At 68.0% G+C, this 56,510-nt stretch carries 52 protein-coding genes and 1 pseudogene (1 of these 53 running past the window's edge); 23 read left to right on the top strand and 30 right to left on the bottom strand.

The window, feature by feature from the left end; translation table 11 throughout:
- The 17 genes from ACJ8AT_RS37390 to ACJ8AT_RS37310 form a co-directional block, all read right to left on the bottom strand.
- On the bottom strand, positions 1-549 hold the 5' portion of the coding sequence (locus tag ACJ8AT_RS37390; protein WP_407742763.1) for a type II secretion system F family protein. The gene continues 297 nt to the left of window position 1, outside the view; the window shows 549 of its 846 coding nt (coding positions 1-549); it begins with the start codon at positions 547-549; the stop codon falls past the left edge of the window.
- A 48-nt stretch (positions 550-597) separates the two neighbouring features.
- On the bottom strand, positions 598-1,416 hold the full coding sequence (cpaB, locus tag ACJ8AT_RS37385; protein ID WP_407742762.1) for a Flp pilus assembly protein CpaB: 819 nt from the start codon (positions 1,414-1,416) through the stop codon (positions 598-600).
- Between the two features lie 238 nt (positions 1,417-1,654).
- Entirely contained in the window at positions 1,655-2,386 is a 732-nt protein-coding gene (locus ACJ8AT_RS37380; RefSeq protein ID WP_407742761.1) for a hypothetical protein, read from the bottom strand.
- A complete protein-coding gene (locus ACJ8AT_RS37375; RefSeq protein ID WP_407742760.1) occupies positions 2,383-2,610 on the bottom strand; it encodes a hypothetical protein in 228 nt (75 codons plus the stop codon). Before ACJ8AT_RS37375 ends, ACJ8AT_RS37380 begins: the two co-directional genes overlap by 4 nt.
- The gene (locus ACJ8AT_RS37370; protein WP_407742759.1) at positions 2,607-3,377 is read right to left on the bottom strand and encodes a hypothetical protein; all 771 of its coding nucleotides are present in this window, start codon (positions 3,375-3,377) and stop codon (positions 2,607-2,609) included. Before ACJ8AT_RS37370 ends, ACJ8AT_RS37375 begins: the two co-directional genes overlap by 4 nt.
- Positions 3,374-4,168: a hypothetical protein gene (locus ACJ8AT_RS37365; RefSeq protein WP_407742758.1), complete on the bottom strand. Its 795-nt coding sequence runs from the start codon at positions 4,166-4,168 to the stop codon at positions 3,374-3,376. The genes ACJ8AT_RS37370 and ACJ8AT_RS37365 overlap by 4 nt, the downstream gene beginning before the upstream one ends.
- Positions 4,149-5,348 (bottom strand): TadE/TadG family type IV pilus assembly protein, encoded by a 1,200-nt coding sequence (locus ACJ8AT_RS37360; protein WP_407742757.1) that lies wholly within the window; start codon positions 5,346-5,348, stop codon positions 4,149-4,151. Before ACJ8AT_RS37360 ends, ACJ8AT_RS37365 begins: the two co-directional genes overlap by 20 nt.
- Positions 5,349-5,358: 10 nt before the next feature.
- On the bottom strand, positions 5,359-7,431 hold the full coding sequence (locus tag ACJ8AT_RS37355; protein WP_407742756.1) for a pilus assembly protein TadG-related protein: 2,073 nt from the start codon (positions 7,429-7,431) through the stop codon (positions 5,359-5,361).
- 3 nt (positions 7,432-7,434) lie between these two features.
- Entirely contained in the window at positions 7,435-8,391 is a 957-nt protein-coding gene (locus tag ACJ8AT_RS37350) for a TadE/TadG family type IV pilus assembly protein (RefSeq protein ID WP_407742755.1), read from the bottom strand.
- 111 nt (positions 8,392-8,502) lie between these two features.
- Positions 8,503-10,128 (bottom strand): zf-HC2 domain-containing protein, encoded by a 1,626-nt coding sequence (locus tag ACJ8AT_RS37345; RefSeq protein ID WP_407742754.1) that lies wholly within the window; start codon positions 10,126-10,128, stop codon positions 8,503-8,505.
- The gene (locus ACJ8AT_RS37340) at positions 10,125-10,760 is read right to left on the bottom strand and encodes an RNA polymerase sigma factor (protein ID WP_407742753.1); all 636 of its coding nucleotides are present in this window, start codon (positions 10,758-10,760) and stop codon (positions 10,125-10,127) included. Before ACJ8AT_RS37340 ends, ACJ8AT_RS37345 begins: the two co-directional genes overlap by 4 nt.
- A 77-nt stretch (positions 10,761-10,837) precedes the next feature.
- The gene (locus ACJ8AT_RS37335) at positions 10,838-11,245 is read right to left on the bottom strand and encodes a DUF2085 domain-containing protein (RefSeq protein ID WP_407742752.1); all 408 of its coding nucleotides are present in this window, start codon (positions 11,243-11,245) and stop codon (positions 10,838-10,840) included.
- Complete coding sequence (locus ACJ8AT_RS37330) at positions 11,220-12,260, bottom strand: ABC transporter ATP-binding protein (protein WP_407742751.1); 1,041 nt, start codon at positions 12,258-12,260, stop codon at positions 11,220-11,222. The genes ACJ8AT_RS37335 and ACJ8AT_RS37330 overlap by 26 nt, the downstream gene beginning before the upstream one ends.
- Positions 12,257-13,249: an ABC transporter ATP-binding protein gene (locus tag ACJ8AT_RS37325; RefSeq protein WP_407742750.1), complete on the bottom strand. Its 993-nt coding sequence runs from the start codon at positions 13,247-13,249 to the stop codon at positions 12,257-12,259. The genes ACJ8AT_RS37330 and ACJ8AT_RS37325 overlap by 4 nt, the downstream gene beginning before the upstream one ends.
- A 43-nt stretch (positions 13,250-13,292) precedes the next feature.
- A complete protein-coding gene (locus ACJ8AT_RS37320; protein WP_407742749.1) occupies positions 13,293-14,273 on the bottom strand; it encodes a hypothetical protein in 981 nt (326 codons plus the stop codon).
- Positions 14,274-14,282: 9 nt separating this feature from the next.
- Positions 14,283-15,056 carry a hypothetical protein gene (locus tag ACJ8AT_RS37315; protein ID WP_407742748.1) on the bottom strand — a complete coding sequence of 258 codons (774 nt, stop codon included), beginning with the start codon at positions 15,054-15,056 and terminating at the stop codon, positions 14,283-14,285.
- 88 nt (positions 15,057-15,144) lie between these two features.
- Positions 15,145-15,972, bottom strand: a complete 828-nt coding sequence (locus tag ACJ8AT_RS37310; protein ID WP_407742747.1) for a DUF4292 domain-containing protein — start codon at positions 15,970-15,972, stop codon at positions 15,145-15,147.
- Positions 15,973-16,015: 43 nt separating this feature from the next.
- Between ACJ8AT_RS37310 and ACJ8AT_RS37305 the strand changes: the two genes are divergently transcribed.
- The 7 genes from ACJ8AT_RS37305 (at position 16,016) to ACJ8AT_RS37275 (ending at position 22,589) form a co-directional block, all read left to right on the top strand.
- Positions 16,016-16,720 carry a MotA/TolQ/ExbB proton channel family protein gene (locus ACJ8AT_RS37305; RefSeq protein WP_407742746.1) on the top strand — a complete coding sequence of 235 codons (705 nt, stop codon included), beginning with the start codon at positions 16,016-16,018 and terminating at the stop codon, positions 16,718-16,720.
- A gap of 15 nt (positions 16,721-16,735) precedes the next feature.
- Entirely contained in the window at positions 16,736-17,194 is a 459-nt protein-coding gene (locus ACJ8AT_RS37300; protein ID WP_407742745.1) for an ExbD/TolR family protein, read from the top strand.
- A gap of 55 nt (positions 17,195-17,249) precedes the next feature.
- Positions 17,250-17,987 carry a hypothetical protein gene (locus ACJ8AT_RS37295; RefSeq protein ID WP_407742744.1) on the top strand — a complete coding sequence of 246 codons (738 nt, stop codon included), beginning with the start codon at positions 17,250-17,252 and terminating at the stop codon, positions 17,985-17,987.
- A 754-nt stretch (positions 17,988-18,741) separates the two neighbouring features.
- Positions 18,742-19,167 (top strand): CBS domain-containing protein, encoded by a 426-nt coding sequence (locus ACJ8AT_RS37290; protein WP_407742743.1) that lies wholly within the window; start codon positions 18,742-18,744, stop codon positions 19,165-19,167.
- A gap of 150 nt (positions 19,168-19,317) precedes the next feature.
- A complete protein-coding gene (locus ACJ8AT_RS37285) occupies positions 19,318-20,673 on the top strand; it encodes a hypothetical protein (RefSeq protein WP_407742742.1) in 1,356 nt (451 codons plus the stop codon).
- Between the two features lie 127 nt (positions 20,674-20,800).
- The gene (locus tag ACJ8AT_RS37280) at positions 20,801-21,886 is read left to right on the top strand and encodes a M35 family metallo-endopeptidase (protein WP_407742741.1); all 1,086 of its coding nucleotides are present in this window, start codon (positions 20,801-20,803) and stop codon (positions 21,884-21,886) included.
- Between the two features lie 193 nt (positions 21,887-22,079).
- Positions 22,080-22,589, top strand: a complete 510-nt coding sequence (locus tag ACJ8AT_RS37275) for a protease (RefSeq protein WP_407742740.1) — start codon at positions 22,080-22,082, stop codon at positions 22,587-22,589.
- 100 nt (positions 22,590-22,689) lie between these two features.
- Here the strand turns inward: ACJ8AT_RS37275 and ACJ8AT_RS37270 are convergent, their stop codons facing one another.
- Positions 22,690-24,537, bottom strand: a complete 1,848-nt coding sequence (locus ACJ8AT_RS37270) for an acyl-CoA dehydrogenase (protein ID WP_407742739.1) — start codon at positions 24,535-24,537, stop codon at positions 22,690-22,692.
- Between the two features lie 149 nt (positions 24,538-24,686).
- Here ACJ8AT_RS37270 and ACJ8AT_RS37265 point away from each other — a divergent pair.
- Positions 24,687-24,770 (top strand): annotated as a pseudogene (locus ACJ8AT_RS37265) (hypothetical protein); the annotation flags it as partial.
- On the opposite strand, the gene ACJ8AT_RS37260 reads toward ACJ8AT_RS37265, so the two are convergent.
- Genes ACJ8AT_RS37260 through ACJ8AT_RS37250 form a run of 3 tightly spaced genes read right to left on the bottom strand, consistent with a single transcriptional unit; the run spans position 24,740 to position 26,859 of the window.
- The gene (locus tag ACJ8AT_RS37260; RefSeq protein ID WP_407742738.1) at positions 24,740-25,393 is read right to left on the bottom strand and encodes a MaoC family dehydratase; all 654 of its coding nucleotides are present in this window, start codon (positions 25,391-25,393) and stop codon (positions 24,740-24,742) included. The pseudogene ACJ8AT_RS37265 and the gene ACJ8AT_RS37260 overlap by 31 nt on opposite strands.
- Positions 25,393-25,842, bottom strand: a complete 450-nt coding sequence (locus ACJ8AT_RS37255; protein ID WP_407742737.1) for a MaoC family dehydratase N-terminal domain-containing protein — start codon at positions 25,840-25,842, stop codon at positions 25,393-25,395. The genes ACJ8AT_RS37260 and ACJ8AT_RS37255 overlap by 1 nt, the downstream gene beginning before the upstream one ends.
- Positions 25,843-25,857: 15 nt before the next feature.
- Positions 25,858-26,859 (bottom strand): dihydrodipicolinate reductase, encoded by a 1,002-nt coding sequence (locus ACJ8AT_RS37250; RefSeq protein ID WP_407742736.1) that lies wholly within the window; start codon positions 26,857-26,859, stop codon positions 25,858-25,860.
- 256 nt (positions 26,860-27,115) lie between these two features.
- On the opposite strand from ACJ8AT_RS37250, the gene ACJ8AT_RS37245 reads away from it, so the two are divergent.
- Positions 27,116-28,237 carry an HD domain-containing phosphohydrolase gene (locus tag ACJ8AT_RS37245; protein WP_407742735.1) on the top strand — a complete coding sequence of 374 codons (1,122 nt, stop codon included), beginning with the start codon at positions 27,116-27,118 and terminating at the stop codon, positions 28,235-28,237.
- Here ACJ8AT_RS37245 and ACJ8AT_RS37240 read toward each other — a convergent pair.
- A complete protein-coding gene (locus ACJ8AT_RS37240; RefSeq protein ID WP_407742816.1) occupies positions 28,176-28,424 on the bottom strand; it encodes a CHAT domain-containing protein in 249 nt (82 codons plus the stop codon). The genes ACJ8AT_RS37245 and ACJ8AT_RS37240 overlap by 62 nt on opposite strands.
- 205 nt (positions 28,425-28,629) lie before the next feature.
- On the opposite strand from ACJ8AT_RS37240, the gene ACJ8AT_RS37235 reads away from it, so the two are divergent.
- The 5 genes from ACJ8AT_RS37235 to ACJ8AT_RS37215 all read left to right on the top strand — a co-directional run bounded on the left by ACJ8AT_RS37235 (position 28,630) and on the right by ACJ8AT_RS37215 (position 36,146).
- Positions 28,630-31,341 carry a hypothetical protein gene (locus tag ACJ8AT_RS37235; protein WP_407742734.1) on the top strand — a complete coding sequence of 904 codons (2,712 nt, stop codon included), beginning with the start codon at positions 28,630-28,632 and terminating at the stop codon, positions 31,339-31,341.
- Between the two features lie 156 nt (positions 31,342-31,497).
- Complete coding sequence (locus ACJ8AT_RS37230) at positions 31,498-31,932, top strand: hypothetical protein (RefSeq protein ID WP_407742733.1); 435 nt, start codon at positions 31,498-31,500, stop codon at positions 31,930-31,932.
- A 172-nt stretch (positions 31,933-32,104) separates the two neighbouring features.
- Positions 32,105-33,490, top strand: a complete 1,386-nt coding sequence (locus ACJ8AT_RS37225; protein WP_407742732.1) for a serine/threonine-protein kinase — start codon at positions 32,105-32,107, stop codon at positions 33,488-33,490.
- An 86-nt stretch (positions 33,491-33,576) separates the two neighbouring features.
- Positions 33,577-35,100: a hypothetical protein gene (locus tag ACJ8AT_RS37220; protein ID WP_407742731.1), complete on the top strand. Its 1,524-nt coding sequence runs from the start codon at positions 33,577-33,579 to the stop codon at positions 35,098-35,100.
- A 635-nt stretch (positions 35,101-35,735) separates the two neighbouring features.
- Positions 35,736-36,146 carry a TonB family protein gene (locus tag ACJ8AT_RS37215; protein WP_407742730.1) on the top strand — a complete coding sequence of 137 codons (411 nt, stop codon included), beginning with the start codon at positions 35,736-35,738 and terminating at the stop codon, positions 36,144-36,146.
- A 27-nt stretch (positions 36,147-36,173) separates the two neighbouring features.
- Here ACJ8AT_RS37215 and ACJ8AT_RS37210 read toward each other — a convergent pair whose 3' ends face one another.
- Complete coding sequence (locus ACJ8AT_RS37210; protein WP_407742729.1) at positions 36,174-37,706, bottom strand: DUF4153 domain-containing protein; 1,533 nt, start codon at positions 37,704-37,706, stop codon at positions 36,174-36,176.
- 140 nt (positions 37,707-37,846) lie between these two features.
- Positions 37,847-39,889 carry a peptidylprolyl isomerase gene (locus ACJ8AT_RS37205; protein WP_407742728.1) on the bottom strand — a complete coding sequence of 681 codons (2,043 nt, stop codon included), beginning with the start codon at positions 39,887-39,889 and terminating at the stop codon, positions 37,847-37,849.
- A gap of 465 nt (positions 39,890-40,354) precedes the next feature.
- Here ACJ8AT_RS37205 and ACJ8AT_RS37200 point away from each other — a divergent pair, with 465 nt between their 5' ends.
- From ACJ8AT_RS37200 to ACJ8AT_RS37175, 6 genes are all read left to right on the top strand, one after another.
- Positions 40,355-40,972, top strand: coding sequence for a hypothetical protein (locus ACJ8AT_RS37200; protein ID WP_407742727.1), 618 nt, complete (start codon positions 40,355-40,357; stop codon positions 40,970-40,972).
- Positions 40,973-41,017: 45 nt separating this feature from the next.
- Positions 41,018-41,953, top strand: coding sequence for an AAA family ATPase (locus ACJ8AT_RS37195; protein WP_407742726.1), 936 nt, complete (start codon positions 41,018-41,020; stop codon positions 41,951-41,953).
- On the top strand, positions 41,950-43,275 hold the full coding sequence (locus tag ACJ8AT_RS37190; protein WP_407742725.1) for a DUF58 domain-containing protein: 1,326 nt from the start codon (positions 41,950-41,952) through the stop codon (positions 43,273-43,275). The genes ACJ8AT_RS37195 and ACJ8AT_RS37190 overlap by 4 nt, the downstream gene beginning before the upstream one ends.
- A gap of 30 nt (positions 43,276-43,305) precedes the next feature.
- Positions 43,306-43,569 (top strand): hypothetical protein, encoded by a 264-nt coding sequence (locus ACJ8AT_RS37185; protein ID WP_407742724.1) that lies wholly within the window; start codon positions 43,306-43,308, stop codon positions 43,567-43,569.
- A gap of 223 nt (positions 43,570-43,792) precedes the next feature.
- Complete coding sequence (locus ACJ8AT_RS37180; RefSeq protein WP_407742723.1) at positions 43,793-46,591, top strand: SNF2-related protein; 2,799 nt, start codon at positions 43,793-43,795, stop codon at positions 46,589-46,591.
- 156 nt (positions 46,592-46,747) lie between these two features.
- Positions 46,748-47,740, top strand: coding sequence for a hypothetical protein (locus ACJ8AT_RS37175; RefSeq protein ID WP_407742722.1), 993 nt, complete (start codon positions 46,748-46,750; stop codon positions 47,738-47,740).
- A gap of 51 nt (positions 47,741-47,791) precedes the next feature.
- Here the strand turns inward: ACJ8AT_RS37175 and ACJ8AT_RS37170 are convergent, their stop codons facing one another.
- From ACJ8AT_RS37170 to ACJ8AT_RS37155, 4 genes are all read right to left on the bottom strand, one after another.
- A complete protein-coding gene (locus ACJ8AT_RS37170) occupies positions 47,792-48,343 on the bottom strand; it encodes a hypothetical protein (RefSeq protein ID WP_407742721.1) in 552 nt (183 codons plus the stop codon).
- A gap of 157 nt (positions 48,344-48,500) precedes the next feature.
- Complete coding sequence (locus ACJ8AT_RS37165) at positions 48,501-50,153, bottom strand: alpha-amylase family protein (RefSeq protein ID WP_407742720.1); 1,653 nt, start codon at positions 50,151-50,153, stop codon at positions 48,501-48,503.
- A gap of 119 nt (positions 50,154-50,272) precedes the next feature.
- Positions 50,273-50,563 (bottom strand): hypothetical protein, encoded by a 291-nt coding sequence (locus ACJ8AT_RS37160; RefSeq protein WP_407742719.1) that lies wholly within the window; start codon positions 50,561-50,563, stop codon positions 50,273-50,275.
- Positions 50,564-50,623: 60 nt separating this feature from the next.
- A complete protein-coding gene (locus tag ACJ8AT_RS37155) occupies positions 50,624-51,676 on the bottom strand; it encodes a DUF72 domain-containing protein (RefSeq protein ID WP_407742718.1) in 1,053 nt (350 codons plus the stop codon).
- A gap of 341 nt (positions 51,677-52,017) precedes the next feature.
- Here ACJ8AT_RS37155 and ACJ8AT_RS37150 point away from each other — a divergent pair, with 341 nt between their 5' ends.
- The gene (locus ACJ8AT_RS37150; RefSeq protein WP_407742717.1) at positions 52,018-52,869 is read left to right on the top strand and encodes a DUF6310 domain-containing protein; all 852 of its coding nucleotides are present in this window, start codon (positions 52,018-52,020) and stop codon (positions 52,867-52,869) included.
- 1 nt (position 52,870) lies between these two features.
- On the top strand, positions 52,871-53,632 hold the full coding sequence (locus tag ACJ8AT_RS37145; RefSeq protein WP_407742716.1) for a DUF5953 family protein: 762 nt from the start codon (positions 52,871-52,873) through the stop codon (positions 53,630-53,632).
- A 321-nt stretch (positions 53,633-53,953) separates the two neighbouring features.
- On the opposite strand, the gene ACJ8AT_RS37140 is transcribed toward ACJ8AT_RS37145, so the two are convergent.
- On the bottom strand, positions 53,954-54,877 hold the full coding sequence (locus ACJ8AT_RS37140) for a diacylglycerol/lipid kinase family protein (RefSeq protein ID WP_407742715.1): 924 nt from the start codon (positions 54,875-54,877) through the stop codon (positions 53,954-53,956).
- 228 nt (positions 54,878-55,105) lie between these two features.
- Positions 55,106-55,993: a PhzF family phenazine biosynthesis protein gene (locus ACJ8AT_RS37135; RefSeq protein ID WP_407742714.1), complete on the bottom strand. Its 888-nt coding sequence runs from the start codon at positions 55,991-55,993 to the stop codon at positions 55,106-55,108.
- Positions 55,994-56,122: 129 nt separating this feature from the next.
- Here ACJ8AT_RS37135 and ACJ8AT_RS37130 point away from each other — a divergent pair.
- Positions 56,123-56,510: GntR family transcriptional regulator (locus tag ACJ8AT_RS37130; protein WP_407742713.1), on the top strand; the 388-nt coding region annotated here is incomplete at its 3' end.

Here is a 56,510-nt window from a genome sequence, read left to right as displayed (position 1 = left end):
GTTGGTGGACACCACCACCAGCTCCAGGTCGTCGCTGCCCACGCGCTTGGCCATGTTGACGAGCGCCTCCTCCAGCGGGACGCCCAGCTTCACTTCCTTCACGAACAGGCCGAACTCCTGGGACAGCGGCGGCATCGCCTCGCGCGCCACGTGCTCAATGGCCTGCGGGAAGGTGAGGCCCGCCTTGAACGCGTTGGCCATGGCCTGCAGCGCGTCCACCAGCTGCACGTTGAACTTCTTGATGCGGCGCTTGCGGTAGTACTTGACCATCAGCATCGGCAGGAAGAAGCCGAAGATGGTCATGCCCACGCAGAGGATGGGGTTGAAGATGATGTAGCTGAGGATGCCCAGAAGGCACATCGACGCGATGTTGAGGATCAACATCTGCCGCGGGTCGATGAACAGGAACATGTCGCTCAAGTCGTTCATCGACTTGGCGACGTAGCGCTCCTGGTATTGCTCGTAGGCCTTCGCGAGCACGGTGAAGATCACCAGGCTGAAGAAGAAGACCGAGCCGGTGACGAGGAGTAGGACTATTCCTGGCAGCATGCGCTGAAGCTCCCTGGGGGGCTGAACTCAGGACGAGAGGACCGCAAACTACTGCGGGCCGCCGGCCGCGCTCTTCTCGGCGGCGTTGCCCTTGATGATCTGGATGATCTCCTGGCGCTTCTTCTCCAGCACGCGGGTGCGCTCACCGGACAGCAGCGTGCTGATGGTGGCGCGGCCGCGCTCCTCGATGATGTCCACGTCGTCCTCGTTGCGCAGCGACAGGGTGAGCGCGCCCAGCTCCTGCGCCAGGACGAGGATCTCCGCCTCCTCGGGGATGACCAGCAGCGAGATGTTGCTGTACTCGCGCTGGTTCTCGGGGATGAGGTTCACGTTCGTGGTGCCGGTGATCTTGCCGGTGGCCAGCACGATCACGTTCTGCAGCAGCGTCACCGCCACGCTCTCGTCCGTCTGCGGATCGCGGAAGGTGCCGATCACGTCCACGTGATCGTTGGGCCGGATCCAGCCGCCCACCGCGGTGGCCGCCTTGGCGTCGATGGTGATGGCGCGGCCCTTCTTCTGCACCTTGGTGGACAGGCGCTCGGCGGCCTTGGTCGTCTCGAACTGGCTCCAGAGCAGCGGATCACCCGCCTGCAGCGGCACCAGCACCTTCTGGTTCACCACGTACGAGGCCGAGTCCGGCTTCACCACCGAGGAGGTGACGAACTGCTCCGGCACGGAGCGCTGGGAGATCATGTCGAAGGTGACGACGGTGCCCTCGGGGATGTCCTGGGCGGCCACGACCACCGGCACCAGGTTCCAGCCGCGGCGGACATCCGCCTCCTTCTTCTTGATGGCGGAGTACGCCACGACACCGGCCAACAGACCGAGAACCAGTGCGACGATGAGTGGAGTCTTACCCTTCAGCATTTCTCAAGACCTCCCAGAGGAGCGCGGCGACGCCGTATGGCGTATGGAAACTTGTCGAGGGAACGGAAAACGCGGATGCACACGGGGTGCAAAGCGGCGTGGGATGTTATTCGGTTGACGCATCAGGTGTCAAAACGACCTCCCGTGACAAGCCAGCAAACCCCGGACATCCAGAGTGATCTCCAGGGGTTTCGAGGCCTCGAACCTACCTGACAGGAGGGCTGGGAGGCAGTCGTGATCAGGGCCCCGGGCCGGGCTTGGGCAGGTCCGGGTTGTAGAGGCCGCGCAGCACCACGGGGGCTCCGGTCTCGTCCACGAGCACCTGCGGCAAGCCGTCGGCCAGCCCCACGAGGCGCAGCTCGAAGGAAGCGCCATCCGGGGACACGAAGAGCAGCAGCATGCCGGGGACGAGGGGCTGGGGCCGGGCCTCGGGCGTCTCCACCCGGCTCACCTGGGGCGGCACCTGGCGAAAGGCCCGGGTGCGAATGGGGCTCTCCTCCGGCGCCACCTGCTCGAGCGCCTGCTGCCAGGGCTCGCGCGCCACGGGCACCTCACCCCGCTCCTGGAGCCGGCTCACCATGGCGAGCTGGAGGCGCTGGCCGAGCTGAATCAGCCGCGTGTTCACGGCGAGCTCGGAGGGGCGCTCGGGAGGAGCGCTGGCCGCCGTCCCAAGCACCGCCGCCCCTGCGCCTCCGAGGATCAGCCAGGACACGGCCAGGGGCGCGGAGCGGCCACGGGTGAGCGAGCCCAGCAGCAGCAGCGCTCCGGTGGCCCCCAGCAAGAAGCCCAGGAGCAGGAGCGCCTGGGGCGGAGTGCCCACGTGATAGGGGTGCCGGAGCGCACGCACCCCGTGCGGCCACTCCGGGAAGCACGCGGTCATCACCCCGGCGGAGATCGCGAGGAAGATGGCCGCGTGGATGAGGCGCAGCGCCAGCGGGGAGCGGCCGGGAGGCTGGCGGCGCTCCGTCACGGGAACGGCAGGTTCAGCACGAAGTAATAGGAGTCGTAATAGACCTGGTAGGCCTGCAGGAACAGATCGATCACGTTTTGCTTCTGGCTGCCGCCCCAGTCCATCTTCACCGAGGCCGAGATGATGAGCGCGACGACCAGGATCCAGTTGATCATGGAGTACTCGACCATGGCCTGACCGCGCTGACGGCGGCGGCGGGTCCGAGTCTGGTTCAGGTCCTTCATGGGTTTTCCTCCTCCAACCAAGGGAGCTGGGGGAACGCCTTCTCCGCATACTCCAACTTCACCAGCGGTGTCTTGGGCTCTGGCAGCAGCATGCGGGGCCTGGCGTTCACTCCATACTCGGCGACTTCGAGCGCGTGGGAGATGCGGGGGATCTCGATCTTCGCGAGCTGGAGGATGGGGATCTCCCGGCTCACCCACGTGCGTTTGATGACGGTGCTGCGGTACATGACCTCGACGGGAACGGCGGTCACCGTGCCCGCCGGGGTCATCAGGCGTGTCTCCCTGCCCGAGCGTACCACGGGAGGGTCCGGCAGCCGCTGAGGGGGCGCGGCGGGCGCGGCGGACTCCCCCGGCGGGTCGTGCTTCGTGAGCGCCCAGTCGAGCGCCTCCTGCGAGTACTCCTGGGGCCGGTCGAAGCCGATGGCGACGATGAGGCGGGTGATGGCGTTCGGGTCGAAGGCCACGCCGTCGCCCCGGGCGATGAGCATGCGGATCTGCGCCAGCGGGGCCTTCATGGCCGGGTGCGTGCCCCACTCCATCTCCAGCCAGAGCGCGTCCCGGCCGAGCTTGTCCTTCTCCTCCCCCACCACGGCCAGGCGCCAGAAGTGGACGCGCGCCCCACCCCCATCGAGCTTGTACGTCACCCAGTCACCTACCTGGGTGGTGCGCAGGCCCTTGGCCAGGTGATCCAGCACGGCCTTCCCCGGCATGGCCGCGGGAGCCGGAGCCGCCACGAGCAGCAGGAGGGCGAGCGCCAGCATCCTCATGGCGAGCCCTCCGCGCGGGCCTTCTTCGCCTGCTCGCGCTCGTACGCGGCGCGGCTCTGGCGTACCGCCTCGCCATTGGGCAAGGCGTCCGGCCGGTCCGAGCCCACCGACATCTGGAGCACCGCCGTGGTCTCGTCGTCCACGCGGCTGAGCGTGGTCACCACCTGCTCGCCCTTGCGAGCGTGCTCCAGGGTGAAGCGCGGCGCGCCGTCCAGCTTCACGCCGGCCTCACGGACCAGCGTGTAGCCCTGCCGGGTCATCGACTCGGCCACCTGCTGACGCACGGTGTCCAGGCTCCCCTGCACCAGCGAGGAGCGGTGCTGCGAGCCGCCCGGATCATCCCGCGTGGTGATGTCCTCGCTGAACAGGGTGCCCTCCAGCTTCACCAGCCCGCCCTGCTTCTTGGGGGCGCGGACCCACAGGTCCCTCAGCGCCGTGAAGCCCACCGTCTTGCCCAGGTGCCGGCGCAGCACCACGCCGCGCTGCAGGCCCTCGCGCGTGTAGAGGGCGGAGACCACCGCCTCCTCGCGCAGGTCCCCTTCCACCACCGTGGGGTAGCCCTGCTCGCGCCAGTGCTTCGCGAAGTAGTCGGCCACCTTCTCCATCGGGTCGTCCGTGGTGAAGTAGGCCAGCCGGTAGTACTCGCCGGCGATGATCAGATCGTTGCCGATGCGCGTGTGCACCGCGCCCGGGTACAGGGGCAGCTCCTGCTCGGCGCCCGCGGCCAGCGCCACGAGGAGCACGCTCCACAGCCCGGCTCGGGCCAGCGCTCTACTCGCAGTCGATCGCATTCGCCTTGCTCTCGTCGCCTCGCGTGGCCTCATCGCTCTTGGGCGCGGAGGGATCCGCGGCCTCGGCGTTCTTGCAGCCCATGAAGAAGTCGCCACGCGCCTTGAAGATCTGGATGTACTGGGACTTGTCGTAGGGCTGATCCCGGAACGGCGCCGTGTCGAAGCACTTGGGCCGCGGCCAGTCGAGCTGCGAGAACTTGTCCAGGTTGTTCAGGCCACCCTCGGCTTCGGGCGGATAGGACGAGATGCCCAGGTCCTCGCCGATGCACTCACGGCTGAAGTCGCCTCCGGGGCTCGTGGTGTAGTTGTGCGAGACGACGAAGGTGCCCACGAACGCTGGGAAGATCTTCTGCAGGAAGTCCTGAAACTGGCCGATGACGCCACCCGCTGCGCCAGCCAGCTTGCTGCGCACGCCGAGGAACACCATCCGGTCCACCTGCTTGTAGAGGCCGTGGGGCATGTCCGTGGGCCCCTCGCGGTGCGCGCCCGCGCGCCGGCCGCGAATCGTGGCGTCCGCGCCGTCCTCCATGTTCCAGGGATCGGCGTACATGGAGAAGCGGCTCTTGAGCGCCAGGCTGCGGATGTCCTTGTTGCCGGTGGGATCCACCGTGAAGAAGCCCCCCGAGCCGCCCTCGTCCAGGTAGCTCTTGGGGATGAGCACGTTGTTGAACTTCATGCTCACGTCCGACTGTACCCACCCCTTGGTGTTGAAGCTCCAGACGTTGAGCAGCTTGTTGGCGCCGACGTTCACCGCGCTGACCACCTCGCTGCCGAAGCCGTTGCCGTCGTTGCCGAGCACCAGCCCGGCCTCGAAGAGCGGGATGTCCTTGTTCTGCATCGTGCCCGCCACGTCCGAGTACCGGGCGACGAAGGTGCCCTGTGGAGCGTTGGGCTCCACCGAGTCCATGTCCTTGAAGCGCTCGACCGCCTCGTCCATCACTTCCTTCTTCGCGTCGGTGAAGGCCTTGTCATGCTCGGCGGTGGCGAAGTCGCTCAGGGTGTAGCTCGTCATCTCGAAGACGACGTAGCGGGCGAACTCCTGGACCTTGAGCTTCGCCCTCACCAGCTCGGTGAGGTACATGCTGAAGAACAGGATCATCACCAGCACCGGCACGATGAGGGCGAACTCCACCGTGGCGGCACCACGCCGGGCGTATTGACGCTGGGCAAGGGGTCTCATCGGTCGGGCCTCAGTGGGTGATGATCTTCGCCGGGATGCTCTTCAGATCGCCGGGCAGGCTGTCCATCAACTGGCCCACGAAGGGCAGCGAGTAGCGGCCCTGGTAGACGGAGGCGAGCCGGGGACGCCAGTAGGGGTTGAAGAAGTTGGGCTGCTCGGCCCAGTTGCCGGGGCGGTGGTAGTACGTCTGCCCGCGCGAGATGACGTTCAGCCCGTCAATGGCCGAGAGGAACTTCTTCCGCTTGTTCTGCATCTCCAGCGTGGGGGTGGTGCTGGAGAACTTCCAGTTCACCTTGCCCTCATCGTTCAGCAGCGAGATGTCGTTGGAGCCCGTCCCGTCCCAGTCGGTGTGGTTCGCGTTCGTCACCTGGTCCGGCGTCTTGTTGAGCGCCACCCAGGTGGAGGGCTGGTTGAAGTCGTGCTTGTAGCGGGTGGCCGCGTCCTCGTTCGCCGCGCCGCCGCACGTGTCTCCGTACTGGCCGGGCTCGAAGTGCATGAACGGGACGATGCCCTTCCACGGGTGGTTGCCGTCCTCGGCGGGCATGACGTTGGCCGTGAACACCTCGATCTCGGGGGCCGGGCAGATGCCGAACACCTTGAACTTCGACACGCAGATCTTGCTGCGGTGCACGCCCACGTCCGCCTCGGGGCCCGAGGGCCGGTACACCTTCTTCCAGCTGTCCCCCGTGGGCAGCTGGTTGTAGTGGATGCGCCAGTGCACGCCGCCGTTCTCGTACGAGCCCTCGGACTCGTTCATCGCCCAGATGCTGGTCTTCATCGTGTGCTTGAAGGTCAGCTTGTCGCTGCTGCCCTCCTTGTAGCCCTTGCGCGGATCGCCCCAGCACTCGCGGGGGTTGTCGTCGTCGTTGCACGCGAACGGGTTGCGGAACGGGCCGAAGCCCTCCGGGCCGAACTTGATCCAGTACAGATCGTCCGAGCCCATGTTGTCGCCCTGCGCCATCCGTCCGAGCGTGGGCTCGATGCCGTCGTTCCAGTCCCGGATCGTGTTGCGCGGGGTGTACGGATCGCTCACCTGGGTGGCCTTGGCCGCGTTCGGGTTGTTCACCGTGAGGAAGCGCGTCTGCCCGTACTTGGCGAACTTGAAGACCGGCGTGTCGATGTCCTTGCTGAGCAGATCGCGGATGACCCCCAGGCCGTCCGGCAGGGGGATGAGATCTCCCAGCTTGCGCGAGGTGATGAAGCCCTCGGGGCAGAAGCCGTCCTTGGCGTCGCAGGCGTAGCGCGTGGCGTTGGTGATGGCGCCCATGACGCGCTTGGCGCGCGCCTCCTTCTCCGCGTGCCGCTTCTTGGTCGGATCGATGGGCTCCAGCGGGTTGTGGGGCGCGGAGAGCGGGCTGCCGCCAGCTTCCCGGAAGTGCGCCTGATCGAAGAGACAGAGGTTCAGCGCGCCCGAGGCGAGCTGACTCAGCTTCGAGTCCACGTTCTTGTCGTTGTCGTAGATGACCGAGTCCGTGGTCTGCAGCACCTGGGAGGACGTGGCCACCATCACCACCTGGGACGCCAGGAACATGGCCGAGTTGAGCAGCCGGTGCGCGGGGATGATCCCGCGTCCTATCAACTTGTCCGGGTTGGCCGTGCGCAGGATGGTCTGAAAGCCCTTGATCAGGTTCCTGTAGACGGAGATGAACTTGTCGATCACCTTCATGATCTGACTGAGGTACGGAATCACGTTCTCGAGGATGGGACAGGCCACTGTCCAGAACACCCCGTCTGGGTTCGCGCACGGATCAATCGTCCGCATGAACCCGTAGATGTCGGTGACGAAGGCCTCGGCGAAGTAGACGAGCGACAGCAGCGACTGCCACATCATCGCCGAGACGTAGTGCGACACCTGGGTGCGGTTGGCGTACGCGTAGAAGTTGAAGGCGCGCGCCTCCATGGCCGCCATGGAGTAGGCCGCCGCGTCCGCCGTGTTCTGCAGGCGCACGCGCTCGTGGATGGTGTGGCCCAGGTTCACCGTGGTCAGCACGGCGATGGACATGATCAACACCAGCAGGGCCGCCACGACGAGGGCCTGGCCCTCCTGGCGGCGGAAACTCTGGCGAAGCACGCGGGTGAACATGGCCTAGAGGCCCCAATCCGGGTTGAGGTGCAGGATCCACTTCCGCTGGAAGTTGGACTGCATTCGCATGGTGTAGGTGGCCGTCAGCGGCAGGAAGTAGCGCTTGCCGACGAGGCTCGAGACGAGCGGGATGCTGCCATTGGCCAGCCCCCAGAGGACCCACATCTCCGGCGCGTACGCGGTGTTGTAGCCGCGCTCGTGGGCCACGCCCTTGGCCCTGCCCGCCAGCGCGTCCAGGTTCGCGTTCCGGTTGAGCAGGTTGGCCTTCTCCAGGGTGGGCCGATCGATTCCGCCGTGCAGCGCCACCTGGGCGTTGGAGGCGTACCAGGCCGTGAAGATGATCCAGTTGGCGAACGGCACCCGCATCTCGTACCAGTAGCGCAGGCGGATGGTGAGGCGCGTGGCCTTGCGGTACACCGTCTCCGAGTCATCCGGCTCGGGCAGGTTGAAGAACTTGCGGATCTTGTCCTCGAGCGCCGGCACCTCGGGGAAGCCCTCCGCCCCGTCGAAGTCCAGCTCCTTCCAGTTGGCCCCGGAGCGCAGCTTCCAGATGCTGTCGATGGGCGTGAAGTAGGCCGGGTTGATGGTGTCCACCCGGATCATCCCGAACAGGTTCGAGCCGTTGAACGACGCGGGCGGCTTCACCTGCGTGGCGTTCCAGGCCAGCGTGCGCAGCGCGTCATCGTACAGCTTGTGCAGGCCCCAGGTGACCGCCAGCCGATCAATGCGGTCCGTGCGCCCCATGGTCGGCAGCAGGGCCACGATGGCCGCGTCGTGCATGCGCTCGTTGTTGCCATTCCAGACGATGCCCGCTCGCGCCGCCTGGTAGGCCGCGTACTCCGTCATCAGCTTGGCGTGCTGGATCATCGTGAGCTGGATGATCCCCAACGCCATGAAGACCATCAGCGGCATGATCAACGCCGCTTCCACGGCCACCTGGCCCGACTCCCGACCTGACACCCCAGAATCCATGACTTCCATTATCGGCGGTAGGTAACAGCGGTCGCATCGGTCAATTGGACCGGCTCCGCCTGCCTTTCCCGACTTGCACCGAGAGTGGAATCCCCTCCGTCACTGAGCCTGGGCCGGGGCTGAGGCAGGGGCCGCCGTATCCAGCTCGGCGGGAGCGGCCTTCTTGGAGGCCCTGGCGCCTCCATAGGCCTTGGCGTCCTCGGCCTCGTTGGTCTCGCGGCTCATGCGCCGCTGGGCCATCTGGGCGGCGCCGGTGCGAGGCCCCTCCTGCAGCACCTGCTTGCAGGTCTGGAAGGCGGCCTCGCGCTGGCCGATGGCGAACTGCGCGTCACAGAGGCGGTTGAGCAGCCCCAGCCGCTCCGAGCCCGCGGCGCCCTCATCCAGGGCTTGGGCCAGGAGTTGAGCCTCGCGGACCCGGTTGCCAGAGCGGAAGGCCTCCGCCGCCAGCTTGGACAGCTCGGCCGGAGAGCGCCAGGCGGACTGGCCGCCCTTGGGCTGAGCAGAGGCCGTGGACATTGAGGGAGCCGCGCTGCCCATGGAAGAAGGCGTCGAGGGCCTGGGGGCCGCAACGGAAGGCGGAGGCGGCGGCGTAGCGGCTCTCGACTCCTGCCGCTGCTCCCGCTTCGCCACCACCGTCTTGGAACTGAACAGATCATCGAAGTCATCGGCGGGAGCATCGGCGGCAGGCTTCTCGGCGGCCTGAGCCGCGCCCGTCCTGCCCCCGTTCAGGCGGAGTGACGAACCCTGGGAGGGCATCTGCCGCTGCACAGCGCCCTCAGCCAGCTTTCCGTCAGAGCCGGGAGCCGGCTCTTCCTCCACGGGTGGGGCGGCAGCTGGTGCGGGCATCGCGGTCGCCTGAGGCATGGGCTGCTGCGCGGACGAGTCCCCTCGCGTCGAGCCCATGACCATCGTCTTGGACTTGGCGATCCCCCTCATCTGGGTCATCGCGTCGCGCTGGCTGTACTCCTCGTCCTTCTCCACCTTGTCAGCGGACTTCTTCTCCAGGGCGGCCAGATCCTCGTTTGCCACCTTGCCACGCTCGTAGCCGCCCCCCGCGCCCGCGTTGCTCCAGTTCGCGCTGGGAGCCTTGGGCCCGGACATGAAGGCCTTCTTGCGAGGCGCTTCCTTCGCCATCAACGGCTCATCCAGCTTCGCGGCCGGATAGGGCCGGGGCGGCGTCATGTTCAAAGAGTCCCGCTCCGACAGCCCCTGAGCCATGGCGGCCCCCGCGGCAGCAGCAGACTCCTCCGTCTGCGCGGGCGCGGCGTTCGCAGCGGGAGAGCTCGGCATGGGGGCCGGAGCCTGCGCCTCCTTCGAAGCGGGAGCCCCATGCACCGACTCGCCCTTGACCGCCAGCTGCGGGCTGAGATCCACCGTCTTGCTCACCTGGATCGAGATGATGCCGAAGGCGCACACCGCGGCGACACTGACGACGGGCACCAGCCAGCGCCGCCACCAGGTCGGCTTGGGAGCGGGCCCCGCGGCCGCGTTGCGAGCGGCCTGCTGCGCGTAGGCCAGCAGCGACTCCAGCCCCGCGTCGGGAGCGGGCTCCAGGGGGAGTTGCGCCATGGTGGTGCGCACCCCGCGAATGTCGGCGAGCAGCTCGCTGCACCGCGTACAGCCCTCGAGGTGGGACTCCACGGCCTGCGCCTCCGTGGGAGGCAGCTCGCCGTAGACCAGGTCGAGGAGCCGATCCTCTTGAGCATGCAGGTTTTGGGGCTTCATCCCGCCACCGTCCTTCCGTCCTCGGCCAGATCCCCGTCCACGCCCATCTCCACGAGCCGTTTGCGCAACCCCTCCAGGGCGTAGCGCATGCGGCTCTTCACCGTGTTCTCGGAGACGCCTGTCACCTCTGCAATCTCCTTGAAGGCAATGCCGCTGTACTCACGCAACACGAACACTTCGCGCTGCTCTTCCGGGAGGCTGGCCAGGGCGCGCTCGAGCAGGGGCCGCAGCCGCGCGTTGTACGCGCCGCGCTCGGGGCTGGCTCCGCCGTCCGGGAGTCCCTCTCCCAGCGGCCGGCCTTCATCGCCGCCGGCCCCATTGCCCGTGGGTGCCTCCAGAGAGGAGGCCTGCCGGTAGCTTTCTTTGCGCGCACTGTCCACGCAGAGATTCCTCGCAATCGTATAGAGCCAGGTCGTGAATTTGGCCTTGGCCTCGTACTCCCGAGCGCTGCGTACCACCTTCAGCCACGTCTCCTGCAGCACGTCCTCCGCCCGTGCCCGGTGCCCCGTGAAGCGAAGGATGAAGTTGAAGACCGGAGCCCGGTGCCTGCGCACCAGGGTCTCGAACGCACGGGCATCCCCCGCCTTGAAGGCGAGCATCAGCCCCTCGTCTGAGATCTGCGGTCCCACCACTCCCCCATCACGAGGCCACGGGTCATCCCCGCTCCCCCTCCCACCCTCACCTTCAACGGGCGAAGCGGCAGTTGGGTCTAGCCGGGGCGTGGCCTTCGATAAGTGGCGAGAATGACAGGGACCGCAACCGCTGTCACGAGGGCGGCTTGTGCCAGCAGGACGGCCGGCAGGGGCCGCTGTAGATGGACGTACAGCGAGCGTCCGAGCGCCAGCCCCAGCAGCACGCCCGTCACCGTGCGCACGGGGTTGGACCCGCTGGCGGGCCGGAAGCGACCGACGGCCCAGTCCACGAGCGCCGGCAGGGTGAGGCCGAGCACCACCGGCACATCCCACCGCCACTGGAGCGGAGCCCGGAGGGCGAAGAGGCCGGCCATGCAGGCCAGCAGCACCGGGTATGTGCCGAGGCAGCGGGCACAGACTCGCAGCCCGCCCAGCACGTAGGTGCGGTTGTACTCCTCCTCATGATGATGGCTGAGCCAGAACACCTGGGGCTCCTTCCGTGGCGGTGGGCTGCACGCGGCCTTGGGCCTCCGGCTCCGCCAGGAAGCACGCGGCGGTGTGGCCATGGCCCAGCTCATAGAGCGGAGGGGTCTCGCGCCGGCAGCGCTCGAAGGCGTAGGGACAGCGCGGGTGGAACGCGCACCCCGGTGGCGGCGCGAGCGGCGACGGCACATCTCCCTGAAGGATGATGCGCGTCTTCTTGTGCTCCGGATCCGGCACGGGGACGGCGGACAGCAGCGCCTGCGTATACGGGTGGCGCGGGCGGCGGTACAGCTCCGCCGAGTCCGCCAGCTCGACGATCTTCCCCAGGTACATCACCGCCACGCGCGTGGAGATGTACTCGACGATCTTCAGATCGTGCGCGATGAAGAGATAGGTGAGCTTCAGCTCGCGCTGCAGGTCCACCAGCAGGTTGACGATCTGCGCCTGGATGGACACGTCGAGCGCGCTGATGGGCTCGTCCGCGATGACCAGGTCCGGCCGCATGGCGATGGACCGGGCGATGCCGATGCGCTGGCGCTGGCCACCGGAGAACTCGTGAGGGTAGCGCTCCATCGCGTCGCGAGACAGCCCCATCAAGTCCAGCAGGGCCAACACCTTCTCCTCGCGCTCGCGACCCCGGGCCAAGCCGTGGATGGCGAACGGCTCGCCAATGATGTCGCGCACCGTCATGCGCGGGTTCAGCGAGGCGTACGGGTCCTGGAAGATGAGCTGCATCCGCCGGCGCAACGGGCGGAGCTCCCGCTGCGAGAGCCCTGTCAGCTCCTGTCCCTCGAAGCGGATGGAGCCGGAGGTGGGCTCGATGAGCCGCAGCAGCGTCCGGCCCAGGGTGCTCTTGCCGCAGCCACTCTCGCCCACCAGGCCGAGCGTCTCGCCGCGCACCACGTCGAAGCTCACCCCGTCCACCGCCTTCACCGTGCCGCGCACCCGCCCGAGCAGGCCGCCGCGCACCGGGAAGTGCGTCTTCACGTCTCGTACCTGGAGGAGCGGCTCGGTCATGGCACGGGCACCGGGTTGTGGCACGCGGCGGACTGCCCGTCACGCTTCAGCTCCAGCGGCGGATCCACCCGGGCGCAGACCTCGAGCGCGCGCTCGCATCGGTCCCGGAAGCGGCAGCCCACGGGCAGGCGGCGCAGGCTGGGCACCATGCCGGGGATCGTCTTCAGCCGCGGGCGCTCCGCTCCACTGTGGACAGCCTGGAGCGACGGAATCGAGCGCAGCAGGCCCGCCGTGTACGGGTGCGCGGGCCGGCTGAAGAGGGCGCGTACAGGGGCCTGCTCCACCACTCGGCCAGCGTACATCACCACCACCGCGTCGCAGCTCTCGGCCACCACGCCCAGATCGTGGGTGATCAGCATCACCGCCATCCCGCGCTCGGCCTGCAACCGCTTGAGCAGATCCAGGATCTGCGCCTGGATCGTCACATCCAGCGCGGTGGTGGGCTCGTCGGCGATGACCAGCTCCGGGTTGCACGCCAGCGCCATGGCGATCATCACCCGCTGCCGCATGCCTCCGGAGAGCTGGTGCGGGTACGCCTCCACACGCTGCTCGGGCGCGGGGATGCCCACCTGGCGCAGCATCTCCACCGCGCGCTCCTTCGCGCGCTTCCGGTCCAGCCTCTGGTGCAGCCGCACCGTCTCACCGATCTGCTCGCCCACCGTGTAGACGGGGTTGAGCGACGTCATCGGCTCCTGGAACACCATGGAGATCTGGTTGCCTCGGATGCGGCGCATCTCCTCCTCGGGGAGCGCCAGCAGATCCTTGCCCTTGAAGCGGATCTCCCCGCCCACCACCTTGCCCGGCGGATCCGGCACCAGCCGCATCACCGAGAGCGCAGTGACGCTCTTGCCGCAGCCGCTCTCGCCCACCATCCCCAGCGTGCCGCCGGGAGGAATGGAGAAGGACACGTCGTCCACCGCCAGCACCGAGCCCTCCTCCAGGGAGAACCGGGTCTTCAAGCCGCGGACTTCGAGGAGAGGCTCGGTCATGGGCAGGGACTCGGGACGTGGCGCCAACCGCCCGGCGCGCCCCTTACTTCCGGGACAGCTCTTCCAGGAACTCCTCTTCCTGGATGACGCGCTTCTTGATCAGCAGCCGGACGAGCGCCGCCACCATCTGGGCGGGCATGATCTTCTGCATGGGAGAGGCTGGCTCCTCGCCCTGCGAGAGGCGCTCGAGGTTGTCCAGCACCTGGAGATCCTCCTCCGAGAAGTCCGGCGGCAGGTTGCGCTCGGGAGGCTTCACGTTCTTCGCGGCCCCGCCGAACATGACCACCGGCACCTTCGGCGCATCCGGAGTCTCCAGCTCCGGCACCGACGGAGGGGGCGGAGGCGGCGCCGGGCGCTTCTTCGTCCCGAGCAGATCGTCGATGAAGTCCGTGGCCGCTTCCTTCGGAGGCGGAGGCGGCGGCGCGGGAGCCGCCGTCAGGGAGGGAGGCGTGGGCCGGGGAATGGCCGGAGTGATCTCATCGGCGGCCCACCTGCCCTGCACCACGGGCGGGGCCCCGCGATCGATCTTCATCGCACCGCCGTCTCCCGGCTCCTCCTCCAGCGAGACCGCCTGGACGATGTCCAGCTTCTCTCCTCGCGCCATCACGAGCGCGTTGTCGATGTCGTCCGAGGCCGCCACGTACACGCGCAGCGTCTTGTGGAGCTGGAAGCGCAGCTCATCGATCAGAGAGAGATCCGCCGGATCCTCCACCGCCACATGGAGCCGCTCGGTCTTGCCCTCCGCCTCGAGCTTGAAGGGGACGATGCGGTGCTCGGCCTGGAAGTCGACCGAGAGCAGCCCGACCACGTCCGGGGGAAGGTCCGGCAGCTCCACGAAGGGCATGTCGAACTGCGTGGCCAGCACGCGTGCGAGCTGCTTGGGGGTGATCATCCCCATGGACACCATCACCGAGCCCAGCCGGTGGCCCCGGCCATAGGAACGCTTCTGGCCCAGCGCGGTTCGCACCTGCGCCTCGGTCACATACCCGGACTCGACCAGCAGCTCGCCGATCTTCTTGCGCATGGCCGGATGTTACCGCTTCACCTTGGCGAGGTACTCCTCGCGAGAGAACACGCCCTTCTCGATCAGCAGCTCCACCATGGCCTTGAGGGCCGCGACCTCCTTGCGCTGCACCTCCTCGACCGTCTTCAGCAATTCGGAAGGGTTCCCTGAGGCCGCGGGCCTCACCGAGGGCACGCCCGCGGCGGAGGGGCGCGCGGGGGCGGGAGCGGGAGCAGGAGCACCGCCCCCGGACGGCCGGGGTGGAGCCGAGCTCTGCTCGGAGCTGCCGTCCCGCATGTTCTTGATGACCGTGCGGCCGTGCGCGTCCATCACCTTGAAGTTGGTGTCCGCCTCCGCCAGCTCCGCGTTTTCCTCGTAGAGCCGGGCGTAGGCGCGGGCGATCGAGGTGCGCCCCGCCACGTTGGGGACGATGCGGCACTTGGTGATGGCGCGCAGCTCGTCCAGGTGGCGCACGTTGAGCGGATCCGCCACGGCCACCACCAGCGTCTTGCCATCATCCCGGAGCTGCAGCGGCAGCACCGCGAAGTCCCGAGCCGTCTGCGCCGGGATCTTCGAGCGCACATGCGGAGGCAGCACCTGCACCGCGTCCAGGTTCACCGCGGGGATGTTGAGCTGTTTGGACAGAGCCCGGACCAGGATGTCCTCGGAGACGAGGCTCATGCGGACCAGGATCTCTCCCAGCTTGCCGCCCCACTTCGATTGCTCCGCAAGAGCCGCCTTGAGCTGGCTCTCCTGGAGCACGTTCGCCTTGATCAGCAGTTCACCGAGCTTGATCTGTGCCATGTCGCATCCGGGGGGAAACCCAACTGTCCCCGTAAGGGCGCCATTTTAGACCGAGTTTTGCGTTTCGCCCGCATTTCCAACGTCTCCTCTAGGAGCCGGGCGGTCCGGCGGGCGAGGGGGCGGCCTGTGGGCGCACCTCCTGCCCCCGGGAGTCCACCTCTACTACCCGTGCGCCTTCGGGGGGCGCCAGCTCGAAGAGGGTCAGGTCCGGCCGGGCGTTGAGCGACACATCGCTGTAGCGCAGCCGCAGCTCCGTCTGGGCCACCTCCGCGATCAGCTTCACCTCCTTGGGGAACACCTGGGTGCCCTCCCCCTGGAAGTCGTCGAAGGCCAGATCATACCCCGGCACGCCTCGGACCTCGCTGCGCACCACCCGGTAGAACTTGGGGTGGACCTGGAGCGTCTGCGTCACCGAGCCCCGGAAGAGCTTGAGCACGTAGACGCCCTCCTTCCGATCGAGCTCCAGGGTCTTCCGCTCGGCGGGGATGAACGGCACCTGCCCGAGCATCACGGCCACCAGCTCCTCGCTCGGCAGCACCACTGGCAGGAAGCGCGAGACGTTCTCCGGGCTGGCCGGTCCTTTGTAGAAGACGTGGCCCTCCGCCTGGTACAGCCCGAAGCGTTGACCGTCCGACACCAGGGCGGCCACGGGGCGGTTGAAGAAGTCGAAGGTCTCCATGTGCAGCAGTCCCGGCCGGGAGATGGCCACGAACATGGAGAGGGTGCCGCTGCCCTGGGGGGAGCTGACGTGCAGCTTGGCGTCCCCCTGCAACGTCACCAGGTTCTCCTGCGCCTGGTTGACCAGCTGAAAGAGCTTGTCCGCGTCCTCAATTGGACCCTCGGGGCCGAACTCGATGTGGTGTGGGCAGCCGGAACAGACAACTGCCAGGAAGATTGCTGCGGCCAGGCGGTTCATGGCTTAAGTCTCGGTCCTCGCCGAGCCTCCTCGCCACCATTCCATGAGTCTGAACGACATTCTCCATTATCTGCGGCTGGGCGGGGTCACCCTCGCCATCCTCTTGATTGCCTCCGTCGTGGCGCTGGGGGTGGCCATCGAGCGCTTCATCTCCCTCTGGGGGGTGGGCGAGCGCTCGCGCACCCTGGGCGAGACGGTCCAGAAGCACCTGCTGCGCGGGGACCTGGCCGCCGCCCGGACCGCCGCCGAGCGCTCGGACGCCGCGGCGGCTGACATCTTCCTGGCCGGCTTCGATCGAATGGAGCGGGTGAAGACCAACGGGGGCGGCGTGGAAGCGACCGTCGAGCGCGAGCGGGCCCAGGTGGGCCTCAAGCTGCGGCGCAACCTGTGGATCCTGGCGACCATCGGCTCGATCGCGCCCTTCGTGGGCCTGTTCGGCACGGTGGCCGGCATCATGAAGTCCTTCAAGGATCTGGGCCTGGACGTGGAGGCGGGCGGCACGGGCGGCACCGGGGCGGTGATGACGGGCATCTCCGAGGCGCTGGTGGCCACGGCGGTGGGCATCCTCGTCGCCGTGCAGGCCATGGTCTTCTACAACTACTTCCAGGCGCGCCTGTCGCGGGTGCTCGTGGAGCTGCGGCTGATGGGCGACGAGTTCGTGGAGCTGCTCAAGGAGCGCCCCGCCCCACCCGCGCCCGCTGCGCCCGCTCCCGAGGCCGCTGCTCGCAGCGACGCCTCGCACGCCTGAGCCGAGGTTCCACCCATGGCGATGGGAAAGACACCGGGCAACCGGGACGATGACGAGGGCGCCGACGGCGTCTTCGCCGAGATCAACATCACCCCGCTCACGGACATCTTCCTCGTGCTGCTCATCATCTTCATGGTGACCAGCACGGTGATCGTCCAGCAGGGGCCGGGAGGCGGCGCCAAGTCGGGCCTCAAGGTGAACCTGCCCAAGGGCGCCGCCACGGACGTCACCGCGCGAGCCACGGACCTGTCGGTGGCGGTGCTGGCGGACGGGCGGTACGTGCTGGCAGGCAACGTCGTCACCCAGGACGAGCTGAAGGCCGCCTTCGACAAGGCCAAGACGGACAACCCGGACACACTTGTGATCGTCCAGGCTGACGAGGGCGTGCCCCACGGCACCGTCGTCGCCGTGATGGAGATGGCCAAGAAGGCCGGCCTGGGCCAGCTCGCCATCGGCGTGCGCGAGGGCGAGTAGTCCTCAGCCTGCAGTACCGTGACATGCGGGCAGGGTGGTCAGTACATTCCGCCCCATGTCACGAATGACTCGGGCGTGGCGGTATCTTCTGGCGTCGTCCCTGGGGATTCTGGGGTGCTCGCCCTCCGTGCCCATTCCTGGTGTCGTGCGACCAGGCCCTGGCGAGGAGTTGAGCAGTCTCCCAGGCCCGATGCCGGGCTTCGGGCCATACGACTCTTTCTCTGACGCATTGAATGCCGCCTGTCCTCTGATTCTCTCGAAGCCGAATGCCACTGTCGGCTATCTCAAGGAGCAGAATCCAGAACTCGCCTGGCGGCTCTCCACCGAGTACTGCGCTTGGCTCTATTACACTCCAGACCATCAGTACGAACTAAGCATGCTGACGGATCAGTCGGAGTCAGACGATCTTGTCACCAAGCGCAAGAGCTGCAAACTCCCCGCCTTTGTTGATGACCGGCGGTATCCAGCAAGCAGCCTCAAGTACATCTTCGCGCTCCACAATCATCCCTTCGCAAGCCGCCTTTCCATGAGGGACTTGCGATTCATCGTCGACATGGCGAATGCGCATGAATGGGTCGTGGAAACCCAGGCGGGTCCCGTCCCCATCGCCATCATCGCGTTCTTCTCGAATTCGAGAGATGGCGAGCACCCCACGTGCGATGGATTCTATCAATACATTCCAGGAACACGTGAGTTGCTCCAATGGAGCCTGACAGCAGGCACATGGCAAAGAGAAAAGCTGGGCATGGTCACCTGGATCAGTGAAACCAAAGTCATCATCCAAAAAGAGTAGACTCTTCTCGTGCTCGAAAACTTGAGGCTGACCATGCGACACCTTCTTCCTGTGCTTGCCATCATCTTCGCAGGTTGTGTCCGGAACCCGAGCCCACCCCCTCTACAGGAGGATAGCTCCATCATCTTTCCCGGCTTCTTTGACCAAGAGGCCATTGAAGTGGGAGCGAAAGGTGCACCGTATGAGATTGATGGCGTAGTGCTCCGAGCGATCTCCATCGCCGCCAGTGACTTCATCCCCCCCGGAACCAGGAACCTGCCTTGCCGGGATCAACAGGAGGCACAGTCCTATCGGGTCCTCCGACAAGGAGACATCATCTTTGTGCATATCTCCGAGAACCCTGAGCACTGCGGCCACTCTTATCCAGCACTGGATTCGGACGCGCAGTACGCGATCAGCACGGATGGCCGTATTCTCAGGCGCCTCATTGGAAGCCAGGTTGAATTGCCGCTCGGGTTTGAGGATGGCGGCGCGCAACCAGTCCCATCCAAGCCTGGAGTCTCACCTACCCTAGATTCGATCTGGAATACCCCCCAGCCTTCCATCCAGCCCATGTCGCCAGACGGAGGAAGCGGCCCTCCGGTCCCAGTCTCTCCTCACGTACCTGAAACAGATGGCGGCCGGTAGCAATCTCAGAAACGTCCCACTGGGAGGCGCCGTCCGCGAGCGGCACACGCGTCACCCGGCGGGACAGGATGCTTCCCGCCGCCCCGCACCTACGTTGCGCCCTCCCCTCTCGAAGCAGGAGGTCGTCATGCGGTGCGAAGAGATCATGAAGCAGAGTGTCGAGTGTCTGTCTCCCCGGGACACGGCGGAGGCTGCCGCCATCCGGATGCGAGACCAGGGCGTCGGGTTCCTGCCCGTCTGTGAGACGTCCGGCAAGGTGCTCGGGACGTTGACGGACCGGGACATCGTCGTCCGGGTCCTCGCGGGCAAGAAGCCGGTCAGCACCCCCGTGGAGAGCATCATGACCCGCGAGGTCGTCGCCTGCCGCCCGCAGGACGACATCGAGCGGGCCGAGCAGCTCATGGCCCAGAAGCACAAGTCGCGCATCATGTGCATCGATGACAGCGGGAAGCTGGTCGGCATCATCAGCCTCTCGGACATCGCGCAGCACGTGGACGGAGCCCATGCGCTGGAGACGCTCCGTCAGGTGAGCGAGCGCGAAGTGCGGGCCTGACGCCCTAGGCCGGGCTCCGGAAGCTGGACTCAGCGGGCTTCTTGCCGCGGGAGTCTCCGGGGCCCGGCCCTCGACCCGCTCTCAGGAGGTCCGGCGGGGTTTATGCGGGAGATGCAACTTTCTCCTGAATTGGTGGATAATTCCACCACGATGAAGACCCGCCGGCCCGACACGCGCCCCACGCCCCCTCGCACCGACGTCACGCGCGAGAAGCCGCAGCCCCACAACGAGCTCAAGCCGCAGGCGCGCCGTCCGGAAGACAGCGCGTCCCTCTTTGACTCGACGGGCCGAAAGGCGCCGCGCTCGGAGGCCCTGGGCGGAGCCGCGATGGCGCTCCAGCCCTCGCGCGTGGCGCCGGGCACCTACCCGAGCGTGGCGGACGTCAACGCCATCGCCAACATGAAGGATCCGGTGGCGCGCAACTACGCCATCACCCAGGGCTACCACGATCTGTCCGACGCGCTGGGGCAGATGCTAGGCAAGGAGAACGCCAACTGGTCCACCTTCGCCACCTGGGCCTCGAAGCAGGCCGGCACCAGCATCCGCCAGGAGGATCTGCCCAAGTTCCTCATGGACGCGATCAAGACCTCCGGCCCGGTGGGACAGGCGCTGTCCAAGGTGGATGATGTGCTGCGCAAGCTGGGGCTGCCCGCGCTGCCTGTCGGTGACATGGTCGCCGGTGCCAGCGACGCGCTCAACAACGTGAGCAAGGCCATCGGGGACGGCAACCAGCTCGTCTTCAAGGAGGTGGGCTCGGAGTTCGCCCGCTTCGTGGACACCTTCAAGGACGACACCCACTACGACGCGGCCAAGGTGGACCGCTACCTGTCGCAGTTCCCCGCGGACAAGCCGCTGCTCAAGGAGGCCTTCGGCACCTACGCCAAGGCCATGTTCGAGCAGGATGCGAACAAGAAGGCCGAGCTGATGCTCCTGGCCAACAACCAGATCGGCCTGCACGAGCAGACGCAGCTCCAGCCCTTCATCGAGAAGGCGCTCAACACCCCCATCAAGGACACCTTCAAGAACATCCTCAACCAGTCCATCGACGCCGGCATCCAGGCGCTGCCCTTCGGCGCGAAGCAGGCCGCCGAGCTGCTCAAGCGCACGGGCGCGATCGACGCCGCGGTGAACCCGCTGGTGGACTCGCTGTCCGGCCTGTTCCGCAACTTCTCCACCGAGCACATGATGAAGCTCGCCGTCCCCGGTGGCGCGCTCAAGCTGGGCAACGATCTGCCGCCACCTCCGGGCCGCGAGAAGGAGCTCTTCCCGCCGGACCTGCGCACCATCGAGAACCCGGAGCTGAAGGCGCTGCTGGCCAAGCTGGACAAGAGCCCCAACAGCCTCCACGGCACCGCCGCCAAGGACTGGAGCCGCGTCGATCAGCGGATGAACTACATCATCGACCTGTTCCGCTCGCGCCAGTCCGACCCGCACCTGTTCGATCAGCCCTTCGGCCGGGCGGGCCGCTACCCCGTGGCCACTCCCACCCAGCCGCGCGTGAGCTGAAGCTCTCGAAAACTGGTAAAACCTTTTTAGTACCCAAAACCAGGAAAATGTCCTATAACGCGCGCACCCCGACGGCAGCGGCCTCGGGGTAGCTCCGTTTCGCACTCCCCACGAAAGGACGTTCCCTGTGATCAAGACCCCTCGTCACCTGCGTTGGTTGGTTGGAGGAATCGTTGGTTTCTCCCTGCTGAGCGCCTGCGGTACGCCGGATGAGCAGCCCGGTGACTCGCTCGAGGCCAGCGCGCCGGAAGCCACCGCGGGTGAGGTGTCGGTCAAGCTGTCCACGGGCACCTCCTCCATGGCCGCCAAGGACAACGTGGAGGTGACGGTCACCCTCACCAACGTCTCCAACCACCCGGTGCGCCTGCTCACGCACAACACCCCGGTGGACGGCATCAAGGAGGACATCTTCAACGTGACGCGCGATGGCGCCTCCGTGCAGTACCTCGGCCGTCACTACAAGTGGGCGGCTCCGCAGGCCAGCGACTACCTCACCTTGGCCGCCGGCGAGAGCATCACCCGCACGGTGAGCCTGTCGGACGCCTATGACTTCGGGCAGACGGGCAGCTACGCCGTCAGCTACGCCGAGGCGATCCACCAGGGCGCCGCGCAGTTCTCGTCCAACAGCCTGAACGTGTGGGTCGAGGGCCGCCCCTTCGTCATCCCCGAGGCCTCCGGTGAGCGCGTCGTCTCGGCCGAGAGCGTGTCCACCACCGGCTGCACCAGCACCCAGACGTCGTCGATCTCGTCCGCGTTCAGCGGCGCGAAGACGTACGCCAGCGGCGCGCTGAGCTACCTGACCAACACCACCCCGGGCAACACCGCGCGCTACAAGACGTGGTTCGGCTCGTACACGAGCACCAACTGGAGCACCGCCAAGTCGCACTACAACGCGATCCTGAACGCCTACAACAACCAGGCGGTGGTGGTCAGCTGCGCCTGCACGGACAGCTCCTACGCCTACGTGTACCCGACGCAGCCGTACAAGATCTACGTGTGCAACGCCTTCTGGAGCGCGCCCACCACGGGCACGGACTCGAAGGCCGGCACCCTGGTCCACGAGATGAGCCACTTCAACGTGGTGGCCAGCACGGATGACTGGGCCTACGGCCAGAGCGCGGCCAAGAGCCTGGCGATCTCCAACCCCACCAAGGCGTTGGACAACGCGGACACCCACGAGTACTTCGCCGAGAACAACCCCGCGCAGAACTGACGAAGCGCGGTAGAACGTGAAGTCACGGAGACGGGGGCGGCGACGCTCCCGTCTTCTTTTTTTCCAGGGCCCCTTCCAGGCCCGAGCTCGGTGACGGGAGGCTCATTCGATGACACGACGACACGTGGGTTGGATCGCGCTGTGCTGCCTGGCGCTCGGCGCCGGCGCCTGTGCACACAAGGAGGGAGCGGACATGGCATCCCCAGGCACGCAGGGAACGAACACGGCGGGCTCGGACTCCACGGCTGTGAGGCCGGCCACTCCACTGCAGTGCACGCTGAGCGTGAACCCGATCCTCAAGGCCGGCCGCCCCGTGGAGGTGACGTTCAAGCTGAGCAACTCCACGGCGCAGCCGCAGTACGTGCTGAACTGGAACACGCCGCTCGAGGGCCTGAAGAACAACATCCTCGAGGTGTCGCGCGTCGGCACCGACACCGAGCTCCCCTACCAGGGGCCCATGTTCAAGCGCGGCGAGCCGGCGGCGGACAACTACGTCACCGTCCCCCCGGGCGGCTCGGTAGAGGGGAAGATCGACGCGTCGCTGGCGTACGACTTCTCGCAGCCGGGCCCCTACCGCATCGCCTTCCGAGGCCCGATCCTGGACGTGACCACGAAGCAGGCCGAGGTGCCCCGCGCCCTGGCGCAGCACCGCGCCATGCCGGTGGAGTGCCCCACGATCGAGACGACGATCTCCGCGCCCTGAGCGCCGCACGGGCGCCCCACAGGACAACGGCCACCCGGGTGGAGACCCGAGTGGCCGTGGGGCCCTGCCCAGGCTTGCCAGAAGGCAGCCGGAGAGAGGGCTACAGCGAGGAGGCGAAGGCGGAGTCGGGGATCTGCATGGGCGAGGAGTCCTCCTGCGCCATGAGCCGCGCGGCCTGCTCCACGTTGGGCAGCACGTTGCGCGCGTACCAGAGCGCGCTCCACTTCTTGCCGTCGTAGAAGGCCCGGTCCGGATCCGTGGCGGACAGCTTCTCGGCCGACTGCTCCGCCAGCACCGCCGCATCCAGCAGCAGCCAGCCCACCGCCACCTCGGACATCATCTGCAGGAAGCGGTTGGCCGACAGCGGGATCAGCGACACCTTGCTCGCGTCCTGAGACCAGCCCAGCAGCGCCATGGCGCTGGACATGAGGCCCTCCTGTGCCGCGGCCAGCTGCTTCACCTCGGCGCCGAACGTCTTGTGCTCGCGGTGGGCCTCGATGAAGCCGCCCACGTCCTCCATGAACTGCTGGAAGTGCGCGCCGCCGGCCTGGCCCAGCTTGCGGCCCACCAGGTCCATCGCCTGGATGTGGTTGGTGCCCTCGTAGATGGAGAAGATCTTCGAGTCGCGGCAGTACTGCTCCACCGGGTAGTCCTTGATGAAGCCCGCGCCGCCGTAGACCTGGATGGCCTGCGCCGTCAGCCGGAAGGCCTGGTCGGACGAGTACGCCTTCACCAGCGGCGTGAGCACCTCCACCTGCCCGCGGTGGTAGGCCGCCCGATCATCGTCCTTGCCCGCCAGCAGCGAGGCCTTGTCCGTGTGCATCGCCAGCTTGACGATCAGCGCGCGCATGCCCTCCACGTGGGCCTTCATCTCCAGCAGCATCCGGCGCACGTCCGGGTGCTCGATGATGGGCACGCGCGGCGCGGTGGGATCCTTGAACTTGGTGAAGTGGCCGCCCTGCTTGCGCTCCTTGGCGTACTCCAGCGCGTTGTAATAGGCCGCCGAGGCCAGGCCCACGCTCTGGATGCCCACGGCGATGCGCGCCCCGTTCATCATCCGGAACATCTGGCTCATGCCGATGTGCTCCACCCCGCCCACCAGCTCGCCCAGACACTTGTCGTTCTCGCCGAAGTTCAGGACACAGGTGGCCGAGCCGTTGATGCCCATCTTGTGCTCGATGGAGCCCAGGCTCACGTCGTTGGACTCGCCGGAGCCTCCGTCGGCGCCCACGCGCCGCTTGGGGACGATGAACAGCGACAGGCCCTTGGTGCCCGGCGCGGCGCCCTCCACGCGGGCCAGCACCAGGTGGATGATGTTCTCGGCGAGATCATGATCGCCCGCGGAGATGAAGATCTTCGTGCCGCGGAGGTTGTAGGTGCCATCCGGGTTGCGGCGCGCGCGCGTCTTCGCCGAGCCCACGTCCGAGCCGGCGTGCGGCTCGGTGAGGCACATCGTCCCGCCCCAGGTGCCGTTGAGCAGCTTCTCCACGTACTTCTTCTTCTGGTCCTGGGTGCCGCACTCGGCGATCAGCTCCGCCGCGCCGAAGGTCAGCCCCGGGTACATGTTGAAGGCCGCGTTGGCGCCGCAGAGCAGCTCCTCCACCGCCACCTGCAGCATCATCGGCGAGCCCTGGCCGCCATGGTCCACCGGCACGCCCACCGTCTTGAAGCCCTGCTCCCAGAGCAGCTTCCACGCGTCCTTGAAGCCCTTGGGCGTGAGGACGGTGCCGTTCTCCACCCGGCAGCCCTCGCGATCGCCCGTGGTGTTCAAGGGCCCGAGCACTTCCTTCGAGAAGCGGTACGTCTCCTGAAGGACGGCCTTGGCCTCATCGGGCCCCCAGGCCTCGTAGGGCGCCTGGCCCGCCACCTGCCCGAGCCCGAACTGCTCGAACAGGGTGAAGAAGATCTCCCGAAGGTCTGTCTTGTAGTGATTGATTCCGGCGGACATGGCCTCTCCCGTCATGAGGGGCTCGCTGCCTGGCCACACGAATGGTCAGCGGCACCCATTGAGACAGGGAAAGTCTTACGTCGATTGATTCGAGAGTCAACCCGAACTGACGCTGTGCGTCGTGCGATAGGCACACGACTCCCGCCGGCATGTCCGGAACCGTGCGGGACAGGGGCACAAGCGTGCCCCCGGCTTCCAGGCGCTATTTCTTGGGCTTCTTGGCCGCCGCGACGGGAGCCGGCGTCGGCGGGCCCTCGGAGGCCGTCTTGGCGGACTTCTTGGCGCCGGTGGGGGCCTTCTTGGTGCCCGTCTCCTCGGGCTCGGCGCCCTCGGCCTGCCCGCCCGCCTGGGGAGCGAGGATGCTCTCGCGCGGCACCTCGATGACGATGGGGGCCTGCCCGGAGCGCTGCCGGTTCTCGTCCTCCAGCGAGTAGAAGAGCTGGATGACGGACTGGCCCTTCATCAGCAGCTCGCCGCGCTGGTTCTCCGCCCAGAGATCGATCTCGACGAAGTAGCGGCCACCCGAGCCGTGCCTGTCGCTCACGCGGCCCTTGCAGACCACGGTGTCGCCCGGCCACACCATCTTGATGAAGCGCACGCCATAGCGCCGGAGCTGGCCGCCACGGGCCCAGTCGCTGATGAGCTGGCCGAGCATGCCCATGATCAGCATGCCGGGGGCGTACACGGAGGGCATGCCCACGCTCTTGGCGTAGACCTCGTCCACGTGCACCGGGTTGTAGTCCCCGCTGGCGCCCGCGTAGCGGGACAGCTGGACGCGATCCACCGGCGCCTTGGCCAGTGCCGGGAGCTCATCTCCCACCCGGATGGACTCGAAGTACAGCTTGCGCGCGGGCATCAGGCGTTCTCCTTCGCTGCGCGGACGATCAGGGTGCGGCGGGCCCGGAACACCAGGTTGCCCTCCTCGTCACGCCCCTCGTCCTCGATGACGGCCACATCCATCTTCCCCGCGGGCCCGGTGCGCTCGAGCACATCCGACACCTTGGTGGCCACGTAGATGCGGTCCCCGGCGAAGATGGGGCGCTCGTACTCGAAGCCCTGCTCGGCGTGCAGCAGGCTCTTGATCCCCACCCCGAGCAGCTCGCGCAGATCCGCCGCCGAATGGAACGAGGCGGGGAACGTGGGGGGCGCGACGATGGTGGGGTAGCCGGAAGCCCGGGCGTACTCCTCGTCGTAGTAGATGGGGTTGTAGTCCCCAATGGCCTCGGCGAAGCGGCGGATGGAGCCCTTCTCCACCTCGTTGAGCGTCGGCGGCGAGGAGCGGCCAATCGCGTTCTTGTCCAGCATTTCCCCTCCCTTAATTCAGCGACCGGCCGGAAGCTCGAGCACGGTCAGCAACCCGGCCTCGGCGGCCGTCAAGCGTGGCGCGGCATTCACCAGCGTATTCGCGGTGGCCCGGTCACCCGCCACTCCCCCCGGGATCTCCACGACAATCTTCGGGTCCGCGTCGATCTCGATGCGGTCCTTGGGGTCATCCGCCCCCACCGCGATGGTCAACTCCAGCCGGACCCGTTCCTGCTCGTCTTCCAAACCCACGACAGACTGGAAGATGCCCGCCACGCGCCCCTGGCGCACGGGGAAAGCGCCGCCGGTGATGTCCTCCTCGGCGAGCACGGGGGCGATCTCCTCCTCATAGTCATCACAGTCCAGGCCGAGCCCCAGCGCGCACAGCGCCGCGGACTCCACCAGCCCCACGTGGCCCAGCTGATCCTTGTCCACCAGGGCGAAGAACTCGTCCTCCGTCAGCCCCGCGCCCACCTTGCGCTGCAGGGCCTCGCGCCGGGTGCGCGCGTCCACCACGCGGGTGACGGACACGCGCCTCACCGCGCCGCACGCCTGCCCCGCCGTGGCCACCAGCCGGTCCATCACGAAGCCCGGGTTGACGCCGGTGCCCAGCACCGCCACGCCCGCCTTCTGCGCGGCCTTGTCCAGCTTCTCGGCCAGCTCCGGATGCTTGAGGAAGGGGAACGCCAGCTCCTCGCAGGTGGACACCACCGGCACGCCCAGCTTGATCGCCTCCAGCAGCTGATCCATCACCTGCGGCAGGCGCGAGCCCGTGGCGTGCAGCAGCACCGCGCTCTTGCGGCGGCCCATCGCGCGCTCCAGCGAGTCGGCCACCTTCACCTTCGGCGTCGGCTGTCCAAGCACCTCCGAGAGCGGGCGGCCCAGCAGCTGCGGACTGGTGTCCACCGCGCCAATGAGCTCCACCTCGGCGGAGGCCAGCGCGGCCCGAGCGATCTCCTGCCCGATGAACCCAAGCCCCATGACCACCACCGGGACCGGCCCTGCGGGGGCTCTAGCCATCGGAGAAATCTCCAGAATTCAAGGGGTTAGACTCGTTCACAGTGCCGCCGCGCACCATAAACCACCCCGTAGCGGACAGGCAAGCATCACGTGGCCGTGCCGAGCGGGCGGATCCGCGTATTTGCCAGCAGTTTCCCGGGTTTGGAAGCCTGGACCGAGGTCCAGGGGGCCCGGGAGCCCCCCCCTGTCTGCACTGGAGGGAAGGCGTGTATAACGAAAGCCTCGCCTCGTTTCGTTGCCCGGAGACCTCGCCCTCATGGACCGCATCCTCGTGGTGGATGACGACGTGCGCATCCTCGCCGCGCTCTCGCGCATCCTCCAATCCGAGGGCTACGAGGTCATCACGCACAATGATCCCCTCCAGGCGGCGCGCGAGGAAGGGTTCCAGGTGGTGCTGACGGACTTCATGATGCCGTTCCTCAACGGCATCGATCTGCTGGCGGCGCTGCGAGAGAAGAACCCGCGCGCGGTGCGGCTGATGCTGACGGCGGCGGCGGACTTCCGCACGGCCTCCGAGGCGGTGAACCGCGGCGCGGTGTTCCGGCTGCTGGGCAAGCCCTGGTCCCTGGCGGATCTCACCAGCAGCGTGCGGCAGGCGTTCGAGCACTACCGGCTGGTGGAGGCCAACGAGCGGCTCACGCGCGAGGTGGCGACCAAGAACGAAGAGCTGATGGCCATCAACCGGGATCTCGAGCGGCTGGTGGTGGAGCGCACCACGGGGCTTCTGGACGGGCTGATCAGCGCGCTGGACTACCGCGACACGGAGACGCAGTGGCACTCGCGGCGCGTGGCCCTGTACGCGCGGCGGCTGGCCGAGGAGATCGGCCTGCAGGACGCGGCGCTGGACATCGTCGAGCAGGGCGCGCTGCTGCACGACATCGGGAAGATCGGCGTGAAGGATTCGATCCTGCTCAAGCCCGGGCCGCTGACGCCCGAGGAGTGGGTGGAGATGCGAAAGCACCCGGAGTTCGGCTACCGGATGCTGGCGAAGATGCCGTACCTGCACCAGGCCTCGCTGATCGTCCTGCAGCACCAGGAGCGCTGGGACGGCAAGGGCTACCCGGCGTGCCTGGCCGGAGAGAACATCGTCATCGGCGCGCGCATCTTCGCCATCGTGGACACGCTGGATGCCATCACCTCGGACCGGCCCTACCGCAAGGGCCGGCCGCTGCCGGTGGCCCGGGATGAAATCGCGCGCTGCTCGGGCACGCAGTTCGATCCGGCGCTCGCGGCGGCGTTCGCGCGGATTCCCGACTCGGAGTGGGAGCGCATCCGCGGCCATGTGTCGGCCATGGAGAGCGCGGAGATGGAGCGCTTCAGCGGCCTGCCGCACCCGCTGGCGGACCACCAGCCCCTGGCTCGGGCCAGCGGGAGCTGAGCCCGTCCGGGGCACGCGCCTCCTGGGAACTGGGCGCGAGCAAGCGCAGGGGCGTATCCCGGCCCATGACGATGAAAGGCGCCCAGGAGTGAGGGTGAGGCTGAGTCTGCCGCAACTCACGCATCGCCTCGCGTAGAGCCGTGGCGCGGCCCTGCCCTGCCAACAGGTGGTGGTAGTAGATCTCCATCAGCGCGCGTGTCGCCTCGTCGTTCACCTTCTAAGTAGAGGCTCATCACGATGGTCTCTGCTTCCGCCACGATATAGGGCGGCGCTAGCACCTGCACGCTGGCCGTGAGCGGTGTGCCACCTACGTCCTCCGCGCACCGGCCAACCATGCGATGCTCCGGAGCGCGGCGTCTGGGAGGCCTCCGGCGGCGCATCTGGAGGGGACCATGCTCGATGCCGTGAGACGAACTGCCGCGGTGGCGCTGCTGCTGCCCTTGATCGCGTTCGCCCAGACTCCGCCAGCCCCGGCCCCAGCGCCGGGGACGCGGCTGTGCCCATGCCCGGAGGGAGCGCCGGGCCCCACCCAGACACCCTCGACGGGAACAGCGCTGACACCTGGGACAGGAACGGCCTCGGCTCCGAGTGCACCTGTCGGCTCGGCACCTCGGGCTGCGACGCCGTTCATCGAGCCCGTGCTGGGCGCCAACGCCATCACCTTCGGCTGGAAGCCGAGCGTCGCCTTCCCCACCGCCAATGCGTTCACCCCGAGCCTCCGCGTCGGCTTGCTCCGCCCCCCGTACTTCGCCGACCTGCGCCTGGGCTTTGCCACCGCCATCGCTCCCTTCAACGGCTTCTCGGGGGTGACCTCCGTGTCACTCGATGCCGAGGCGGGCACGTGCCCCTACAGCCGTGGCGAGAACCGCATCTGCGGCGAGGCGGGGCTGGGCGGCGGCTTCTTGCTGGGGACCGCCTCCGGCTCGGGCGGCTACCTCACGCCGACGGCCTCCTTGACGCTGGGAGTGGGCCTCAAGCGCTTCCTCACCCCCGGCTTCGCCATCGGCGTGGAGGGCGGCGCGCGCACCCGGCTCGGCTTCTTCCCCGATGGCTTCACGGACATCTCCACCGGCCTCTATGTTGCCTTCTCGGGTACCTGGCTGGAGCCGTGGGGCTGGACGCTTACCCCACAGACCCGCGAGCAGCAGCCGGCGCCCCCCATCGCGTCGACGCCTCCACCCGAGGAGCCGCATCCCACCACTCCAGGCAACACTCCCTATGGAACCAGCTTCCGGCCCTGCCTCACCTACGTCACGGATGGCTGGTTCTCCCCGACTCAGGATGTCTGGGAGGACGATCCCAGCTTCGAGGACCGGCCCCACAAGCAGCTCACCCGCAGGCCGGGCACCGACGTCATCTACGACGCCGAGCTTCCCATGGTGAAAGCCAAGGACACGTTGCTCTTCGGAGTGCACCACTATCGCCTGGGTGGGCAGCAAGTCATCGTAGACAGCCGGGACCTCGTCGTCCTCAAGGGGTTGACCAACTGCACGGCCTCCGTGCCGGTGAAGATGAAGTTCACGATGCAGAACGCGGCCAGTTCCACGACGCTCTACACCAGCCCGACCGTGGCCCAGGTGCCGCTGGAGGGCGCGCCCGCGCCTCAGTACTCGCCGTGGGAGGTCAAGCTCCCCGTGCGCGAGGGCCTCCCGCCCGACCAGCCCTTCAAGTTCGAGCTCGCCACCTCGCACCAGCTCGCCGCCGAGCTGATCCGAGAGACAGGCGCCCCCACCGGGTTGAGAATGTCCGTCGTCACCGAGGTCGTCTCCACGCAGGGGCCGGTTGTCCACTTCGTGCCGGTCATGCTCAGCCCCCCGAAGGATGAGTCCGCCGAGGGCAGCCTCCGAAGTCTCACGGCGGGGATCGTCAGCGACACGGCGCTGTACACCCCCGACCTCTTTCCGCTCCGGCCCGGAGGTCTGCCGACCGAGCAGAAGGTCATCCGCAACTTCATCGACAAGGAGATCGGCTCGAAGTGGTTCGAGGCCCGCCGGATCGACGCGACGGTGGCCGCGCTCAACGACTCGCTGGCCTCCTCCGCCTTCCTGGATGGTGCGGGCCGGGTGGTGGCGGTGATGAGCGGGCCGGACTTCAAGTCCATCTTCGGCGAGGGCGCCGCGGGGATGACGGTCGACTCGAGCGTGACGGCCACCCCGCGGGATGCGAGCGGCAAGCGCGGCCAGGCCCGGACCCTGTCCTGGAAGGTGATGCTCATTCCCTCCTACGAGTCGTGGGACACCGTGGCCCACGAGCTGGTGCACACCCTGCCCGAGGGCTGGGCCGACGACGAGATGGTGAAGGAATGCGGGCGCAACTACCACAACAAGGAAGACCTCATCGCCAACGGCGAGCGCATCACGCAAGGCGGCGTCCCGGCCGCTCGCGAGCGCAAGGCCGGCATGGTGCCGGTGATGGGCCCCTCCGTGTCCATCGCCAAGATCTGGATCGCCCAGTGCACCTACGCCCATCTCCTGCAGCAGCTCACGGGAGCGCCGCCGGATCCCCCGGTGCTCCTGGTGCGAGCCTTCCTGACGAAGGAGGGAGGCAAGGTGAAGGCAGAGCTCAAGCCGATGTACGAGCTGATGGGGAGCGCGGACGTGGCGCCGGGCAAGGGCGGCGCGTATGCCCTCATCCTCCGAGACGCGAAGGGTGCCGAGCTGGGCCACTATCCGCTGTCACCGCGCTGGAATGACATCGAGACGAAGACGCCGCGCTCGATCGTCTCGATGGTGTTCCGAGTGCCCGCGCTGCCGGAGCCAGCGGTGGTGGAGCTGGTGGGGCCGGGCGGCGTACTGGACCGCAAGCAGCTGAGCGCGAAGCCCCCCACACTGCAGCTCCTCACCCCCGTGCAGGGAGAGCGCGCGAAGGTGGAGAACGGCCGGGTCCGCGTCACGTGGAGGGCCGAGGCCGATCAGGGCCGCAAGCTGCTGTACTCGATCCTCTACTCCTCCGACGGCGGCCAGCACTTCATGACGCAGGCCTTCGAGCTGGAGACGAACACGTTCGACGTGACGATCGATCCCAAGGCCAAGGACCACCGCGTGAAGGTGGTAGCCACCGATGGCACGCGCAGCAGTGAGGCGATCATCCCCCTGCGGCCCTAGCGGGGGCCATACGAGCCATGAAAAAGGAGCGGCAACAAGGAGCCTCGAGCTTGACGACACGAACGCTGAAGGGGCTTGCGAAGGCGCTCGAGCGGCTGGGCTCCCTCGAGGGGCACAAACAGATGAGTCGAGGCCAAGCAGCAGGGTGACGGCTCGTTGAAGTGCATCCAGGTGGGCCGGCGCGGCTACCAGGGGAGGTTCTCCTTCCAGGAGGGCGTCACCTTCGGCTCGCTCCACCCGGTGCTGCTGAGCGAGATCCTCCTGGCCTTCGAGACGGCTGCCGCCGGGACACGCTTCGCCAGCAAGGCGCCCAAGACAGGCCCTCGCGGTGCCAGGGCCTCCCGGAGCCCCCGCCCGCAGAGTCCCCCCACGGGGGTGCTCCCCCAGACGGGGAAGTACCCCTACAGCGAGGTGGCCAAGACAGGCCGCTCCAGTTGCGTGGTCTGCCGCAAGCCCATCGCCGCGGGCTCCACGCGCATGGTGATTCTCCGCATGATTGATACGGGCAGCTTTACCGCCCCCCGTCCGGCCTACCTCCACCCGGAGTGCCGCGACGGTTGTCCAGAGCTGCAAGGCCTGAGCAGGCCGTGACGAAGAGGCCCCGCGAGGAACCCTCGAGCACCCCAGGAAGGGGCTCTTCATGTCTGCGCTGACGCCCCCCTACGCGTGAGGTAGGCTGAGCCAGGGAGACTGCTTTGGTCTCTCCTCCTTGCCCAGGTACGCCATGGCCAGCACGGTTCTCCTGCCACCCCTCCACCCCGCCATGCTTCCACTTCATACGGTGGTGGGCGGCTGGCGCGTGGTGGCTCGGACCGGCTGCGGCACCTTCGGCGCCGTGTACCGTGCAGTTCCCGCGCACGACGAGCACGCCTTGCCCGTGGCGCTCAAGCTGGCACTGCGTCCCGCGGACCCTCGCTTCGCCCGGGAAGCGGAGCTGCTCTCGCGCTGTCACCACCCCAGCATTCCTCGCCTGCTGGAGCACGGCTCCTGGCACTCTCCTGCCGGCACCCGCCATCCATTTCTGATCATGCAGTGGGTGGATGGGGTGCCCTTATATGAGCAGGTGCGGCTCCACCCTTCCGAGCCCTTTCATGTGCGGCGCTGGCTGATGCAGTTGGCGCAAGCGCTGGCGGTGGTGCATGAGCAGGGCATCGTTCATCGGGACCTGAAGGGGGACAATGTCCTGGTGAGCCGCGCGGACAGCCGAGCCATGCTCATGGATTTCGGTACGGGCACGTATCCCGGAGCAGCCGCCCTCACCTCCGCCATGGAGTTTCCAGGCACGCCGCTCTACCGCTCTCCCCAGTCCTGGTTCTTTGAGGTGCGATTCTACGGCAGCGCCACGGAGGTCTACCGCCCCTCCGCCGCGGATGACCTCTATGCCTTGGGCGTCACCGCGTGCCGGCTGCTGACCGGCGAGTACCCCGAGTTGGAGGCGCCCAATCGCGACGAGCAGGGCACCTTGCACGCAGGGGGTGTGCTGCTGCCTCGCGCGCTGATGAGGAGCCCCCATGTGGATCCCGCGCTGCGCGCGCTCACGCTGCGCCTGCTCTCGGTGCAACCGGAACAGCGCGGCACGGCGGCGCAACTGGCGCAGGAGTTGGAGTCCACCTTCAGGCCCGCTCGGCCCAGCAGTTCCACAGTCGCCTCGACTTCCTCCGAGACGCAAGCACCCCCTCGGCGCGAAGGGCGGAGACGGGCTCTGGTCGCGGTGGCACTGGCCTTGATCATCGGAATGTACTGGGCCCTTCCCGACAAGCCAGCGCCGGAGCCCAAGCCCGCGCCGGAGCACGCCGTCGCGCGGGCTGAGTCTTCACGAGAGGACTCGGCGGATGCGGGGACCTCCGGGCTTGGGGATGCCACAACGTCCATGGCTGTCGAGAAGGCCCCCATAGTCTCCCTGGAGGAAGGCCTGGGCGAGGACACCCTGCCTGAGTTGGTGCCAGATCAGATGCGGCCCGACGCGAAGGGGCGGTGCCCGCTCAAGGGGCCGGTTGCCCTCAACGGAGGTTGCTGGTGGGGAACCACCGAGGAGCCCGAGAAGTGCCAAGAGTTCGGCGGCCAGATGTTCAAGGGCACCTGCTACATGCCCGTCATGCCTCCCGGGCGGAAGCGTCCCCCTACCTCCGGCCCCATGAAGACTCCGTGACAACCCAGCTACCGGAAGTCTGTACCAGGGCTGGTGCTGTGCTCATCTATCTGACCGGGGCACCTTCAAGGTAGTCTCCAGGGTGAATGCTGCCGCTCGCCCTCATCGCGCTGATCGTGGCCGCTGCACCGGACGCGGGGACGCCTGCTCGGCCGTGGGAGATCGGCCTGCCGGGGCAGGGGGTTCCTGACTGGCCTTACGTCGGCAGCATTCCTTTTCGCGGCAAGACTTACGCGACACTCCAGGCCGTCATCGATGCCGCTCCGGACAAGAGCACGATCGAGCTACCTCACGGTGTCTACGGACTGCCCATCTCGATCGTGAACCGGAAAGGGCTCCGGCTGGTGGGGAAGGACGGACCCGCGTTCCTGCTGAGCCAGTCCGCCATCGCGTGCCCGGGCTGCCGCCCGAACCCGGTGGTCTTCGTCTCGAACTCCAGCGACATCCACTTCGAGAACCTCTTCATCACGCGCGACGTTCGGGGCGATGAAGGAGAGCTGTTCCCCGCGAGCACTGTCTGGGTCGATGCCTCGTCGAACGTGACGTTCCGCCACGTCTGGGTGGGATCGAAAGATGGAACGTCGGTGATGATCACGAACACGAAGGGCGCGGTGATGGAGGACTGCGTCGTCGAGAACGAGACCAACGCTGGCGTCGTCGTGAGCGTGAAGAAGGACGGCACGGGCGGGATGACGATCCGCTCATCGTTCCTTCACGCCAGGTACTCGGCGTTTGGGGCCACGTCGGGCGATCCCTGCGACTGGATTGGAAAGGATGTCCGGTTCCCCGCGCTCTCCGTGACCGGGTCGCTGCTCTGGGGAGAGCACTGGCCAGGCGTGTGTCCGCAGACGGCAGCCGGGCTGAAGGGCAACCTCATCGTCCGCGAAGTGGATTGGCCGGGCCTCTACAAGCTGGGGCTCGAGGCGCAGAACGTCGTGGTGGCGAAAGTGGACGCCGCGCCGCCGCCGGCAACGGTTCCGTCGTGGCGCCCACCGCCCGAGATTCTGGGGAAGCACCTAGAAGCGTTCGGCGTCCTGCCGCCGGCGGATGACGACGTGCCCGCGATCGGCACCGAGTGGCCATTCTGTGTGAACGTGATGGAGTGGCCGCTCTTCCCCGGTGGGCCGCCGACGCTCGATAGCTACGCACAGCCGATGTCGATAGCTGGATGCTCGGATCCTCATGGCGCTGGGGCTGTGACCGTCGACCAGCACCGAGAAGGATGGATCCGGCTTGCGCTGGGCAGAGGCGGTGGATACAGCCGACAGGCGCCGCTCAAGGTGTGGCAACGATTGGACCGGCTCTTCACGCCCTGCATGCTCCAGTCCAACGGCGAACGCGTCTTCACGCACGTGATGGCGGGCAAGTCGGTCGAAGCCGTGGATGATTCGCATGTCGCGATCGTGGGCAGCATCGACGTGTGCGGGCAGGACCGGCTCGTCGACAAGGTGCTCGTTCCGAAGGCGCTCCGCCCAGCGCTTCGACGGCCGTGGAAGCTCGTGTGCACCGCCCAGCCCACCCCCGAGCTTTGCGCACCACCGCCAGAGCAGAACCCGGGGCCGAGTCCCCTCGACGAGCTCGGCCCGAACCCGCCGCCTCCGCGACCCTGATCATCGTAGCGAGGCGCAGTTTGAGTCGCTCACGATGGCGGTCCCAAAAGGACCACACCCCGCGAAGTATCGGACAGGCAGGGGCACAGGCATGGGGCCTGCCCCTTTACGGACGCGGCGCGCCGCACTTGAATCTCTCTCTGGGCAGAAGGCCTCAGGGCCAGGCCGGATAGGTGGGAGGCCAGCACATGCGGCAGGAGGCTGACGCGAAGTCCGTGTTGTTCGCCTCCGTGCTCGAAGCCGATACGCACCAGGCTGAGCGCCGCGCGAGACTGTTACGGGTGGTGCCGATCGTCCTCGCCCTGCACCTCCTCGCGGTCATGGGGCCCAGGCCGGATGGGCGGGAGACGAATCGCCTTCCCGTCCGTGCAGGGAATGACGACGCCCCCGTCCTCAAGCTCCTGGCAGCCCGGCCCGCTCTTCCGTCGGCGGCGGCCGCAGCAGCCGTGCCCGCGCAGACTGCCACCCGGAGAGTGGCTGCCCGCAAAGTGCTTCCCCGCCTGAAGCCCGCACCGCTGCCGACGCGAGCGCCCGAGGTCCAAGAATCGCTCCCGCCCTCCGAGAACCTTCCCGAGGCCGACGACGTGCCTTCGTCCCCTCGCGATACCTCTGAAGCCGAAGGCGGAGCCGTCCCCATGGATGTCACGCTGGACAACGTGCAGCAGGTGCCCGTGGGCGGAGGGGTGGGCGGCGTCCCTGGCGAAGTGCTCCCTGGCGGTGGGCCGGTGCCACCACCGCTCACACCCGAGGAGCGGGAGGCGTGGGTGGAGCGCTATGTGGAGACGCTCATCCACGACCGGTTCGAGCACGTGCGCTATCCGCACCTGGCGTCCGCGGCGGGCATCCAGGGGGATGTGATGCTGCGTTTGTCCATCAGCTCCCAGGGCCAGTTGCTCAGCATGGAGCTGCTGGGCCGCTGCCCGCATCCGGTGCTGTGCGACTCCGCGCAGGAGACCGTGCGCGCCGCCGCGCCCTTTCCTCCACCGCCTCCGGAGCTTGGCAATCCCTGCCTTCTGGAGTTGCCGTTCCGTTATCGCCTCCACTGAGCCGCGAGGTGGCTAGCGGGAGCGCGGCTACTGGAGAGAGCCGGCGGCATCGAGCGCCCGCCGCGCCTGCCAGTCCCCAAGGTTCCACCCGGTCCAGCTCCGCTCGCCGCTCAGCTGCTGGGTGAAGGGGGCCAGCATCGCCGCCCGGCGGCTGGGGTCCATCTCCGTGGAGCCCTGCACCAGTGCGGGCACCGCGTCCGTGGAGAGCTCGGACAGGTACTCCATGTCGAACACCCCTGAGCTCACGTGCAGCTCCAGGTTGCTCCGCGCGATGAAGGCGTCCGGGTTGACCAGGTTGATGGCCAGCACCGAGCCCAGCGCCGTGAGGAACACCCCGATGGCGAACCGCTCCGGGCGCCACCACAGCGTCACCGCGCGCCAGCTCAGCACAGCGCCCAGCGCGTACATGAACACGTGCGTGTACAGGCGCAGGTGCGTGTAGCCGAACGCCGCCTCGTAGAAGGCCATGCGCTTCATCGCCGAGGCGAGGATCACCAGGCTCAGCGCCACCGTGCCCGTGGAGCCCACGCGGAAGGCCAGCTCCGCGCCCCGGGACTCGCGGCGCGTCCACCGCGCCAGCGCCATGATCAGCGCCAGCGTCAGCGCGGACACCCACACCAGTTGGAAGAACCCGTGGCGTGCGTACTCGGCATAGCTGTAACCGGGCGCCGGCGAAGTGGCTCCGCCGATGAACAGGTAGGCGACCTGGAAGCCAGCGAACACGAGGAAGAGCGCATCCACCGAGAGCACCAGCATCAGCGCCTCGATGATCCCCAGCCGCGCCTTCGCGGGCGGCGCCTCCGCCTCGCCCCACTCACGGGCCCCGCGTCGGCGCAGCGCGTGGCCGAAGACACCCGCCGCCACGCACGCGCAGAACCCCACGCCCACCGTGCGGGTGAGGGCGCTCTCGAACATCTCGCCCAGCGGCACCGACAGCACCCGGTCCATCGCCGAGGCGAACGCCACATCCGCCGACTGGAGCAGCACCGCGAACACCGCGAGCACGGGCAGCGCGAACAGCAGCCCTCTCACGAAGGGCATCAGGCGCGGCACGTGCTGCCGAACCCCTCGCAGATCCACCGCGTCACGCGCCACCGCCGGCGGGTAGATCAGGAAGTTCACCGCGGAGAAGAAGACGGTGAGGGGATAGCCGCCCAGGCCCAACCGCTGCACCCGGCCCGCCGCCCAGAAGTGGGTGAGCAGCAGGAGCAACACTGCCGAGGCCAGCACGTTGAGCGCCATCAGCCACGGGCTGGCACGCACCGCCACGAACCCCGAGAACACGAGCAGCGGCACCGCGAGCCATGCATTCGGCCGGGCCCGCTGCCAGCCCTCTCGCCCGCCCAGCACCAGGAGCGCTCCCAGCAGCGCGACGACGACCAGGGGGAAGGACACGCCCCAGCGGTCCGCGTCCAGGAGCAGGTCCGCGATGAGGCCCGTGGCGAGCGCCGCCACGAACATGGGACGCGGCGCTCTCACCCGGGGCAGCACCGAGGGGGCAGGCGCCACCTGGGGCACGGCCTCGCTCGGACCGGTGAAGGAGGGGTTGAGTGTAGACATGGCGCATACCTCTCGTCGGATTCGCAACGTGGAATGCCGACAGCATGCGCATGCTTCGAGGGTGGGACCGCGGCTCGGCGGGCGAACGGTCGGGAGCGGCTCCTGAGCGGCTGGCCCCCTCCCCTGACCGGTCCGGCCCGTCAGGGCTCCGTCCGCACCTCGAGGATGACGTCTCCCTCCTGCAGCGCGTCCACCACCTCCATGCCCGAGACCACCTCTCCAAAGGAGGTGTAGCGGCCATCCAGGTGCGGCTGCGGCGAGTGGGTGAAGAAGAACTGGCTGCCTCCCGTGTCCTTGCCCGACAGCGCCATGCCGAGGGTGCCCCGGGTGTACGGGCGGCGTGTCATCTCGCAGCGGATGGGGTAGCCCGGACCGCCCTCTCCGTCCCCACGCGGATCGCCTCCCTGGGCGACGAAGTCCGGCACCACGCGGTGGAAGGTGATGTCTCGGAAGAAGCCCTTACGCGCCAGCGCGTAGAGGTTGCCTGAGGTGACTGGGGCCTCCTGTGTGTCCAGCGCGACGGTGAAGTCACCCTTCCGGGTGTGAAAGGTGAGCTTCGCTCCCGCCGGGGCCTTGGGAGCACGGGCTGTCCCTGGCGGGAGTTCCCGCCGCACCGAGCGCACGGGCTGACCGGTCATTCCGGTGAGCGCATCCGCCGCCACGCGCCGCACGTTGGCGTGAGGATGCTCCAGCCAGGTCCGAAGGACAGGCTCCGCCTCCTTGCCCGCGAGCGCGACGAGCGCCCCCGCCACGGGCTCTGCCAGATCCGGCTCCTGGGGCACTCGGACCGCCAGCGCACGGACCTCGGGCAGGGCCTCCGTCGCCTTCATCTTCCCCGCCACGGTCGCCGCCGCCGCGGCCACCACCGGATCCGCTCCCTTCATGAGGGCTCTCAGGGGCTCCAGCGCCTCGGGCACGGGCCGCGCCCCCAGGGCCTCCAGCGCGGCCAGGCGCACTCGCGCGTCCGGGTGTTGCAGCCAGGCCACCGCCTCCTTCGCGCCTCCCTGCCCGGGGGTCTGCGCTACCTCGCGAAGCCCGAGCGCCAACCTCCGCGCCTCGGGCACCCGGTCGCCTCCGCAGCGCAGCACCTCCGCGGGCGCCCCCGTCTGCCGATCCATCGCCGCGGAGAGCCGGCAGTCGAGCCACGCCAGATCCTCGAGCACCACGGCCGAGGCCCCTCGAGGCGCCTGCCGAATCAAGCTCCGCAGCTCTTCGAGCACCGGCCGGCCGTCAGGAGGCAACCCCTGCTGAGCCATGGCCAGGATCGCGTGCCCCGCCGGGGAATCTCCCGCCGCGATGGCTCCCGCCTGCCGCTTCAGCGCCCGCAGCGCCTCCAGCGGCGCGCAAGGGCCGCTGCACTTCGCGGCGAGCTTCGCCAGCGAACGCGCCGCCTCGGCCGCCACGCGAGGCTCCGAGTCCTCCAGCAATCGGCCCAGGAGGTTCGCATCCTCCGGCCCTGCCACCTCCGGAAAGCCCTTCGCGCACAGGGCTCGGACATCCGGGGACACGTCCGAGACACACTTGCGCAGGAGCTCGAGCGCGGCAGGCCGCCGGACATAGGCGAGCAGATAGGCGGCGCCGTAGCGGGCCTCCTCGGGCTGTTGCGGCGCCAGCAGTGCTCCCACCGGTTCGAGGGGCACCTCCGAGAGCGAGGCCCCCCGCCGACCCGCCACGCCCAGGGCCAGCGCCGCGCGTCCCGCCACGGCCTCCCGCTTGTCTCCGAGCCGCTCGATGAGGCGTTGCACCGCGCCAGGAGTCCCCACCTTGCTGAAGGACTCCAGCAGCGTCCGCCGCACGGACAGCTCCGCCTCCGCCGCCTCGGCCGCGAGCAGCGCTTGAGTCAGCCGGGCCTTCATCTCCTCCGGTAGCGGCTCCCAGGACAGCCCCAGCTCTCCCGCGGCGAACGCGGCCTCATCCCTCACCTCCGGCTCCGGCGCCGAGAGCCCGGCGAGGATGATCTCGGCCGTCGCGGGATCCTGGATCCGCGCCAGCGCACGCAAGGCGCGAGCCCGCACCGCCGCTCCTCTCTGTCCCTGGGCCCACGCGGTGAGCTGTCCCTCCCCGAGTGAGCGGCGGTCCTCCCAGTCCGCGATACGAGCCAGAGCCTCGGAGTCCCCCGCGTCGGCGGGGACGTTCCGGAAGCAGGCCGACAGGCTGGCCAGGGCCAGGAGGCAAGCGGACACGCGGGCAGACAGTGAGCGCATGAGGTGCGGCGTAGGCCAAATCCCCGCTGAAATCCAGGGGTTACGATGTGACTGGTTTGACTTGAACGGCGCGGCGCCAGAAGATGGACGCCCCTGAACCTCGCGCAAGGAGCGCTGGCTCTGAAATGCCCCGGCTGTGGCACCCAGGTCGCGGATGGCACGTCCATCTGCCCCAAGTGCGACTACATCATCGACGCGTCCTTCCTCTCCGCTGAGCCGCCCCCGAGCGGCGGTGACGATGAAGCGACGGGCGCAGCCGCGGATCCTCGGACCACGAAGCCTCCGTCCCGGCCGCGCACGGGAAGCACCGGTGCGACGTCCGCCGTCACCACGGGCACACGGCGCGTGGCCACCGGCAAGACAGGCTCACGCCCCGCCGTCAAAGCCGTCTCCCCCGATGGAGGGGCTCGTAGCAAGCCGGGTGTCCGCGCCGTGTCGAAGCCCGTGTCCCGCTCTGTCCCCGCGGTCCGCCCCGCGCCGCAGTCCGCGAGTGCCAGCGCGCCGGACATGGAGCTGGACGATGCCGAGCCGCGCAAGCCACTCCTGCCTCCCTCGCCGGCCTCCAAGGGCTACGCCACCACCAACACCAGCGGAAAGATCGTGGCGCCCGAGGAGATCATCTCGGATGCGCGAGCGTTCTTCGGCGAGCTGATGCGCTCGGACAAGATCGCCTTCGGGGGCTGCTGCCTCGTCATCCTCTCCTGCTTCCTGCCCTGGAAGGAGACGGCCGCGGAGGGAGACGTGCTCGGGCTCATGAGCGCCGGCGCGGGCGCCCTGATCGGGGCGGCGATCGTCATCGGCTCCATCTTCATCCGGGTGCGCCGCAGCCTGCCGAAGTTCAACCCCCTGGTGCCCTGGGCCATGCAGCTCGGAGTGTCGTTCTTCTCCCTGCTCTATACCGTCGTCTTCATCAAGTCCGCCTTCGACACCACCGAGGTCCCCTCCGCCATCGGCAACCGGCTGATCATGAACTCGTCGCCCAGCTTCGGGGTGTTCCTGGGGCTGCTCGGGACGATTGCGGCGCTGACGGGCTCGGTCATGGGGTTGAGGGAGCGCACGTAAAAACCCGCGCCCTCGCGCGGCCACCGGACTAGCGTCTCCGCCGCGATGCCCAGCGATACTCCCCTCTCCCGGCTCACCGCGGCGCTCGACGCGACCGTGGTCGGCCAGCGTCACGTCATCACGGATCTGGTGACGGCCTTCCTCGCCCGCGGCCACGTGCTGCTCGAGGGCGTGCCCGGCGTGGCCAAGACGCTCACCGCGCGCAGCATGGCCTCGGCGCTCGGCCTGAAGTTCACCCGCGTCCAGTTCACCCCGGATCTGATGCCGAGCGACATCCTCGGCACCAACGTCTTCCATCCGGCGGAGAACCTCTTCCGCCTGGTGCGCGGCCCCGTCTTCACCGAGGTGCTGGTGGCTGACGAGATCAACCGCACCCCGCCGAAGACGCAAGCGGCGCTGCTGGAGGCGATGGAGGAGCGCCAGGTCACCATCGACGGAGTCTCCCATCCGCTGCCGCCGCACTTCTTCGTGGTGGCCACGCAGAACCCGCTGGAGCTGGAGGGCACCTACCCGCTCCCGGAGGCGCAGCTCGATCGCTTCCTCATGCGCGTGCGCGTGGGCTACCCGGAGGCGGACGCCGAGGTGACCATGCTGCGAGGCTTCCACCAGCGCGAGGGCAAGCCCGCCTCGGTGGAGCACGTGCTGGATCTACCCACGCTGACGGAGCTGCAGGCCCGGGCCGCCCGCGTCACCTGCGATGAGTCCATCCTCGCCTATGTGGTGAAGCTCACTCGCGAGACGCGCGCCCACCCGCGCGTGCGCCTGGGAGCCTCTCCCCGCTCGGCGCAGGCGATCCTGGCCGCGGCCAAGGCGCGAGCGGCGCTGCAGGGCACGGACTTCGTCACCCCGGATGAGGTGAAGGCGGTGGTGCCCAGCGTCCTCAACCACCGCCTGCTGCTCAAGGCGGAGGCGGAGGTGGAGGGCGTCACTCCGGACGATGTGCTGCGGCAAACGCTGGAGCAGGTGAAGGTTCCCCGGTGAGCCTGGGCCGCCCCGTCCCCACCGGGCTCGCCGTGGCGCTGCTGGCGTCGACGCTCGTGCCCGCGGCGCTGGCCGTGGCGAGCCCCGCCTTCGCGTGGCTGGCGCTGGCGCTCGACGTGGCCGTGGGGGTGCTGTGCGTGGTGGACTTCGCGCGGGCCCCTCGGGCCTCGGACGTGGAGCTCCGGCGCGAGGTGGAGCCCATCCTGCGCTCGGGCGTGGACAACGCCGTGCACCTGGAGCTCACCTGCCGCCGCGAGGCTCCCATCCGAGGCGAGCTCCGGGACGAGGCCCCCGTGGACGTGGCGGTGGACGGGCACCGGCAGCCCTTCTCCGTCGCACCGGGCCTGCAACCGACGCGGGTGAGCTACACGGTGCATCCGCCGGCCCGCGGGGACGTGCGCTTCGGGGATATCCACCTGAGATTGATGGGCCCGCTGGGCCTGTGCGCGCGGCAGGTCCGCGTTCCCGCCGAGCAGGTGGTGAAGGTGTATCCGGATCTCACCGCGCTGACGCAGGAGGCGCTGGCCCTGGCGCGAGCTTCGGATGCTCCGGCCGAGCGCCCCCAGCCGCGCCCGGGCGAAGGCCGCGAGTTCGAGTCCCTGCGCGAGTACCGCACCGGAGATGACTACCGCACCATCGACTGGAAGGCCTCGGCGCGCCGGGCTCGGACCATGGTGCGCGTGTACCAGCCGGAGCGGAACCAGCCGGTGCTGCTGCTGCTGGACTGCGGGCGCCACATGGCGGGCAAAGTGGACGGCCGCCGCAAGCTGGATCACGCGGTGGACGCGGCGCTGCGGCTGGCCAAGGTGAGCCTGGACGCGGGGGATCTGGTGGGAGTGCTCGCCTTCGCCAGCGACGTGCGCGCCTACCTGCCCCCGCGCAAGGGGCGCGAGCACCTGCGCCTGCTCACCGAGGCGCTCTACCGCGCCGAGGCCGCGCTCGAGGAGAGCGACTACGGCCGGGCCTACGACTTCGCCTTCGCGCGCAGCTCTCGGCGCTCGTTGGTGGTGCTCTTCACGGACCTGGTGGATCCGGATGCCTCGGGCACGCTGGTGGCCCGCACGCTGATGCTGCGCCCGCGCCACCTGCCGCTGGTGGCCTCGCTGCTGGACGAGGATCTCCAGGCCGCGGCCACAGGCGTACCGAGAGAGCCGCAGGACGCCTACACACGCCAAGCCGCCGCGCGCCTGGAGGACGAGTACCGGCGCACAGCGGTGACGCTGCGGGACTCCGGGGTGCTGGTGGTGCGCGCGCCGGCTCGAGGTTTCGGCGCGGCGGCCATCAACACCTACCTGCACGTGAAGTCGCGCGGACTGCTCTAACCTTTCAGGGGCCTGGAGGGTCTTGGAGACATGACACGAACGCTCCTGCTGCTCCTGGGCTTGCTGGCCGGCTGTGCGACGGTGCCAACGCAGTCGTCGGATCAGGCATCGCCAACGAAGAAGGCGCAGGCCTGCACCTTTGACATCGACTGCCCCAGTGGAAATTGCGACTTTGGCGAGTGCTCGCCGTTCTCGAAGTCTTCAGACTCGGACAAGGGGATCGGGATCGGAAGCGCCTGTCTCTCGGGCACAGACTGCTCGAACAACATCTGCCAGGGCGAGGACTGCCACTGAGCCACGGGCAGAAGGTGGCGTTGTCCTCCGGCCCCAAAGCGCGGCGCACCAGGAACTGTTCCACCGTCCGCCGTCAAGTCCCTTGTGCGAGAGCCCGGCACATGCCCGCATCACGGCGTCGCTGATAAAGAACCGTGCCAATCGCTCCGGAGCCGATTTTCCGGCCTCGGAGACGACCCCCTTTACAGCGCGATCTTGCTCCCCAAAATAGCGCCCGTGCTACATGCCCGTCGCAGTTGGCGGTGCTTCCTCGAACGGAGATCGGGTCTTGGGTGTGGAGGTCGCGCGAGGTCTGAGAGTCGAAGTCGAGGTGTCTGCGGCGGCGGCGACGGCGGCACGGAACGAGGCGGAGCCTGGACGGCCCCTCACGCCGTTCCATGAGCGGCTGCTCTCGGAGGAGCTCACCCTCCGCAGCGCCGACTCGCACCAGCGCATGGCCAACGCGCTGTCCGAGGCCAAGGTTGATCTCAACCCGCACCAGGTCGAGGCCGCCTCGTTCGCGCTCGACTCGCTGTCGCGCGGCGGCTGCATGCTCGCGGACGAGGTGGGGCTGGGCAAGACGATCGAGGCGGGCCTCGCCATCGGCCAGCTCATCGCCGAGGGCAAGACGCGCATCCTCATCCTCGCGCCCGCCACGCTGCGCGCGCAGTGGAACAGTGAGCTGAAGGAGAAGTTTGATCTCGAGTCCGTGCTGGTGGACGGCCGCACCGTGCGCGCCACCGGCAACTGCTTCGATCAGCCCTTCCCCGTCATCTGCTCGCACCCCTTCGCCGCGAACAAGGCGGCGCTGCTCGCCGAGATCCCCTGGGACGTGGTCGTCATCGACGAGGCCCACCGCCTGCGCAACGCCCACAAGCACGGCCACAAGACGGGCCAGGCCCTGCGCGCCGCGCTCCAGGGCCGCCCCAAGCTGCTGCTCACCGCCACGCCGCTCCAGAACGATCTCATGGAGCTGTTCGGGCTGATGTCGCTGCTGGACGAGCAGATCCTCGGCCCCGAGCACGCCTTCCGCAGCCGCTACCAGGTGGACCCAGAGTGCGGCGGCCTCAAGGAAGACGCCGTCACCGAGCTCAAGGAGCGGCTGGCTCCGGTGGTGCAGCGCACGCTGCGCCGGCAGGTGCGCGAGTACGTGCGCTACACCAACCGCCGCAGCATCGTGGAGGACTTCGCGCCCTCGCCCGAGGAGCAAGATCTCTACGAGAAGGTGAGCGAGTACCTCCGGCGCTCGGAGGCGGCGGCGATCGAGCCGGGCAAGAAGACGCTGCTCACCCTCTGCTACCGCAAGCTGCTGGCCTCCTCCACCTACGCGATCGCCCCCACGCTGCGGAAGCTCGCGGACAACCTGGACAAGCGCCTGGAGGCGGCCAAGCTGGGCGCCCAGGCCCTGGCCCTCTTCGAGCCCGAGGAGGCCAAGCAGTACGCCGAAGAGGGCGAGGAGTGGTCGGACGAGCCCGCCAAGCCCAGCAACATCCGCACGCTCCAGAACGAGGTGTGGGAGCTGAAGCAGTACGCGGATCTGGCGGAATCCATCAAGGTGAACGCCAAGGGCGAGGCGCTCAAGCGCGCGCTGGACCGGACGTTCACGGTGATGCGGGCGCACCAGTGGCCGGAGAAGGCGCTCATCTTCACCGAGTCCAAGCGCACGCAGCAGTACCTCTTCAACCTGCTGTCGGCCCACGGCTACCAGGGGAAGATCTCCCTGCTGTCCGGAGACGTGGCCGCCACGCCCGAGGAGCGGCGCGGGCTCGTGGAAGAGTTCCGCAACCGCACGCAGATCCTCATCTGCACCGAGGCCGGCGCCGAGGGCCTCAACCTCCAGTTCTGCAACCTGGTGGTGAACTACGACTTGCCGTGGAACCCCCAGCGCGTGGAGCAGCGCATCGGCCGGTGCCACCGCTACGGCCAGCAGCGCGACGTGCTGGTCATCAACTTCCTCAACCGGCAGAACGCCGCGGACGCGCGCCTGTTCGAGCTGCTGGAGAAGAAGCTCAACCTCTTCGACGGCGTGTTCGGCGCCTCGGACGAGATCCTCGGCGCGCTCGAGAGCGGCGTGGACTTCGAGCGCCGCGTGCTGGACATCTACCAGTCCTGCCGCCACCCGGACGAGATCAACGCCGCCTTCGACAAGCTGCGCTCGGACATGGAGCAGCGCATCAGCTCGCGCATGACGGAGATGCGCTCGGTGGTGCTGGAGCGCTTCGATGGAGACGTGCGCCGCCGGCTGAAGCTGGCCGGAGAGCAGACCAAGGAGGTGCTCGCGCGCAGGCAGCAGGAGGCGCGGGCGCTCACGGGCTCCGTGCTGGGCAACCGGGCCTCGGGCCGGCTTCAGGTGGCCAAGGCCGCCTACGCCGTGCGCGACCGGACGCACGACGCCATCAACTACCTGCAGCTGGACGCGGCGGGGCTGCCCTCGCGGCTGGCCCGGCTGGCGGGCTACGAGGGCTGGTGGTTCGTCTACAAGTTCGAGCTGTCGGGCCTCAAGCCCGAGGAGAAGCTCGTCCACCTGGTGCTGATCCGCGAAAAGGACGGAGGCTTCCGGGCGCTGCCGATGGCCGACGGCGCGCACTTCGTGAAGCTGGCGGCCAAGCCGGAGAAGCGCCGGCAGCCCGAGGCCGTGTCCGTGTCACTGCTCCAGGAGCAGGCGCTGCTCATGGCCAAGGACGAGCTGATCCGCGCCGCCGAGCGCCGCAACGCCTGGGAGCTGGACCGGGCCCGCGAGCGCGCGGACCGCTACGCCGAGGACTGTCTGCTGGAGTCGCGCGAGGCGGTGGAGCGCACGCGCGAGCAGTGGGCGGAGGCGCGCAAGGCGGTGGTGGCGGCGGAGGAGGCCGCGGACCGGATCAAGGCCCGCGCCCACGCGGACCGCATGGAGCGCGAGTACCGCAAGAAGCTGGCCTCGCTGCGCAATGAGGAAGAGAAGCGCTACGCGGCCAAGGACCGGCAGATCGCGGACCTGGTGCACAAGGCGAAGGTGAACGAGAAGCGCTCGCTCATCGCCTCCGCCTATTTCTGGCTGAGCTGAGCCCCGGATTCCTGCCTCATCGCCTATTTCCAATCTCTTCGCATACACTGTCCGACTTGACACACATTTCCGCCGTATCCCTCTTGATGTGGACCTGAGGAATACATTACAGCTTCCTGGACGTGGGACTGACCCACGATGCAGGAGGAGCGGTCCATGGCGAACAGACAACGGGATGCGGGGCTCACGGGCTCCAGTGCTCGGAGGAACGAGCCGCCCCCTTTCTCTTCGCCGCTCCCCAAGGCTCCGAAGACCGGGGCGCGCCGCGCGCTGAGCGCCAATCCGGAACTCCCCTGGGATGCGCAGGAGGATGCCGCTAACCTGTTGGCGGATCTTCCCATCCTCCCCCGAGTCCCCTCCATCTCCGGCGTGGCGCAGTCCGCCTCCGTCCGTCCGCCCCCTCCCATGCGTGACTACGACGACGAGCCCTCCTTCACCCCCTCGCTCCGCGCTCCGGTGGATGCGCCGCGGCCGGAGACGAAGTCTCGCAAGGCGCTGGCCCCTGCTCCTGCGAAGAAGCCCAAGCCCTCGCGCATCGCGGACTTCGTGCGGACCGCGTTCGCCGAGCGCATGTACGGCTCGGTCCGCTACCGGCTTCACATCGGCGAGCCGCCGGGCTCCAAGAACAAGCGCAAGCCCCGCGAGCCGCTGCTGCTCATCCCGAGCCAGGACCAGGATCCGGCCATCTTCTGCGGCTGGCTGGACGTCTCGAAGAAGGAGGCGCAGATCCGCAGCTACAGCGTGATGGTGCTGCTCCACGAGAGCCGCCACGGCTACGAGCCCGACATCAGCCAGGAGGAGTATGAGCGGTTCACCCGCAAGCTGATGGACACGCTGTTCGACGGCGGCATCCGCCTGGTGCTCCTCGTCCCGGACCTGCAGGACCACGAGCCGACCAACTTCAATCGCGTGCCGGCCAAGCGCGTCTCCGAGCCCGTGGCTGTGACGCCCGCGCCGTCACCGCGCAGGCTCCGTCCGGTGCTGGGGGTCATGTTCCTCTTCGTGCTGGCCTTCACGCTGGGAATGAACGCGGAGCACCTTTTCTCCTGGCTCGGGCATGCGCTGGCGTGGTTCGGGCATGATGCGCCCATCTGGTTCGCGCACGCGCTCGCCTGGATCCGGCAAGCGGTTCCCTTCCTCCACTCCTGAGAGCGGGGTGGAGCCCGCCCTCCTCCGACAGGAACCGGCTCGACGGACGACCTACTGGCCCGCGGGCTGGGCGCCGGGAGTCGTCCCGATGAGCGGCTGCATGTTGAAGTTGCCCACGGGAGGCTGGGGGACGCCGTAGCTGCTCTGGGGCAGTGGCTGCGTGGAGCTCGGCGTGGACGGCTGCGTGCCGAAGTTCCCCATGATCGCCGAGTCCAGCGCGGAGCTGTCCAGGAACGACTGCGGGAGGGGCGTGGTGCCCGCCAACGGTTGCAGGAGGGGGCTGCTGCCCGTCAGTGGTTGATTCAGGTTGCTGCTGCCCATGAGCGGCTGCTGTAGCTGATAGCTGCCCGTCAGGGGCTGCTGTAGCTGATAGCTACCCGTGAGCGGCTGCTGTAGCTGGTAGCTGCCCGCCATGGGCTGCTGTAGCTGGTAGCTGCCTGAGAGCGGCTGCTGTAGTTGGTAGCTGCCCGCCATGGGCTGCTGCAACTGATAGCTGCCCGCGAGCGGCGGCTGGGCCGCGTTATTGGTCTGCTGCGCGCTGGCCGTCCCGGCCACTCCCCAGGTCAGCGCCACGGCAGTTGCCGCCAGGATTGCCTTCCTCATGGTCCTCTCCTCCCCTGCGCTGCCGCAGGAAGGCGCCCACGGCAGGCGCCTCGTCACAATGTCTTGTCCCTGTAAGGTGGAGATGGCGACGAGGTTGCGGCAGCCAAGGGACAGGCGGGCGCCAGAACGCTCGTCACGGTGACAAGCGTCTGGGTCTCTACCTGGAACGCTTGAGGATGTAGTCGAGCCCGCCCACGCGGAACCACCGGTAGCCGTAGCCCTCGAGCTCAATCTGGTGCTGGCCGCGTCCATCCGCTCGCGAGTGGTCGCCCGAGAGCAGGTTCGCCAGCAGCCCTGCGTCCGCACTCCCGGCCCCGAAGGTCACCGTCCGGCTCTTGGCGTCGAAGTTGTGGAGGAACACCACCCCGTTGTTCCGCCAGTCGTACCGCAGCGCCAGCACGTGCGGCGAGCTCGTCTCCAGCACGCGCCACTCACCCCAGCCAATCTCCGGGCACTCCTTGCGAGCGCGGATGAGGCGCTCGGTCCAGTTCAGCAGCGAGTTGGGATCCGTCCGCTGATCGGCGACGTTCACCCGGGGGTAGCCGAAGAAGCCCTCCGAGATGACGGGCAGGATCGTCTTCTTCGCGGTGGAGAAGCCCGCGTTGCGCTCGGTGGACCACTGCATGGGCGTGCGGAACGCGGCCCGCTCCTTGAGCGAGAGATCCTCTCCCATGCCGATCTCATCGCCGTAGCGCATCACCGGTGTGCCCGGCAGCGTGAACATGAGGCTGTAGGCCAGCTCCAGCCGCCGGCGGTCCCCCTCGAACATCGGCGCCAGCCGGCGGCGAAGGCCTCGCTCGTAGAGCTGCATCTTCGGCTCGGGGCCGAACTCCTCGAACACCCGCTCGCGCTGCTTGTCGGTGAGCCGGCCGAGATCCAGCTCATCGTTGTTGCGCAGGAAGTGCGCCCACTGCGAGAACTCCTCGGTCACCCGGGTGCGCTCCAGCACCTTGGCCAGCGGCCGCGCGTCCGCCGAGGCCAGCGCGTAGAACACGTTCTGGTTGACCAGGAAGTTGAACATCATGTGCATCCGGTCGCCGTCGTCGCCGAAGTAGTCGAGATCGTTCTTCGGCTGCACGTTGGCCTCGGCGAGCAGGATCGCGTCCCCGGCCCGCCACTGCAGAAACTCGCGGATGTTCCTCAGCAGCTCGTACTGCTCGGGGTGGGGCCCCCGGGGGCCCTCTTTCTGGATGACGAAGGGCACCGCATCCACCCGGAAGCCGGACACGCCCATCTGCAGCCAGAAGCCGATGATGCGCTGAACCTCGGTCCGGACGTCCGGGTTCTCCATGTTGAGGTCCGGCTGGAACTTGTAGAAGCGGTGGAAGTAGTACGCCCTGGCGGCCGGGTGATAGCTCCAGGTGCTCTTCTGCACGCCGGGGAAGACCATGCCCTTGTTGGCCTCCCGAGGCTTCTTCTTCGACCAGACGTACCAGTCGCGGAACTTCGAGCCCGGATCGCTCACGGCCGCCTTGAACCATGGGTGCTGATCCGAAGTGTGGTTGAGCACCAGATCCATCAGGATCCGGATGCCGTGCTTCTTCGCCTCGTGGGCGAAGTCGACGAAGTCCCCCAGCGAGCCCACGCTCGGGTGGACCCCGTAGTAGTCGGAGACGTCGTAGCCGTTGTCCTTCATGGGCGAGGGGTGGAAGGGCAGCAGCCACACCGCGTTGACGCCCAGGCCGGCCAGGTACCCCAGGCGCCGGGTCAGCCCCTCGAAGTCGCCCACCCCATCGCCGTTGGAGTCCATGAACGTCTTGACGTCCAGGCAGTAGACGATGGCGTTCTTGTACCAGAGGTCGTCAATCATGGTTCCAGGGCCTTGAGCCGAACCCAGGTGGCGCCCCAGCCCCCATCAGCCTCACTGGCGGGCGGTGAAAAAGATGCAGATCGAGATTTCCATCGACTGGAAGTTCGACCACTTCGTCTTCAGAGAGACTGTCCTCCAGGGGTGGAGGGGACTGCGGCGGTTCGCTGGTTCGGCGGCGCATAGACGCCCTCGGACTCCTGCTTCTTCCGCTCCGCCTCGAGCCGAGCCTTCTGCCGCGCCTCGCGGAACTGTTGCGACAGGGAGGTGACTTCGTTCTTCAGGGCAGAGAAATGTTTTCCTACGTCCGCGGCGGAAGACCCTGCCTTCTCCTGCTCACTGGCCGTGCCGCTCCCCGCGCCGCCCGCAGACGTCAGCTGAACCACGAGTGCCGCTAGCATGAGTGGCTTCATGTCTTCCTCTTCTAGCAAGAGGTATGCACGACCTGCCAGGTCTTCCAGGTGCAAAATTCCTTACGCACTACCCGATGACGCGCCACGTCGGCCGCTGAGGACCTGATCCATGCTCGCGGCGAGCTTGAGGGCGGACAAGGGAGCGCTGCCCTCAGCCTTGTTGTTGATGATCACGAAGGCCGGCAGCCCCTTATGCGAGGCAGCGGCGCAGATGCCCGCCAGGGCCTCGCGGGTGACGATGTCCTCGTCCACGAGCCGATCGAAGGGCGCGTAGCGGGCGTAGGCCTCCTCGTAGCCAAGGTGCGGCGGCAGCATCCACCGCGCCACGAGCGCGCGGGACTCGAGCGCGCGAGTGCGCACGGCCTGGTGCACCACCGGCGGCATCTGCCGCCAAGCCGAGAGCACCGGGCACACGCCCAGCTCGGAGAGCGCCTGGGCAAAGCCCTCGGTGAGCAGCTCGTCGTTGCGGACCTCGACGGCGTAAAGGGGGCCGCGAGGCAGCGCGGCGAAGAAGGCATGGAGCCGCTCGACGAAGCGCCCCGGGCCTCCAAAGGAGCGGGGGTCCTGGGGCGGGAACTGGAAGACGAGCGGCCCGGCCTTGTCACCCAAGCCCTCGACGAAGGGCGCCACCACCATGTCGGCCGCGTAGCTGGCCTGGAGGAAGCGATCGTTGATCTGGCCTCGGTGGACACCATAGCGCTCGTGCAGTGGGTAGCGCGCCATGGTGCAGACCTCGTGGGCCTTCACGAGGAAGCGGAAGCCGGGAGGCACCTGGGCGGCGTACTCGGCGAAGGTGACGGCGGAGACGGGGCTGTAGAAGGTCCGATCGATGCCCACGGTGCGCAGCACCGGGTGCCGGGCATAGGCCGAGAGCCCCTGTCGCGCGAGCATCGACTGCGCCGCGTCCCGGTCGTAGACGAGGCCCGCCCAGCCCGGGAAGGCCCAGGAGGAGGTGCCGAGATAGAGGCCCTGGGGCAGCCGCTCGCCGAGGGCGCGCACCTCTTCCGAGACGGGAGCGGGCCCCACGGGCTCCGCCTTCCGGGAGCGGCGCGCCTGCGTCGGTGAGACGCCGCCGGTGAAGAGATCGAGCTGAGAAGGGTCTCGCTGAGACATGAGAGCGACTCCGGAATCCTGAGCACCCGGCCACCGAGGACACACCTCGATGGCGCGTGGAGGCGGACATAACGCCAGCACGGATAGAATGCATCAGGTCGGGTCGCTTGTGCCCAACTCTGTACGTTGGCTGCCTGGACAGCGGGCAGCCGGGGCTACCCTTCGGTAGGCCCCAAGCATGCTCACCGAGGCGGCCGACCTATCCCAGAACGGGCTAGCCTTGTCCCAGCACACACGCTTGATGGAAGAAAGTGGCCATGCTCCTCCGACCTAGCAGTGCACTCCTGCCTCTGCTCTTCGTTGCTGCCTGCGCTACGACGGAGCCAAGCGTAAAGGAGCCGGTGGCCCGCAACCCGAGGCTCGTCAATCTTCAGAGAGCGGCGACGCTGCCCTGGAGGGACGAGGGGCAGTGCGTGGTCCATGAAGCCTCCCATCCCTGGCCCGTGGTGGTGGAGCGATGCTTTCACGCGCTCGACTCCAAGCGGATCCGGTTTCGCGATACCGAGCGACGTTGTTCTGTCGCCTCGGCGGATGCGGCCACCCTGGAGACGATGGTCGGCATCTGCCTCTTGACGCAGCCAGAACTTGTCGTGGGAGCGGTGGTCATCATCGGGACGGTAGTGGTCGCCGTCGCGATCGCCGAGGCGCTCGATGACTATGCGCGCAGGCCCCGTGGCAACACCGAGGCCGAGGCGTCCTCCGGGAGAGCAGCGCCCGTGACTGCAGCCACCTCAGACGAACCCCAGGCGGACCGACGACCTGAGCCAGACGGTTCCTCTTCAGGCCGGGACTGGCTGCCCCCACAGTCACCAGATCCCTCGGATCGTGGCCCTGAGTGCACGCCCAGACGGGTGCCACCCAAGGGGGGGCATCCCTTCCATGACACGTGCGCCGACAATGTTCCGCTCAACGCCTTCCGTGGCGCCAACGCGCTGGTCAACGGCAAGGCGTTCGATGCTCTGCAACCGGCCGCGAGCATGCTGTGGGAGGTCAAGACCGACAACTTCGACACGTACCCGCCCGACCTTCGAGACATCGTCATCCGAAAGCAGGTGCGGGAATTTCGGCGCGAGCGCGAACTCGCAAGGGCCTGTGGGTTTGGCTTTCGAGTCGGCGTGCGCAGTGCTGCGCACAAAGCTGCTCTTGAAGCACAGGATTCCACCCTCGACATCATCGTCATGGACTGGTGCTGACATGGTCGCTAACAACCCCCATGAGCTTGTCATCATCGTCCACGCGCCTGATCTCGTAGGCGACGATGCCCGCCCTCTGGCCATTGTGCGTGGAATGGAGCGCGCGTTTCCGGGCTTGCGCCTCGTGTGGACAACTTCCGACGAGGGGAAGCGCACCCTCCTGGCGGATCGCGATGCATGGCTCGCCCAACAGAGGCGGGTCGGAGAATTTCCGCTCCTCCACAATGGCAATGAGAGCCACTACGTGTCGGTGTCCGGATGGGAAGCGGCGACGAACATCTCCCCTGGAGGGCAGGCCCAACTGGAAGTTCATGCCAAGCTGCCGCTGAACGCAGCCGGCATTGCAGCGGCGGCGGCGGTGCTCGAAGGCGTGGCGGAAGGCGCACGCGCGTTCTGGGGTCGCGCAACGCCGTTCAACGCAGCCGTCGAGATTTCGCGGCAGACCCGAGATCCGGTGCGAAAGCCAGGGGACCCTCCACGGGGGCTGCCAGCGCTCAAGTTCCCAGACTCCCTCCGTGCTCCCGAGATTCCGCATTGCCTCGGGTGGCTGAACTACTGGTCGGCCGCTACCGCACACGCCATCGGGTTCCCGAGGCTCGACTGCGACGCGGAGTTGCTCTCTTGGGCAAAGCGCACCGCGACGGGCGGGTGGGTGGTCCGGCTCACGGAGGCGCCGTTGGATCTCGACCATCCCGCGCACCTCAAGGCGCTGCTTCTCGCCTACGAGCGCTTCCCAGAGATCGGCGGGCGCTCAGCGCCTTAACTATCAGCGCCCATATGCCCGCCAAGCACTCGCCTGCCGCATTGTGGTCAATGCCTCACAAGCTTTTTGCGGCAGCTACACGAACCCCCATGACAACACTTACCATCCTCAAAGACATCACCCGAGTAGCTTTGACAAGTGCTGGTCACGAGCAATCACGCTATAACGAACCCACTTGGCAACACCTCCACAAGACAATCCGACCTTACCCCGCATTGACCGCCGACCCTCAGAGAATCCCCGTCATCCTCAATGCTCGTCATACCCTCATTCGGACTGGCCTTGCGAGGCTCTTCTGTTCTGTAGAAAGCCACCGAGCAGCTACACCTTGAGGCGGATGGCCGCGGGCAGCACCGTCATCTTCACCGGGAGCCGGCCGGGCACCTCGCCGTCGATCTCGATGAGCACCTCCTGCCCGCTCGGGCTCTCCGCCTCGAACGAGCGGCACTGCAGACGCCGGGTCCCCTTCCACGTCACGTGCTCGCCGCTGTAGATGCCCTTGGACTTGAAGATGAAGTCCTTCAGCGTGTAGCCGGTCCAGATGGTGATGTCGAAGAGCCCATCGTGCGTGAGCGCGTCCGGCGCCACGCACATCCCGCTGCCGAAGTACCGGCCGTTGGCCACCGCCACCACGTTGATGGGCAGCACCTGCGGCTCACCTCCGTCCGCGCGCAGCTTCACGGTGGGCGGCTCGAAGCGGAACATCCCCTTCACCGTGCCCCACACGAACGCCATGTTGCCGCCCAGGGCCTTGTTGCTCGTGTTCACCTCGTTCGCCACGAACGCGCTCACCCCCAGCGAGGCGATGTTCGCGAAGTAGCGCCGCTCCAGCTTGCCCTCGTGGTTGGTGTACTCCACCAGCCCCACGTCAAAGGGCTCCGTCTTCTCCGTGTGCAGCCGCGCCAGCGCCGACTCCAGCTCCAGGTCCCACCCGAACGCCCGCCGGAAGTCTCCGCCCGTGCCGCGCGGGATGACGCCCAGCGCCGCGTTCGGGTTGATCGCCTTGCCCTCGTGGAAGAAGCCGTTGACCACCTCGTTGATGGTGCCGTCCCCGCCCACCGCGACGATGCACTCGTAGCCATCCTGGATGGCCTTGCGGGCGATGCGCGCCGCGTCCATGGCTCCGGCCGTGAACTCCTGCCCGAAGTCGCCAATGGCCCGGCCCACCTGGGCGGACAGCTCCGCCCAGCGCTTCCCCGTCTGACCACCGGCGCTGCGCGGGTTGACCACGAGGAACGTCTTCATTCAGCCCCTCTCCTCCTACCTGATGACGCCTGTTTACGTGCTGGCGAGCCCTCGCACCACTTCGCGGTGCGCTCTCGCCGCCCGGGCACTGATACGGGGGCGGTACATTACCCTGTTCGTGCCACGCCAGGCGTCCACAGCAGGAGGCTCACTCCGAGTGCCAGCTCCAGAGCCCCTCCCCGTGAGCGAGGGGCTTCGGCCAGCGCTACCCGGGGGCCTGAGGCGCGCTCAGACTCGCAGCTCGCCCTCGATGACCGTCACCGCCGCGCCGCCAACGCGCGCCCGCTCGAGCGCGCCTGGACGCCCCTTCACCTCGAGCTCCACACGGCCCGGCTTGCCCATGGCGTCTCCCTGCTCGGCCCGCACGCGCACCGGGCCTCCCGCCTCGGGCAGCCGCAGCACTCCGTGGTTGACCAGGTACGCGGCCAGCGGCCCGTGCGCGGAGCCCGTCACCGGATCCTCGGCGATCCCGAACCCCGGCGCGAAGAAGCGCGCGTGCGTCATGCTGCTGGCCTCCTGGGTCTCGCGGGTGAAGGCGAACACGCCTCGGAGGCCATGGGGCTGCATGGCCGCCACCAGCGCCTCGTTCCGGGGGGCCAGCGCCCAGATATCGTCTCGGCGCAGCAGGGGCACGAAGAGCTTGTGCCCATTGGCCAGCACCGGCAGCGAGCGATCCACCATCTCCGCCGTGCCGCCCAGCAGCGGCATCACCGACTCGAGGGGCATTGGGCTCTCGCGCCACGGGTACTGCGGGGTGACGATCCAGACGCGGCTGTGGCGCGCGTCCACCGGCTCCAGCTCCACGTCATACGTCCCGGCGGCGCAGTCGAGCCGGAAGTGTCCCGCCCGGTCCAGCAGGCCGCGCTCGCTCAGCAGGTGGAACGAGGCCACGGTGGCGTGGCCGCAGAACTCGATCTCGTCCGTGGGGGTGAAGTAGCGCAGGCGCACCGCCACATCCCCCGGCCGGGAGAGCACGAACGCCGTCTCCGAGGCAGCCACCGCCGCGGCGATCCGCTGCATGGCCCCCGTGTCCAGGCCCGCGGCGTCCAGCACCACCCCCGCGCGGTTGCCGGCTCCAGGGGTCCGGGTAAAGGCATCGACGATCGAGACCTGCATGACGTGCTCCTTCCAAGGCTCAGGCAGGGCTCGGCGCCCCGCCCAGATTGTCTCCACACAATCCAAAGATTCGACGGTGACAATAAATGCATTGCGGACAATCCGGCGTCAATTGTATTAATTGTCACCATGACAAGCTGGACACCGGAACTCCAAGGCCGGGACGGGCCGCTCTACCGAGCCATCGCGGATGCGCTGGCGGTAGACATCGAGGAGGGGCGGTTGGCTCCCGGCACTCGGCTGCCCACGCACCGCGAGCTGGCCGAGCGGGTTGGAGTGACGGTGGGCACCGTCACTCGCGCCTACGCCGAGGCCGAGCGCCGAGGGCTCATCGGAGGCGAGGTGGGCCGAGGCACCGACGTGCGCCACCGCGAGGCGCCGCGCCACCTGCCCTCCCTGGCTGTCGAGCCCACGGATGACACGCTGATCGAGCTGGGCCTCAACTGGCCCGCGCCCCCCGAGGGAGATCCCGCCACCCAGGCGCTGCGAGGGACACTGGAGGCGCTCCAGCGCTCGG

This window comes from Hyalangium sp., assembly GCF_045802625.1.
Taxonomy (GTDB): domain Bacteria; phylum Myxococcota; class Myxococcia; order Myxococcales; family Myxococcaceae; genus Hyalangium.
The sequence above is the reverse complement of the archived record's forward strand: the minus strand, read 5'-3'. Positions and strand labels throughout refer to the sequence as shown.

Coding starts and splice junctions, on each gene's coding strand:
- ACJ8AT_RS37320 (WP_407742749.1), bottom strand. CDS start 14,273: ATGCGCAAGAAGATCGGCGAGCTGCTGGTCGAGTCCGGGTATGTGACC.
- ACJ8AT_RS37300 (WP_407742745.1), top strand. CDS start 16,736: ATGGCGATGGGAAAGACACCGGGCAACCGGGACGATGACGAGGGCGCC.
- ACJ8AT_RS37185 (WP_407742724.1), top strand. CDS start 43,306: ATGACACGAACGCTCCTGCTGCTCCTGGGCTTGCTGGCCGGCTGTGCG.
- ACJ8AT_RS37145 (WP_407742716.1), top strand. CDS start 52,871: ATGGTCGCTAACAACCCCCATGAGCTTGTCATCATCGTCCACGCGCCT.
- ACJ8AT_RS37325 (WP_407742750.1), bottom strand. CDS start 13,249: ATGACCGAGCCTCTCCTCGAAGTCCGCGGCTTGAAGACCCGGTTCTCC.
- ACJ8AT_RS37330 (WP_407742751.1), bottom strand. CDS start 12,260: ATGACCGAGCCGCTCCTCCAGGTACGAGACGTGAAGACGCACTTCCCG.
- ACJ8AT_RS37260 (WP_407742738.1), bottom strand. CDS start 25,393: ATGCCCGCGCGCAAGCTGTACTTCGAGTCCATCCGGGTGGGAGATGAG.
- ACJ8AT_RS37375 (WP_407742760.1), bottom strand. CDS start 2,610: ATGAAGGACCTGAACCAGACTCGGACCCGCCGCCGCCGTCAGCGCGGT.
- ACJ8AT_RS37225 (WP_407742732.1), top strand. CDS start 32,105: ATGCTTCCACTTCATACGGTGGTGGGCGGCTGGCGCGTGGTGGCTCGG.
- ACJ8AT_RS37180 (WP_407742723.1), top strand. CDS start 43,793: ATGCCCGTCGCAGTTGGCGGTGCTTCCTCGAACGGAGATCGGGTCTTG.
- ACJ8AT_RS37365 (WP_407742758.1), bottom strand. CDS start 4,168: ATGCGATCGACTGCGAGTAGAGCGCTGGCCCGAGCCGGGCTGTGGAGC.
- ACJ8AT_RS37295 (WP_407742744.1), top strand. CDS start 17,250: ATGTCACGAATGACTCGGGCGTGGCGGTATCTTCTGGCGTCGTCCCTG.
- ACJ8AT_RS37370 (WP_407742759.1), bottom strand. CDS start 3,377: ATGAGGATGCTGGCGCTCGCCCTCCTGCTGCTCGTGGCGGCTCCGGCT.
- ACJ8AT_RS37275 (WP_407742740.1), top strand. CDS start 22,080: ATGGCATCCCCAGGCACGCAGGGAACGAACACGGCGGGCTCGGACTCC.
- ACJ8AT_RS37355 (WP_407742756.1), bottom strand. CDS start 7,431: ATGTTCACCCGCGTGCTTCGCCAGAGTTTCCGCCGCCAGGAGGGCCAG.
- ACJ8AT_RS37255 (WP_407742737.1), bottom strand. CDS start 25,842: ATGCTGGACAAGAACGCGATTGGCCGCTCCTCGCCGCCGACGCTCAAC.
- ACJ8AT_RS37170 (WP_407742721.1), bottom strand. CDS start 48,343: ATGAGGAAGGCAATCCTGGCGGCAACTGCCGTGGCGCTGACCTGGGGA.
- ACJ8AT_RS37285 (WP_407742742.1), top strand. CDS start 19,318: ATGAAGACCCGCCGGCCCGACACGCGCCCCACGCCCCCTCGCACCGAC.
- ACJ8AT_RS37240 (WP_407742816.1), bottom strand. CDS start 28,424: ATGGAGATCTACTACCACCACCTGTTGGCAGGGCAGGGCCGCGCCACG.
- ACJ8AT_RS37140 (WP_407742715.1), bottom strand. CDS start 54,877: ATGAAGACGTTCCTCGTGGTCAACCCGCGCAGCGCCGGTGGTCAGACG.
- ACJ8AT_RS37165 (WP_407742720.1), bottom strand. CDS start 50,153: ATGATTGACGACCTCTGGTACAAGAACGCCATCGTCTACTGCCTGGAC.
- ACJ8AT_RS37290 (WP_407742743.1), top strand. CDS start 18,742: ATGCGGTGCGAAGAGATCATGAAGCAGAGTGTCGAGTGTCTGTCTCCC.
- ACJ8AT_RS37135 (WP_407742714.1), bottom strand. CDS start 55,993: ATGCAGGTCTCGATCGTCGATGCCTTTACCCGGACCCCTGGAGCCGGC.
- ACJ8AT_RS37215 (WP_407742730.1), top strand. CDS start 35,736: ATGGATGTCACGCTGGACAACGTGCAGCAGGTGCCCGTGGGCGGAGGG.
- ACJ8AT_RS37235 (WP_407742734.1), top strand. CDS start 28,630: ATGCTCGATGCCGTGAGACGAACTGCCGCGGTGGCGCTGCTGCTGCCC.
- ACJ8AT_RS37270 (WP_407742739.1), bottom strand. CDS start 24,537: ATGTCCGCCGGAATCAATCACTACAAGACAGACCTTCGGGAGATCTTC.
- ACJ8AT_RS37345 (WP_407742754.1), bottom strand. CDS start 10,128: ATGAAGCCCCAAAACCTGCATGCTCAAGAGGATCGGCTCCTCGACCTG.
- ACJ8AT_RS37195 (WP_407742726.1), top strand. CDS start 41,018: ATGCCCAGCGATACTCCCCTCTCCCGGCTCACCGCGGCGCTCGACGCG.
- ACJ8AT_RS37315 (WP_407742748.1), bottom strand. CDS start 15,056: ATGGCACAGATCAAGCTCGGTGAACTGCTGATCAAGGCGAACGTGCTC.
- ACJ8AT_RS37305 (WP_407742746.1), top strand. CDS start 16,016: ATGAGTCTGAACGACATTCTCCATTATCTGCGGCTGGGCGGGGTCACC.
- cpaB (WP_407742762.1), bottom strand. CDS start 1,416: ATGCTGAAGGGTAAGACTCCACTCATCGTCGCACTGGTTCTCGGTCTG.
- ACJ8AT_RS37155 (WP_407742718.1), bottom strand. CDS start 51,676: ATGTCTCAGCGAGACCCTTCTCAGCTCGATCTCTTCACCGGCGGCGTC.
- ACJ8AT_RS37175 (WP_407742722.1), top strand. CDS start 46,748: ATGGCGAACAGACAACGGGATGCGGGGCTCACGGGCTCCAGTGCTCGG.
- ACJ8AT_RS37245 (WP_407742735.1), top strand. CDS start 27,116: ATGGACCGCATCCTCGTGGTGGATGACGACGTGCGCATCCTCGCCGCG.
- ACJ8AT_RS37220 (WP_407742731.1), top strand. CDS start 33,577: ATGCTGCCGCTCGCCCTCATCGCGCTGATCGTGGCCGCTGCACCGGAC.
- ACJ8AT_RS37250 (WP_407742736.1), bottom strand. CDS start 26,859: ATGGCTAGAGCCCCCGCAGGGCCGGTCCCGGTGGTGGTCATGGGGCTT.
- ACJ8AT_RS37360 (WP_407742757.1), bottom strand. CDS start 5,348: ATGAGACCCCTTGCCCAGCGTCAATACGCCCGGCGTGGTGCCGCCACG.
- ACJ8AT_RS37210 (WP_407742729.1), bottom strand. CDS start 37,706: ATGTCTACACTCAACCCCTCCTTCACCGGTCCGAGCGAGGCCGTGCCC.
- ACJ8AT_RS37310 (WP_407742747.1), bottom strand. CDS start 15,972: ATGAACCGCCTGGCCGCAGCAATCTTCCTGGCAGTTGTCTGTTCCGGC.
- ACJ8AT_RS37160 (WP_407742719.1), bottom strand. CDS start 50,563: ATGAAGCCACTCATGCTAGCGGCACTCGTGGTTCAGCTGACGTCTGCG.